Source organism: Exiguobacterium sp. 9-2, from assembly GCF_036287235.1.
In the GTDB taxonomy this organism is placed as follows: domain Bacteria; phylum Bacillota; class Bacilli; order Exiguobacteriales; family Exiguobacteriaceae; genus Exiguobacterium_A.
The window spans coordinates 321499-379169 of sequence record NZ_CP142850.1; the positions used below are offsets into that span (position 1 = coordinate 321499).

Here is a 57671-nt window from a genome sequence, read left to right on the forward strand (position 1 = left end):
AAAGGGCTGAAAATCAGCCCCTCTATTCTACTATTTATTTGTTAAATGATTTTCATGTGTTTTGATTAAAAATGTTATATTCGTCCCTGCCAAATTAAGTGCATATTGCGTCAAATGATCAGGTATAGCAATGACGCTCATACCCTGACCATGACTAGCTTCTTTATTCCTAACTGTAGGTAGTCCTTCTAATGTTGTTTTCAAGGAATTAAGTTGTGTTTGATAATAACTTGGTAAGAAGTCATTGGAAAACAATGCATTAATTAAAGCTGAAGCAGTCCCTTTTCCATAATCCCAATGATTGAAGTCACAAATACTCTTCATCGTACTCTCAAATGCCTTTGCTACGGAGAGAATAGTCGCCTTGTTATCTCCATTTTTATAGTGGTTATACGCTTCTTGGTACTCGTCTAACGCTCCACTAAATAAAGGATTATGCATCAGGATCAAAGCAGGCTTTATAGCTTCGTTATAAAGTACTGTTGAGCTGATAGGAAGTATTCGATCTTTTACATAATCTAAGCCTATGCCGTTTTCTTTAAATCTTGTATTTAACTTATCAATTACATATTCTTTTGAAACTCTAAATGAATATTCACGCTTTTCGAGTTGAATATTTGTTGTAACTAGCAACTCAATGATATCTACTACCCAATCGTTTTCCTCACAATTTAAAATAAACTCTAGGCAACTTTCGACCGGATCATACTCATATTCAGTACAACCTGGAGCGTTATCAAATGAGTAAAGAGCATGATCCGAACAGATTCTATCATGAACCCACTTAAATATACCGGTTGTATATCTAGAATCCATCGGATTATCTGTAGAATATACTTCTTTAATTAAATGATATGCTTGAACTCTAAATCTCTCTGAAAGCCCTGAATAAGGAAGTATTTCGATTTCTCGGGGATTATTTCTCTGTGAAAAAAGCATGATATACCTCCAGTAGTTTAAAGTATTAAACTGTTTGAACCTTAGGTAATTGCTTTGTAGCCTTTAAATTTTGAAGTTGTAATTTAGCAGTAGGATCGATTGATTCATACTCGATTCCAGCAAAAGTTTTTAAGATCGCTTCAAAAACAATTTGAGCACCCGCAGGAGGAACTGCCATTCCAATTTGCTTTCGAACCTTTTCTTTACTACCTACAAAGTAAAAATCATCTGGGAACGTTTGAAGTCTTGCCCGCTCTCGGTTTGTGAGAGCTCGTGGTTCCTCCCAGTGATACATATGTGTACCACCACCACCGCTACCCGTCACTGTATATGCTGGACGATTTGGATCAAGACGTTTGTAAATCGAGCTCAAACGTGCGCCTTTAACATTCAATCGGAGATGCTCTGGGATCCCTATAAACCACGCATTTTCACCTGCAGGAATGTGCGTTAGCATCTCTATCACTTTAGCGTTGTGTCTAGTGAGTTCATTATTTAATGCATCTTCTGGAATCGGTGGATTCAAAATCGCTTCACTAGATGTTTTCATATTATCTAACGTATTGAGTGGAGCAGGTACCTTAAAGACAATACCTTCTTCTGCTAGGTCATTTCGAATTCCAACGATAATGATACGATGACGCGCTTGAGGAACGCCGTAAAGTTCAAATTTATAAAGATGAGGCGTGAGTACATATCCGCATTCTTCTAACTCCGTTAAAATTTGAATAAACGCTTTTCCTTCATTAGCGCTTTGTAAGCCACCAACATTCTCAGCTACAAAAAACTTTGGTTGGTATTCTTTCAAGACCTTTACACCATAAGAATATAGAGGACCAAACGTACCGTTCAGACCTTGCTTCTCACCGACTTGGCTGTAGTCATTACAAGGAAAACCGAATGCAAAACAATCAATCTCGCCAAGAATGGACTTATCACCAATCGGAAGTTGTTCTACTGGTCCGTAATGAACAGACGGATCTTCAATGTCTTCGCATATATTGTATCGATAGGTTTTACACGCTTGTTCGTCATAGTCATTTGACCATTCGTGAACAATGCGAAGTTCCTCTTCTGTTTCTGGGTGAATCACTCTAGCATTTTTAGCCCCTAAAGATAATCCACCAGGACCGTTAAATAATTCGCCTTTTTTAAATATCATATGAAAACTCCTAACTATAAAATCGAAAGTGTGTTCTGGCATACTCCTATGCTAAACATTGTACACGTGTTATTCAAAAAATGCAGCAACTAATACTCAAAAAAAACAAAGAGCTACGAGTAATAAAACATTCAATACTGAATGATTTATTACTCGTAGAGTATTGTAAATTGAATATAGAAATTAAAAGGAGGAAATAAATGGGGGATGACAGTCTTAAGAATTTAAAAGGCTTAATGGAAATGTACGTGAGCTCCATGCTGTTAAATAGAGAATTTATAGATCCTTTACGATCCTACCTTCCCGACAAAACAAATTCGAAAGCGTTTAGCTGAAGAAACAGGTAAGGACATCAATTCAATTTATCGAGATGAACGGACTGGAACGATTTATAACGGAATCATGCTCTTGCGGTATTGGAGAGCGTTTCTAATAATTCATGAGGAAGTAGCACAAGGGAAATCGGAACCGAAACGGATCGAATCCATTCTTCAAACATATGAAAGTCATCTCAAGATGATTTCTGAAATCGAAGGAGAAGTGGATGTTCAAAGCGCAATCGAACGACATCTCCCGTGTATTTTAGATGTCATCCAACATTTTGAACGACATCCACTTCCTCAAAATCGAATAGTGAAAATCAAGTTATTAAAACAACTACAAATGAATGAACAAGTAATAGCGGGCTTGAAGCACCGTAGACGAGAGAGGATGACAAGCATTGACTGAACGAAAAATTTGGTTTATCACACGTCCGGAACGAGATCCGCGTTATCATGCGGAAGCAATGAGCGCTTTGCAAGAAGCAACGAACAACTTCACATTGAAATGGGAAGGAAACCGTGATCTGCATAAGCATTACGAGGCAGTACTTGCTTCACGCAAATTGAAACGAAACAACATTAGTAACGATGGTTCAGGAGGACGCACATGGTGCGCATTACTTAAGACATTTGCATACTGTTACATTGATAAAAATGGTGTTGTTAAACCGACTAAAGTAGGACAAGCCCTTGTAGATGGTATTAAAGAATACGAGAACGTGAAAAAGCAAATTCTTACCTTACAAATTCCGAATGCCTATTTTTTAGAGCGAGGTTTTCGACCTAAATTTGAAAGTAGCTTTCGGATCCGTCCTGCGCGCTTTTTAATCAAACTTGTACAACGAGAAGATCTTCAGTACTCCATTAGTAAAGAAGAGATTACCTACTTTGTCTTAACAGCTCAAGATGATCGTGAAGTAGAAGAAATTGCGAAAAAAATTCTCCTGTATCGTCAGTCGTCACCAGACGAGCAAGAGCAAATGAAACAAGAAATTGCTGTTCAATACGATCATCGTGCGCGCAATGATAAGGCAGCACGTGACTACTACCAGGCACATTCTGATGTCGCACACACCTTTATGATGTTGTGTGAGTATACCGGATTAGTAGAGTATGTACGTGGAGATAGCATTTTAACGACACAGCCCGACCTAGTGGAAGAGGCATTACGTGTACTGAATGAATATGATCGTCGTTATCCGTTTAATACACGTTATCGTATTTCGATCGAACGAATGGCACAAAATAATGGATTAGATGTGGATAGCTACAAATCGAACGATTATGGCGACGTGAAGCCAGCCAACAATCTAGGTAAACGACAAGGGAAGATCGATACGATTTTAGGAAAAATGCCAAACTGGACCATGCAATCCGATGAAGAGTTGATTCAAGTGTTCACAGAGTCTTTTGGTCCTAGGGATGCAACTCAATTGGTCTCTATTCTACGAAAAGAGCAACCTGCGCTACTAAATGTTTCGGAGCAGTTTGTCGAGTCTTACTTGGGGCAAATGACACCCTTAGAATTTGAGAAACTAACAGGAGATATTTTCAAAGAGCTTGGATTTGATGTGGTGTATCAACCGAAGGTGCAAGGAACAAGAACAGAGATTGAATTATTGGTGAAGTACGGAGACCATTTTGGAATCATTGATACAAAGTATTACGAGAGTGGATTCCCTTTATCACAAAACCTAGCGAACTACATGGGATCGGAATACATTCCTAACTACTTAATCTATGGTGATGCTCGGTTATCTTTCTTCGGTTACGTCACGTCAGCCGGCTACTCAGGAGAAAAAAAGCTACAATCCATTACGAAGTTAAGTGAAAAGTTAGTGGGAGAATCGATTGAAGGATTTATGTTAACGCGGGAAGTACTTCTTGGCTTCCTTGATTACTGTATCGAAAATGAAATTCCCAAAGAAGAACGGATTCAACTATTCATTGATCGCATTCAAAATAAAGCATTTAGTGATCTGAAGCTTTATCTGTGAATCGAAATGAAGGGGGCTATCCATTTATATGATAGAAACAGTACTAAGTGAATTTCGAACTCTCTCTAAAGAGTATTCCAAAACACATTTTCGACCTACTCAAAGGACACTTTCATTTAAGGTTTATTGCTGCTCTATGCTTTCGTTCTTCGTTTTATTATTGATTACATCATGGGCACTTTTTCACGCATATAGCTTTAATACAATTGTAAGCTATTTTGTAGTTACCGTTATATTGTTGGGAGTTGCCTTGATATCAGAGAAATTTTCCAATAAACATCTTGCTACGTATCGTCTCAAAAAAAATCATTATATAAAGTTTCGCTTAAAAGAGTACTTAAGAAATGATCATCGTATAGTTCAAGCGGAGCAAATGAAGCACTTGTCTGCTATGATTTCGAAAACAATTCAAATTCAAAAAAAGCACTACAAGTTTAATCCGAGCTATTTTTCGATAGTGTTGGCTATGATTTTTGGATTTTCAAAGTTTTGGGACAATGGAACTCTTTTAGTTGCTCTTGGTCTTTGTATTTTGTGCATGTTCCTTTTTGCTATTACACATTTCTTCCTTACTGCCCGAACTAATTACCTCAATTTTAAAGTAGAAACATGTGAGGAAATGCTAAGCGTTATTGATGAAATTACACTCGAGATGCTAATTGATCATCCAAACGAAAAGTCAGTTGTCGCTAAGAAGAAAAGATTCCGCTTGTAGTAGTATTATCGGTAACGAAAAAATCAGTAAAGTACTGGAGGCGCATGAGATGTCCATTCCTTTTATAAAAAATCAAATTTATCAACGAAAAGCGATTCATGATGAGTTTGGTGGTAGTCGTGAGCGTGGAATCAGTATGTCTGCTAAATCTCCGATGATTTTTATTTTTTCGAGCGAAGCAGGAGCAGATTTTGGTTACAAAAATGGATGGAATAATGAGCGTGATCTTTTTTACTATACGGGCGAAGGACGCAAGGGTGATCAGGAATTTAAGATGGGGAATAAGGCGTTACGCGATCATGTTGCAAATGGAAAGGACATCTATCTTTTTAAAAATGTTTCAAAGGGAATGTTTCGTTTCGAGGAACAATTAACTTTAGTAGACTACACCCTTTCTCCGGTTTCGAATGAATCAGGAGAGGTACGAGATGTAATCATTTTTGCTTTTACCGTTTTTGAGAATGCAGTAAATACGAATAACATCGAGTTAGGAACGCCAGGTACGCTACAAGAATTACGAGAACTGGCATTAATGGATACCTCTAACGGGGATGAAACTATTCAACAGAAGAAAGTGCACGTTCGGAAGCGTTCAGAAGCGATCAAAGCATATGCGCGTAAAAGAGCATCTGGTATGTGCGAACTGTGTGAGATGCCTGAGCCATTTCAAGCAAAATCAGGAAGTGCTTTGGATGTCCATCATTTGCTACGACTATCGGATGGAGGTCCAGATCATCCTGAACATGTTGCTGCGATATGTCCTAATTGTCATGCTCATATTCATCGTGGTGTAGAAGGATATAACTTGAATCAAAAGCTGATTGCTAAGATAAGAGGAAAAGAAGAGACATATATATAAGGCTAAAAAAGTTATTAAAAGAGCAAAAAGATCTATCGCATATACAGACGACAGATCTTTTTGCTCTTTAGTTCACTTCTTCATCTACACCAAATTTATCGGCAAAGCCATCAATAGGGCGAAATTGAAGGACAGTAGGGATATCACGAAAAAGACAATCGAATGTCCAATAATTCGAAACATCATCAAAGTCGACTTCTGTTAATCCAAATTGATCGGATAACTGTTCTACAACGTTCTCCGTCATTTCAAATACGGAAGTTCCAGTTGCCGTAAGACTACCTTCTTCAATAGTTTGTCCATTTTGCTTAATGAGATAGTCCATTTTTTGTGTACTCAATATGATTTTCTCCTTTGAAATATAGGAAATGCACGCTTGATTAAAATTTTCTTCGCATTCGTGAGATTCTTTAAATCAAAACGTAATCAGGCATTACACCCAAGTCGTCCGCCATTGGACCCATCCATTTTCATACCTGCAAAAAAGCTAATCCCAAACGCCCAAAGTGTTTCTAAAGTGATTGATTTAAAATGTTTTAACAATGTTTGCATATGCATCGCCTCCCTAATTGTCTCTTCTTCTAGTTGAATACTCAAATAACGCAAAAAAACAATTAGAATAAACGCAGGTAATAGGATGGCAAAGTATCGAAACTTTGGATAATGCCTCATTACGTTTTGTATATCTATACTTATTATGTCACTTAATTTAATCAGTAACAACTTTTTGTGGTTCTAGTCAAATGATCATCAATCTATACATTACTTATTTATTTACTTATTTATTTATTTATTTCTTCAGATACTTGGATAGATAAGATTTGTTTGAACGGAACGATTTTGACGTCAAGATTTCGTTTAACGAGGTGGACTTTCTCTTGCACATAGTCGAGCTTCTCGACGCAAAAATCGAAAGAAAATTTATTGCGGTTATCGTGAGCATGAGGATAAGATTCGCTCATTCACCTGTACACATCGATCACTTCATTATCTAACTATGCAATCTTAGTCGTTATTTCACGTATATTTCTGCAATTGATATTTCTCTGTGCTTAGTATTACGAAGCTGACATTTTTAATTTCTTGAATAGTCACCTGATCATAATAGATATCAAGATAAAAAATAATCTCTTTATTATGTAGAAATATAGAAATCATTTTAAACAGTTATTATTAGTTATATTATAGTAATTGTTTTATTTACATTGATTTTTAATGTGTAAAAAACATTTATTGGTTATAAGTATCTGTAATATTGAAAATATTTTTCGTTTATTGGTATAATAAACAAGAATGCAGATGGTATTCCTCTGATAGGGGAGGACGATTGGTATGCCTCGCTCGCAATAGCGAAAGGAGGATGATACCAATGAAGTGGTTTTTGTTAATTTTGGTTGTAGAAATGACGTTCACATTAGGTGGATACTTGATTTCAGACTTAGCAGGGTTATGCGTAATTTGCTCTTCCTCGATGTCGTTGTTTAGTTTCATCGTTAACGTTAACAGCAAAAAAAAGACACAAAAAAACACCCCAGACCTTGGCGAGTCTGAAGGTGGCCCTGATGAATCCGATAAAAAATAATTGGCGTTAAAAAATCGGATACTCTGAATCCCTAGAAGTTGCTTATCTAGGGGGGAACAGATTAGACGGCTATACTCGAAAGAGCAAAGCATGTCATGAGGTTCGCCCCTTGTACGAGGCATCGCAATCAATTAGGCTATTTCGTATTGGCGTACGAAATAGTCTTTTTTTGTGACTCCACTAAGTAAGTAAATCCTGTTAGAAAACAAACTGTATTGATTGCTTATTTTCATTATAGATTACTTAAATAGAGTATTCAACAATCAAGTTTGTGTAAGTTTGTGGTTACGCATCTTTGATTATTATAAAATTCTTTACCTTTTTTAACTCGATTTAAAACTTTTTCTTTATTATTACTTTGTAAAATCATTGAGCTCTAATTATTTATCAGGAAATAACATATAAACATAGAGGTGATTTACTTATTGTTTACTTCTTATAATCTAACTTCAAAAAATTAATGAAAAAGATCTTTTCTCTTTTATATATACATAAAAGGTTAATTCTCTTTCTTCCTGAAACGACTCTACTATCTTAAATAATGCCGTATTTATATCATACAGCGTTATTTGTAAAGACTCTCCATTCCGTTTTATATTGTGATTAACAAGACGACTAGGAGTGAAGTATGTGAGGATACTAAAATTGTTTGAAGTCATGGATCATGATAAAGGAAAGCAAGTAACAGGTAAGGTTACATTGATCGATGCTCAGCTTCGTTTCGTGCGAGAAGTAGATGGTTCAATCGAGCACGTGACATGGTTCATCGACGTTGATCGATTGACAGACTTCATGCAGGAACATTTTACTAAGCAGACCCACTGAGGTCTGTTTTTTTCATGCATCAAAGTACGTAATCAATAACCTAGAAAGATAAATAGATGGGTGGGAAAAATGTCCAACTTTATCCTGATATTCGCTGTATACTGAAGATAACTTACGAATCAGGAATGGAGAGATGGATGATGAAACGAAAATGGATGGGTTCTAGCTTAGCGTTCGCAAGTGTCGGATTACTCGTGGGACCACTTCAAGGAGTTGAAGCGGCGACACCGAAAATCAAGGTCCACTATATTGATGTCGGTCAAGGTGATGCGATCTACATCAAGATGCCAAGCGGTGAAGATATCGTCATCGATGGTGGTAACAAGGGGAAGGGCGATGAACTCGTTGCCTATCTGAAGAAACAGAAGGTCGGCGACATCGAGGTGTTAATCTCGACGCATCCGGATGCCGATCACATCGGGGGACTTGATGAAGTCCTCGACTCGTTCAAGGTCAAAAGCGTCTATGCACCTAAGGTCAAGCACACTACGCAAGCCTACAAAGACTTCTTGTTGGCGGTCAAGCGCGAGAAGCTGACGATCAAGACAGCGAAGGCGGGCGTCTCATTCCCGGTTAAAGGCGTGAAGGCGCAGTTCGTCGGACCGGTCAAAGACTATGCGAAGAGTGATCTTAACAACTGGAGCGCGGTCCTACACGTTGCCTATAAGAAGAACACGTTCTTGTTCACAGGAGATGCAGAATTAAAATCGGAACAAGACATGATTGCGAAGAAGAAGACGTTACGTGCGGACGTCCTCAAGGTTGGGCATCATGGGGCGAAGACGTCGACGAGTGCGACGTTCCTCAAGTATGTTAAACCAAAGTATGCCGTCATCAGTGTCGGCAAGAACGCGTATGGACACCCGACGAAGGAAGTCGTGACGAACCTAAAGCGGGCAAAGGCGACGATGTTACGTACAGACAAGAGTGGCACGATCGTCTTCGAAGGGAACGGATCGTCCTACACGATCAAGAAATCAAAATGACGAAACGAAAAGGAATCATCGACCGGATTGAGGGGAAGTGGGTCGTTGTCGAGTTCGACGATGGGATGCGCGACATCCTGATTTCCCACTTCCCGATGATGGTGGAGTCCGGCGATGTCATCTGGATGGATGCGTACGGTCATATCGAGAAGGATGACCAAGAACGGAAGCGACTCTCGAACGAAATTGATGAGTTGATGGAAAAGCTATGGGAGGATTAAGATAAACGATTAAAACATTTTGTGAAGGTTGTGCGATATGAAAATTTTTAATAGTTTTTTAAAACAAATAACTATTGTAATCATAAACAAACTAATTAACAGTTTGTATTTTGTGAAACAAAAAATTTTAAAAGGTAATAATAAAATTGAATTTCTTTTTGAAGACTTGACTCCTAGTACTGATATCGATGAAGACGAAAAATATTCAAATGCGATATCTTGGGGATTAGAAAATGATAATGTTAAAAATATAGCATTAACTGGACCTTATGGATCAGGTAAAAGTAGTTTAATAAGCACATTTGAGAGCAGAAACAATAAACTTTATAAGTTTTTGAACATATCAATTGCGACATTTCAGGAAAATAAAGATATAGAAAACGAAAATGACTTAGAAAAAAGTATACTTCAACAAATGATTTATCAAGTAAAAGATCAAACAATTCCGTTTTCCCGTTTTTCAAGAATTAAGTATATAAAAAATAAGGATATTATTTTCTTCATTTTGTTATTAATAGGATTTCTTTATGCAGGAATTGAATTATTTTATCCAATATATTTTAAAGAAACATTATTTAAAACACCATTTGTTCAAAATATTTCTAGCGGTGATAATTTCAAAATTATATTGTCAATTTTCTTATTCTTAGTAGTACTTTTTGCTCCAATTCTAATTTTTAAAAAAATGTATAAGTTTTTTCATGGTACTTTTAAATTTAGTAAATTGACTATTGCGAGCACTACAATAGAAAAAGGTAATAATAATGATCCACAGTCTATATTTGATAAATATTTAGACGAAATTTTTTACTTTTTTGAAGCAACTAAATATGATGTTGTAGTGTTTGAGGATTTAGATAGATTTAACAACTTAGAAATTTTTGAGAGGCTTCGAGAACTAAACTCTCTTTTAAATAACTCTAAGCAAATTGATCGTAAAATTGTATTTATCTATGCCTTGAAAGATGAAATCTTTGGTGTCAACCAGCTTAATCAAACTAATGACTCAATCGATTGGAGTAAAAATAGAACAAAATTTTTCGACTTTATAATTCCTGTTATTCCAATTATTAATTCTTCAAATTCAATTGAAAAGCTAATAATGAAAATTGATAGATTAGATTACAATCAAAAAATTGATAAGAGATTTTTAGGCGATGTAACTATATTTATAGATGATATGAGAATTTTAAAAAATATATTCAATGAATTTATAATTTATAAAGAAAAATTAGGAGTGATTGATTTAGATTTAAACAATCTTATGGCAATTATTATTTATAAAAATATTTATCCTTTTGATTTTTCTGAATTACAATATGGAAAAGGCTTAGTGCATGACGTTTTAAAAAATAAAAAGAACGTTATAGATCATAATACGAATATATTTGAAAAGAAAATAAAAATGTTAAAAGAGGAACTAGAACGAGTTAGAAAAGAAAATTTAAACTCAATAGAGGAACTTCAAACTGTTTATTTAGAGGCGTTAGGAATGTATAATCCCGTAATATACAATCGTAACAGTTCACGTATTACAATAGATTCTATCGAATTTAAAAATGACTTTTCCATTGATAAAAATTCATTTTTCAATACTTTAGAAAACGCTAAAAAGGTGGGTTATTATTTAGATAAAAATAATAGGCATAAAAATGAAAGTTTTGAAGGGAAAAATGAAATAGAAACTGTTTTTGGTGAAAAACCAAATTACTTTGATCGAAAAAAAAGTATAGAAATTATCGAAAAAAACAATAGTAATAAACTGAAATTAGAAATTGATGAACTGCATCAACTGAAGTTAGATATTACTTCAAAATCACTGAAAGAATTGATTGAAATTAGTGATCATTCATTAGTATTTCCTGAAGAAATAAGAGACAAAAAATTGCTAGTTTACTTGTTGCGTAATGGTTATATTGACGAAATGTATAATCACTATATTACCTATTTTTATCCCGGAAGTTTAACTGAAGAAGATCTCAAATTTGTATTTAGCATAAAAAATCACGAATCTTTAGATATGGATTACAAATTAGCAAATGTAAAAAAAGTTATTGAGCGATTACATGGAAATGAATTCAAACAAAAAGAAATCTTAAACTTTCAATTAGTTGATTATTTAATTGAAAACTTAAATACAGAAAATTATAAAATCTACTTTTTAAACATTATAGAGCTACTTAGTAATAAGGTTGATGATCCTCTAGTATTTATAGACGCATACAGACAAAACGGTAAAAACAAAGGAATATTCTTTAAAATAATATGTAGCAAGTGGAATGGTTTTTGGAGTTTTATTAAAAATAATTCAAGTATTTCTAACGAAGAAAAAAACCATTATACTTCAAATATTTTTGAATTTGCAGACATAGAAGATATAAATGATATGAATAGTGACGGACAACTAACAGATTTTGTATCGGATCATCAAAATTTTATAGAGATTTCACCAGCTGACATAAATAAATCTTTAAAAATTTTATTGAGTTTAAACATTAAATTTTATTCATTAGAAGCTATTAAAAATAATGAAGTTTTAATGGATTTTGTAGTTAAGAATAACTTATATAAAATTAATTTAGCCAACTTAAAGTTAATTTTAAAAATTACTAATTGTTCATTTTCTTATTCTAATATAAAGAAAAAAGCGTCGGAAAATATTTTAAATTATTTGGATGAAAATATAGTTTTGCTTTTGAACGAAACTGTGTTAAAAACGTCAACAGCAGAAGAAGATGAAAATACTCTTTTAGAACTTTTAAATCATGAAGAAGTTCCAATGGATTTAAAAAAAGCTCTTATCCCTATTCAAAATTTACTAATAACGGATATAACAACTGTGGATTCAGACAACTGGCATTTACTCTTAGGATTAAAAAAAATTGAGCCTTCATGGTTAAATGTGATAAATTACTTTAACTATAAAAACGATTTAGATGAGTTGTTAATAGACTATCTTGAACAGAACTATGTAGCAAAAAAATTATCCGGGACATATATTGAAGATTTTAGTGATTTTAATGAAGTCGTCTTAGACGAATTTCTCAATAAAATAATACATTCTAAAGAATTAAATGATAGAGTCATTGGTATATTATCACCAAGCTTTAATTCACCTTCTAAAATTAAATTAAAAGATTTAAATACAAAGAGGATCAGAACTTTAATTAATCATAAATTATTAAATTTGGATATGAATAATTATCTATTTATAAAAGATAGCTTTCCTAAATTATTACCTTTATTTTTCAAAAAAAATATAAAGAAATTTTTCAATGAAATAAACAATTATGATTTAAATCTCGATGATATAAATTTAGTCGTACAATCAAATGAATTTTCTAAAAAAGACAAAGTTAAATTTATTAATAGTTTTTCGTTTGAAACTTTTTTTGAAATAGACTCTTCAATGGCTTTTAAAATTTCAGAACTTATTCAACGTTCTGGAGTAAATATTTCTATAGACTTACTAAATTTATTGTTGACAAAAGATATCAATAATGAACATAAAGTTATTCTTATTACAAAGTATATAAAAATAAGTAATTATAATGAGATTACTTCTATGATTGAAAAATTAGACCCTCCATCCTCGAAAATAGCTGTAAGTGGAAAGAGACCCTTGATTGAAAATAACAAAGTAAATAGAAATTTTGTAAAGGAATTAGAAAAAATAAATTACATTTCTTCTAGTAAAGAATTTAGAGAAAACATTAGAATTATGACAAAAAAATCTAAGAAATAAAAAATGGATGAGCGTCCTCTTTCAAAATAGATGATTAAAGTAAAAAAACTACTTTTATTTTTTGACTTGATGAAATCTTCGACTCGTTTAAGGTCAAGAGCGTCCATGTATTAAAGATAAAGCACACGACGCAAGCCTACAAAAGACTTTTTGTTAGGGAACAACGCGAGAAGCGTCCGATCAAAAACGTGGAGGCGGAGTTTTTTTTGACTGGTCAAAGACTATACGAAGAGTGATTTGAATAATTGGAATACGGTCTTACAAGTCGTCTATAAGAAGAATAGGTTACTCTTCACGTGGGACGCGGAACTGAAGTCGAAACAGCACATGATTGTGAAGAAGAAGACGCTTCGTGCGAAAAGATAAGCGTGGCGCGAGTGTCTTCGAAGGGAACAGGTTGTCCTACATGTTCAAGAAGTTGAAATCACAAAACGAAAAGGAATCATCGACCGGGTTGAGGGGGAGCGGGTCATCGTTGAGTTCGATGATGGGATGCACCACATTCTGATTTTCCGCTTCCCGATGGTGGTAGAGTCAGGTGATATCATCTGGATTGATTAAATTGTACGAATCAAAAAAGATGATCGAGAACGGTAACAATTATCAAACAAAGTCAACGAGTTAATGGAAGTTTTATGGGAAGACTAAATCAACTATACTGTCTGAGAAAAATTTATAGTTCTAAAAATAATTTCTTTTCAAATAAGATACTTTCAAAGCAATAACAAACCACCAGTATTTAGCTGAAAGGAATAGGAAATATGAAGAATTTAATTTTCTTAGAAGGACTCCCAGGCTCGGGCAAAACAACAACAGCCGAAGCATTAACTCGTCTATTGCAAGAGCAACAAACCGACACGCGTCTTCATATCGAAGGAGATCTCAACCATCCCGCAGATTATGAAAGTGTTGCTTACTTAACGATGGATGAATGGATAAACTTTCAAAAGAAGTATGACTTACTTGATGTTCTACGATTTGCTGAAGTGTTCAATGATTTCGTGCTGGTATCGTATCGTCAGTGGCAATCAAAACAGAATGTTCCTGAAGCGGCACTTGCATTTCTCCAAGCACGAGATATCTATGAACTACCATTTGAGTTACATCAATCATTGATCTTTAAGAAGTGGGAAGCGTTCGTCGCTCAAGTTTTAACGACGGATACAACATATGTTTTTGAGTGTTGCTTCTTGCAAAACCCATTGACGATTGGGCTCATCAAATACGATTTACCGGAAGAGACGCTACGAGCGTATATTAATCGCTTAGTGACAATCATCGCACCGTTACAACCCGTTCTCGTCTATGTTGATCAACCGGATGTAGAACGAAGCTTCCGCAAAGCGTTACAAGAGCGTCCTACAGAATGGGCTGACGGATTCGTATCCTATTACACCGAGCAAGCATATGGTGTAAATCGCTCGTTATCAGGAGTAGAAGGGACGATTGCAATTTTACAGGCACGACAAATGTTGGAGCGTCAATTGTTAAAAACGCTTCCTTTTAGAGTAGAGGTATTCGGAAATGAAGATTTTTCAATAGATGTGAGACAAAAATGGTTAAAGCAGTTGATTCAGTCAACTGTGCGTTCGACTTCTTTAAGCGAGAGCTAATTAAAAGGCGATTCTAAGTCAAAGAATCGCCTTTTTATAGTGAGAATGTCTGATCAATAGTGTTTTTATCATGGTTCAATATCCAATGCTTATAATCATTGTAGAGATCACGGATAGCGTCAGGTGTTTCGCCAATCAGGTCACAGCCTTGGTCATCATAGATGTGAAACAGACTCTTTCGTCTCGGATTAAAGAAAAAGGTACGATGGATAAAAGAAGGGCGAGCCATGACATCATGACTGCAAATATCACGGATCAAAGCTGGATAATGAATCTCTTGCCGCGTACAGGTCAAAGATAATGTGTATGTAGCATAGGGATGCTCTTCATCATGTTGTGGTGTACGATCGCACCGCAGGCGATAGCGGAAGGAAGGGGACTTCAAGTACTTCACAAATCCACTATGCACGACCGGTTTCCAACCGCTTGTTCTTTTGTAGGGACTGACCTGCACGATCCATGTGATAAGATCAGATGGAGCATGAATGGCTTCGAATAAGGTTAGGGCTTTTCGATAGGCGGACTCTAGATAATTCGGATCATCTAGACCAACGTTTTTAAGCAATGTTGAATCGCCTAGCTCAAAGCGGATTCCGTTCGCATTGTGATAAAATAAGTTCGGATATAAGACGAGCTGGGGAAAGATCGTATACAGCTCTTGTTGATTCAATAGGAACCCCTCCCTTCAATTTATAATGCGCTACACTTGTTTCTTGAATGAATAATGATCCGGCTTCTAAAAGCCGGATCATTATTCATTAGCCCATACTCGTTTCATGATTAACCTGCCATTGTACGCCAAACGCATCTTCGACAATACCATAGGCTTCACTCCAAAACGTCTTTTGAATCGGCATGATGATCTTGCCGCCTTCAGCGAGCCGTGCGAACGTTTCGTGCAAAAGCTTCACATCAGCTAAGTGGAGGGCTAACGTGATGTTTTGTCCGAACGTCACAGGGTTTTGTGGCATCGCGTCTGAGAACATGAGACGTGTGCCATGAACGATGAGTTGTGCGTGTAAAATCAGTGTCTGGTGCTCCGGTGGATACGGTTGACCATCCGGTCCAGGACCTGGTCCGAACTCCATGATTTCCGGCATTTCTTCCTGGAACACCTCTGTGTAGAACGTCAACGCTTCACGGGTATTTCCATTAAAGACAAGATACGGATTAATCGGCATGGGAAAGCTCCTTTCAAAAGGGAGAATGTGTTTCTTTCAGTGTACCAAACATTCGTTCGTATAAAAAGAGTAGGTTGCTGATTTATTTAGTATAAATGATAACGGTTTCAATTTATCTGATTTTTATAAAAAATAGGTTGCAACTTCCAGAAAGACTTCGTATACTAAATTTATCGAAAGCGCTTTCGGTGAAATGGAGTGAGTAGTATGGGAACAATTTATGATTTAGCGAAGATGACTGGTTTTTCGATCACGACGGTCTCGAAAGCCTTAAATAATTATTCAGATGTCAGTGAAAAGACGAAAGCGAAGATCGTCCAGGCGGCAGCTGAGATGGGATACTTGCCGAATGCACATGCTCAATCGCTCTCGACAAAACGTTCGTGGACGATTGGTGTCATGTTTTCAGAAGCACATGGTGTCGGCATGATGCATCCGTTCTTTAATGCGATCATTGAAAGCTTCCGGAAAGCAACGGAGCAACAAGGTTATGATCTGATTTTTGCATCACGAAATTTACGTAATCGGGACATGAGTTACTTGGAGCACTTTCGGCACCGAGCAGTTGATGGCATTGTCGTCATCTGTTCGGACCAGTTGGATCTGCACGTTCAAGAATTGATTCAAAGTACGATTCCGATCGTTGTCGTTGATATGTACAGTCCGGATTGTAGCGTCGTCTATTCCGACAATATTACGGGTGGGCGACTAGCCGTCGAGCATCTATATGAATTAGGTCATCGCCGGATTGCGCATATCGCTGGCGATACGACGACGGATGCTGGTGCAGCAAGGATCGAAGGTTATAAACAAGCAATGACTCAGTTTGGTTTGCCGATTCCGGACGGCTATATTGCAAACGGTGGGTTGTTTTCCGGAGAAGAAGGAAAACGGGCGATGCAAGAATTGCTGGTGCTACCGGATCGACCGACTGCTGTCTTTGCGGCAGGGGACCAAATGGCAATCGGCGCTATTGAAGCGATTCATGAAGCTGGCTTACAGATTCCAACAGATATCTCACTCGTAGGCTACGATGATATCGAGATGGCGAAGTATATCACACCGAAGCTGACGACTGTTCGGCAAGATACGGAAACAATTGGTCAGCAAGCGGCTTCAGTCTTGATCGAACAGATTGTCGATAAACAGCGGATGACGACACAAGACGTCATTCCCGTCGAGTTGATCGTTCGTCATTCGACAGGTCCTGCACCTGAGTGACGTGCGACGATTTCGGAATCGCTCTCGCTGGTTGTCAGGGAGAAAACGCGAGAGCGATTCCGAAATTATTTTTACGGCAGTTACGAAAGGGCTTTCGATTATTTTCTTGTCATTTTCGAAAGCGCTTTCGGATTAAACGATTAAATTGAAACCGCTTACTTAAAAACTATTAAAAAAGGATGGGATGAAATGAAAAAGGCGTTCATTAGTGCAGTCACGATTGGTGCCATGACAGCAACTGTCTTAGCGGGATGTACGGGAAGTGGCGAAGACACTACAAGTGGTGGCAAAGAGGTCTTAAAGATTTGGTCATTTACGGATGAATTAAAAAAGCCAATCAAAAAATTTGAAGAAAAGAATGGCGTCAAAGTCGAATTGACGATCGTGCCAATGGCCGACTATCCGACGAAGTTGAAACCAGCTCTTGAAAGTGGCGTCGGAGCACCAGATATCTTCACGGGTGAAATCGCCTTCTTGAAACAATGGGTCGACGCTGGCTACTGGGCAAATTTATCCGAAAAGCCGTTTAATGCAGATGACGTCGCAAAAGACTACATTCCGTATGTATTTGACATGGGGAAAGATAAAGAAGGAAACGTGCGTGCGCTCTCTTGGCAAACGACGCCAGGAGGCATTTACTACAAACGAAGCATTGCGAAAAAAGTACTTGGAACAGACGACCCGAAAAAAATCGGCGGCATGATGAATTCAATGGATGGGGTGTTTGAAGTCGCCGATAAAATGAAGCAAAAAGGCTATAAAATGTTCCCAGATGAAGGATCGATTCGTTGGTTCGTGCAAGGCAATGATCCACAACCATGGGTCAACGACAAGCAGGAGCTCGTCTTGACCGATGCGCGAAAAGAATATATGGACTACGCAAAAGAACTCCGTACGAAACAATATACTGCCCTTGCACCGGAATGGTCACCATCGTGGTACGCCGGCATGGATAAACCAGTCAAAGTCAAAGAGAATGGCAAAGAAATTCAGACAGAGGTCTTCTCGTATGTGTTACCGACTTGGGGACTGCATAGCGTCTTGAAGGAAAACGTGAAAAAATCCGCAGGAGACTGGGCTGTCACGAGCGGACCGAGTCCTTACTTCTGGGGCGGAACATGGTTAGGCGTCTACAAAGATTCGGAAAAACAAAAACTCGCGTATGATTTCGTCAAAATGATGACGCAGGACGAAGAATTCTTGACAGATTGGGCAAAGGAAACGGGTGACGTCTTAGCATTCAAGCCAGTCACGGATAAAATCAAGACTAACTTTAAAGAAGATTTCTTGGATGGACAGAACAACTACGAATTTTTCTTAAAGCAAGCAGACCAAATCAAACCAGGCATCGTTACGAAGTATGATCAACAACTTGACACGCTCTATGGAGCTGCCGTGACAGAGTATGTTCGCGGAAAAAAATCAAAGGACGAAGCTCTTACGGAATTCTATAAAAAAGTCAAAAACGCGTACCCTGATGTAAAAGTACCCGAATAACGAGCAGGTGGGGCGCATCCTGCCTCACCTTTTCTCATGGAAGAAAGGAGCTTAACCTGTGAAAAAAATCGATCGCACTGGGTATCTCTTCATCGCACCGTTTTGGATCGTCTTCCTGATCTTCAGTATTTATCCGGTCGCCCTGACATTCTATTACAGCTTTACGAACTATACGGGGGCTGAAGGGGAACAAGTCGTTGGTCTTGCGAACTATACTCGGCTATTGAGTGACAGTTACTTCATCGAAGCGTTCTTTAACACGATCAAGATTTGGGCTGTCAACTTTACCTTACAAATTGGCGGAGCATTGTTGCTTGCATTGCTGTTCTCCGACCTCCAATTGAAATTGAAGGGGCTCGCGTTCTTCCGAGCGACCTTTTATCTGCCGAACTTGATTACGATCAGCTCCGTGGCGTTACTGTTTGGAATCTTGCTCGACTGGCAACATGGCTCGCTCAACATGATGTTGATGAAGATCGGTATCATTTCAGAGCCAATCAACTGGTTAACACAACCTGTCACAGCACAAGTATCTGTTTCACTCATCCTGACATGGATGTGGCTCGGTCACTCGTTCATCGTCGTCATGGCAGGCGTGTCTGGCATCTCGAAAGATTATTTTGAAGCGGCCTTGATTGACGGAGCGACCCGATGGCAAATTTTTTCTCGAATCACTTTGCCGCTGCTCAAGCCAATCTTATTGTATATCATGATCACCTCACTGATCGGTGGTTTGCAATTGTTCGACCTGCCGATGCTGATCACAGATGGAATCGGGGCGCCGGACGGGGCACTGAATACGATGGTGCTGTATCTCTATAACCAGGCATTCAAATACAACAACTATGGCTATGCTGCAGCTGTCGCTTATGGGTTGTTTGCCATCACTCTTGTTTTTTCAATCATCGTCTTCAAAGGGATGTTCCGAAAAGAACGTTCACCGAAAGGAGCCTGACCGATGGAACGAAATGCAGAAGCACGCCGGCTCGTGCCACAAACGGAAGAACAACCAGAACGCTCGGAGCATCCGCTTCGATTGCCGCCGCCTCCAAAACGGAAAAAACCATGGCTTGGAAAAACGATCATTTACCTCGCATTGATTGCCTTGACGATTGCCTGCATCATTCCATTCTTGATGATGATCGTCAACGCAACCCGGTCAAATGAAGAAGTCCTGTCCGGCTTTTCTTTGATCCCGGGCAACTCGCTTGCTGACAACTACGCGGCGTTGAGTTCGTACGTCAATATCTGGTCCGGCTTTAAAAACAGCTTGATCATTGCTGTACTCGTGACCGTCTTGTCGGGATACTTTTCCGCCTTGACCGCATTCGGTTTTGCATTCTATCAATTCAAAGGAAAAAATGTCTTGTTCGTGTTCATGCTGATCATGATGATGATTCCAGGACAGCTCGGATTGATCGGTTTTTATGAGCTCAGCAAAAACTTAGGATTGCTCGATAGCTTCATTCCGCTCATCGTACCGGCTATTGCTAGCCCGTTCACCGTGTTCTTCATCCGGCAGTACGTCCAGACGGTCCTCCATCCGAGTTTGATTGAAGCAGCACGTATCGATGGAGCAAGCGAATGGCGGATCTTCCATACGATCGCCTTACCGATGATGATGCCCGCGATTGCGACGATGTCGATCTTCACCTTCATCGGTTCTTGGAATAACTACATCATGCCGCTCGTCTTACTCTTCTCGCCAGAAAAGTATACGCTCCCGGTCTTGATGGGATTCTTGAAAGGTTCACAAGTCGCAGAGAACTTAGGGTCACTGTATCTCGGCATCGCGATTTCCGTCGTGCCGATCATGATCGCTTTCTTGTTCCTCTCGAAGTATATCGTTAGCAGTATCTCGGCTGGTGCCGTCAAAGAATAATTCGTCAAAGGAGATGACATACATGAAATTTGCACCAAACTTTGTATTCGGAACAGCCACATCGTCGTATCAAATCGAGGGCGCTTACAACGAAGACGGACGGACGCCTTCCATCTGGGATGCGTTTTGCGCAGAAGATGGCAAGGTCTTCAACTGGCAAAACGGTAACGTCGCTTGTGATCATTACCATCGTTATGAAGAGGACATCGCCCATATTAAGAAGCTTGGCGTCGATACGTATCGCTTCTCGATTGCCTGGCCACGGATTTTTCCGCAAAAAGGAATTTATAATCCTGAAGGCATGGCGTTTTATAAGCAGCTTGCAACACGCTTGCGCGAAGAGGGCATTAAGCCGGCTGTCACACTGTATCATTGGGATTTGCCACTCTGGGCACACGAAGAAGGCGGCTGGGTCAACCGAGAATCGGTCGACTGGTTCCTTGATTTTGCACGGGCATGTTTTACGGAGCTTGACGAAGTCGTCGACTCTTGGATTACGCACAATGAGCCGTGGTGTGCTGGGTTCCTCAGCTATCACATCGGGGAACATGCACCCGGTCATACTGATCTAAACGAAGCCGTTCATGCGGTGCATCATTTGCTCTTATCTCACGGAAAAGCAGTCGAAATGCTGAAGGAAGAGATGAAATCGACGACACCGATCGGCATTACACTCAATCTGGCGCCTAAATATGCAAAGACAGATTCGGTCAATGATCGGTTAGCGATGAATAATGCAGACGGCTATGCGAATCGTTGGTTCCTTGATCCGGTCTTTAAGGGGCATTATCCGGTCGACATGATGAATCTTTTCTCAAAATATGTCCATTCGTTTGCTTTCATCCAGGAAGGGGACATGGAAACGATTGCTGTACCGTGTGACTTCCTCGGGATTAATTTCTATAGCCGCAACCTCGTCGAATTCAGCGCAGCAAATGATTTTCTACAAAAAGCTGCGTATTCTGACTACGACAGAACCGCGATGGGATGGGACATTGCACCGAACGCATTCAAGGACTTAATTCGCCGATTGCGGGCGGAATATACAGATTTACCGATCTATATTACAGAAAACGGAGCCGCATTTGACGATGAGCTGATTGAAGGACGGGTCGCCGACCAAAACCGAATCGATTATGTTGCGCAACACTTGCAAGCAATCTCGGATTTGAATGAAGAAGGCATGAATATTGATGGCTACTACTTATGGTCGCTTCTTGACAACTTCGAGTGGAGCTTCGGTTACGAAAAACGCTTCGGAATCCTGTATGTCGATTTCGAGACACAGGAACGAATTTGGAAGGACAGTGCTCATTGGTATGCGAACGTGATCAAGCAACATAAAGCTACGCTTCCCCAAAGCGTATAAGGAAAAGAGGCTGACTCAAAAAAAGAATGACGCGTCTTTTCACGCCCTTTCCTCAGGCGAGACACAAGCCAGTTTTCCTGCTTCATTCAAGCAGGAAATCGGGTCTTGTTTGTCTCTGACAGCGCATAATGCGCTTTTTCCTGTAGGAGTGGCGTGTGACGCGTCATTCTTTTTGTTAAAAGATAAGGGTGGCAGATCATCATTCTGCCACCCTTATCTTTGTAGAGACTGACTTTTGAGTCAGCCCCTTTTGCCCGGATTAAATAAAAAAATCAATAGAAATAGGGTGAAAAAATGTGTAAAAGAAAAAGGATTAAAACCCATCATATGGAATGTAAAGTGTAGAGGTGACATCTATTCGTTTTCAGGGGAGGAAACGTCATGCGTCAGAGGGACTTACCGTATCGGTTCATCTTTATTTTAGGTTTACTTGTCATGATTGGAATTAACGGATGGTCCGCCATGCTCCATCCGGACGGAACGATTAACGGATGGCAAAGCATTGCCTCCGTTGTCTGGCTTATTGGTTTAGTCGGGTCTCTATTCTATATCAAAGAAGATAAAGCACTTCGACTTATGGTCTGGTATATCCGGATTGGTCTCGTTGCGGCGTTATTCATCTACGGTGTTTCGTTACTTGAAGGCGCGTTTTCTGAGACGATTTGGTTTGATGGGCTTGCGAGTGTTCAGTTCATATTCTATTTCCTCTTCGTCATCCCATTGTTTGGATTAAATGCCTGGACGGATGTTCTGTTTGGTGAGTTTTCGTTATACATGAGTGTTCTGTACGGTATCGCCTTGATCACGCTTCACGTAAAAGTCTGGAATGATGCATCACGACATTTAAATTATTGATTCAAAAAGGTGACCTTGTGTCGCCTTTTTTTGTTGTGCGTCAACTTTTTTCTCGACTCGCCCGTCTTAATGATGTATACACAGAACGATATCGAAAAAAGGAGCCGCGGCCTATGACCTCTCGCCAAATGAGAAAACGGGAACGAGCATTCGTCCGTTTTTTAAAGCAATACAAACCGAATCTCTACTGGTTAGCCTACAGTTATATGAAAAATGAACAGGATAGTCTGGATGTCATTCAGGACAGCATCCAAAAAGCGTTACAATCACTCGACCGACTCGAGGATGATGAACGGATGAAAGCCTGGTTCTATCAGATTTTGACACGAACAGCGATCGATGCGATCCGGAAACGTCAGCATAGTATCAGTTACGACACGGAGCGACTGATCGAACTTGTCGCGACGAAAGAAGATACATACCCGGATTCCGATTTACGACAGGCGCTAGAGGAGCTGCCTGTCATGTACCGGGAAGTCGTTATCTTACACTATTTCGAAGACTTGATCTTAAAAGATGTCGCGACGATTTTAGAGCTGAACCTAAGTACGACCAAGTCTCGCCTCTATAAAGGGTTGACCTTACTGAAAATGAAATTGAATGGAGATGATCTAGATGTCAAACAAACTTGATGATCTGAAACAGGCTTACCAACAACCACCGGTCCCAAAAGAACTCGATGAAATGATTGCCCGAGTCGAGCGTCGAACTCGTCCTTCGCGGACGAAGCAATCCGTGTTGATTACAGCGGCCGCCATCACGTTATTCATTGGCGGATTAAATAGTAATGCGTCGTTTGCGGACGCGATGGCGAAGGTGCCGGTCTTCGGTCAACTGACTGAGATCGTGACGATCGACTGGAAAGAGATGAAGACACAACAGTCGGCTGATATTAAAGCACCCCAAGTGACGTTACCGGACAAAGCGCTCGAGCAACAGCTGAATGAAAAGTATATCGCGGAAGGACAAGCGTTATATGAAAAGTTCAAACAAGAGACGCACGGACAAGAGGGAGTATTTGCGATCGATAGCCGATACGACATCAAGACGGATACGGACGACCTGTTGTCGATTGGTCGAATCGTCACGGAGACACGGGCAAGTGCATCGGAAAGCGTCCAGTACGATACGATTGATAAGAAGCAACAGCTTGTCCTGACGTTACCATCCTTGTTCAAGAATGACAGATATATCACGACGATCAGTGATTATCTAAAAGAAGAAATGCGTCGGCAAATGAAGGCAGACGAAGGGAAAGTCTACTTTGTCGAAGGAACACCAGATGTACCGGAGAGCGAACAGTTCAAGCGCATTTCCGCGAAGCAAAATTTCTATATTACAACAGACCACAAATTAGTCCTGTCGTTTGATGAGTACAGCATCGCTCCAGGATATATGGGCATCGTTGAATTTAAGATCCCGACTTCAATCTTAAAAGACGACCTCGTCAGCTCATCCTATATTCGTTGATTGTCAGATTTTAAAAATCATTGACGTAAAAATGAAAAAGGGAACAATTTCTAAAAATGACCTCTTATAATCAAAAGACGAATCGTTGTTTTTTGAAAAAAGGAGGAATCCCTATGAAAAAATGGAGTCGGCTCGTACTAGCGGGTGTCGTCAGTCTTGCCTTGATCCATGTTCCGGCAGCCAGTGAAGCGGCAACGAAAGCAAAAGCCTTTTCCAGTTGTGCAGAAATGCAAAAGACGTATAAAGGCGGTGTCGCGAAAAAAGCGGGTCTAAAGAATCGGACCGGGTATGACAAGAATGGAAAACCGATCTACAAAGCAACAAAGTACAAGGCATACGTGAGTCTTGCGACGTATAACTTAAACACGAAAAGAGACCGGGATAAAGACGGCATCGCGTGTGAACGTTAAGTCAGAAAACTCACGCCTAACTCAGTTCGACGAACAAAAACTCATATTAAGTAATAACGTATCCTGGTATGCGAAAAGTATATGTTTGATTGTGAAGTTGAAAAAAGAATTTATGTATATTGATTTAGAGCCTGAAAAGTAGACTTGAGAAAAGTACACTTCTCAGGTTTTTTTTATTTATAATAATTCAACTTATATGAAATATCATTTTAAATAAATCATTAATTTTTCTCAAAAAAGACGTGTGTCGATTTTTACGATAGATTTTAAATGACTTTAGCTAACTTAAAAACGGAGCATTTTAAGTAATTATTTAAATTAAACAAATAATTTTCAGTTAATTTCAAAAATGTAAGGTTTTAAAATAGGAGATTTAAAGGATTTTTTTTTCTATATATGTTAATTTTATGTTGTGTAAAATATTAGAAAAGGGTGATTTTATGAAAAAAAAGATATTTACTTCTATTAGTACAACAATCTTAATGATGAATTTTGTAAATGTAAACGCTCAAGGATTAACAGAAAATTCAGATGATCATAATGTGAAAACCTTGGAACTAGCAGAAGCACATTTAAGTGAGACTGGAGAAAACCTTAGTGATTTTATTAAAGAGAAGGAAACAAACATCAACACTGAAGATGTAAAACATTTCTTTGAGAAACAAGAAGAAGTTTCTCCAGAATCATTACAAGCTTTACAAGATAAAGTCGAAAAAGAAACAACTTTGTTAAAAAAAATCGGGAAATCTGATGAAGAAATAGCAGATTCACTAATTGAAAAAGAATACAATATTGATGAAAAAAAAGTAACTTTATACAAAAACGGAATGTACTCTATAGAAGAGTCAAATCCTAGTTCTGAAGAAGAATCTAACGAGAATCCTGATATTCAATCATTTTCTAGCTTAGCTAAATCCTCTAAAAAAAGTGTTCCCGGATCAAATACAAAATCTTATTATTCTATTGCAAATATAAAGTTATTTACAGTATCAGTTAGTGCTAAGTTTTACTATAATGGTGCAAAAGCATGGTATCGATCTGGATTAGACGGTTATAGTAAACGTGGTACTTTATCTGTATGGCAAGTAACTAATTTTAAAACAGCTAGAGAATCAGATGGAACTTCTTATGTAGCTACAGCTTCTGGTAACTTTAGCTACGGTTTTTCTTATAAGGGAGTTGGGATTAATATTAAAGAAGTGTATATCAAGCATGAAGTTAGATGTACCAAAAATGGTAACATAAAAAAAGGATATGTATTTAGATAAGGAGTGACTAAAAATGATGCGCAAATTAGACTATATAATTTTTTTCGTATTATTTCTTGTTTTGAATGCAATTAATTTTTTGGGAATACCTAGTTTAAAAGAAATAATGGCTATCATTGTCGTAGCTCTAATCGAAGCAGCTATAGCTGGAACGATTACGAATCTGTTCACCCGTATCTTTTTTAAGAAAAGTTGAGACGGATTGAAGTAGCATTTCAAATCAGATCGATACATAAAAAAAAATAACCTGACGCTGCGGCGTCAGGTTATTTTTGCTTAGTTGAAGTTTTGCTTTAAGAATGCTGTAACTTCTTCTGGTGTTTTGGCATTTGCACTGTGCAAGTGCGCTAATTTTTCATTGTTTTTAAAGACGAGCAAGCTTGGGATTCCCATGACATCATGGTTCGATGCGATTTCAGGGAACTCATCCTTGTCGATCGTATGGATTGGTAAGTGGTCGAATTGTGACTCGACGTCCGGCATGAAGTAATCCATCCGTTTGCAGTCTGGGCACCAGTCTGCTTCAAACTTAATGATGACCGGTGCATCACTTGAAATCAATTCCTTGAATGTTTCTTCACTCTTAATGAATTCTGCCATTGTGAGAACTCCTCCTCTTGGTGTTGTACCTTTAGTCTACCGATTCCCTTCAGAACTTGCACGAATTATGTTCGTCAAAGAGTCTGACAAGTCAAAAAAGTTGGTTTCTCTTTAAGATAAAGCTACCGATTTTTTTCAAAAGAGCCACATGAACCAATTAAATTCAGTTTGGTATAGGGAAACATTATTGCGTATTTATTAATTACCTAGTTTGAAACAAAATGATTTCTCTAGACCCACTCGATTTCCGACTGGTACGATGAGGTTTGCTAATCGCAGAGAAAGTGGGGGCGACGAGAATGGAACAACAAAAATACGATAATCTAAAACGCGGCGAACGCGGTGCGATGATCAGTATTGCAGCCTATATCTTGTTATCATCTTTAAAATTAATCATTGGTTATACAGCAGATTCCGCCGCACTCCGGGCGGACGGTTTGAACAACGCGACGGACATCATCGCGTCGATTGCCGTCTTAATCGGCTTACGGATCTCACAACGTCCGGCAGATGACGATCACAAGTACGGACACTGGAAAAGTGAGACGATTGCCTCGCTCGTAGCTTCCTTCATCATGATGGCAGTCGGTCTCCAAGTCTTGATCGATACGATCTCGACGTTATTCGAAGGCAAGCAGGAATCGCCTGATGTTCTTGCAGCGTACGTCGGAATTGGTTCAGCTCTCGTGATGTACTTCGTCTATCGTTACAATAAGAAGTTATCCGAGGAGATTGAAAGCAAAGCCGTCATGGCGGCAGCGAAAGATAATCTATCCGATGCTTGGGTCAGTGTCGGGACGACAATCGGGATCGTCGGATCACAGTTCGGCATGCCCTGGCTTGATGTCGTGACAGCGATCATCGTCGGCTTCTTGATCTGTAAGACGGCGTGGGATATCTTCACGGAAGCGTCACACGAACTGACAGATGGCTTTGATGAGAAGAAACTGAAAATGTACGAAGATGTCATTTTCGATCTCGAAGGTGTCAAAGGCATCAAATCGATCAAAGGACGTAACTACGGCAACAATGAAGTCGTTGATGTCGTCATCCTCGTCAACTCCACCTTGAATATCCATCAAGCGCACGATATTGCGACACGTGTTGAGGATACGCTGACGGAAGAATACGGAGTTTATGATATCCATGTTCACGTCGAACCCGAATGAATTCAAAAACGTCTTTTCTACGCTGACTGTAGAAAAGACGTTTTTTATGGCAATAACTCGATATGAAGAGCCAGTGTTCCGTACTGTTGCTCGGCTTCTGGTGAATAGATCGTATACGTAGATGTTACGAGTTCATCGATCGACCAACCGACGCAGTCGATGGATTCCTGTGATACGTGTTCATACAGTGCTTGAAAATCTTGAAATGTCTCCCGTTTCGTCACCTGGACGAGTAGCGTCTCGTTCGTCTCCGTATGCGTGAACTGAATCTGATCACCGACTTGTACTTGTTGGCGTTTCAGATCATTGAGTCGAATTTCGACCGTTTTCAGCCGTTGTTCAATCGAACGAAACGGTACTTCATATAATCCCATCTCATGTCTCATCTATCTCCACTCCTTCTCTACAAAAGCATAGCAAAACTATGTGATTTTTCACATCGCCTTTTCGTTGACAACCAGGAATAATCAGCGTATTTTAATTCATATAAGTAATTGTTCCTTTTGGAACGATTTGAAATGGAACAAGGAGGCGAAACAGGATGGAGCAAACGGAAACGGTTCGTTCAACGGCGATGATGCAGTCGTTTTGGAATGTACAACGACATCTCGTTCGAGCAGCACACCAGACGGCGCAGGAAAACGGACTCAGTTTACCTCAATTTCATAGCTTGATGACGATTGCGCCACGTGGACCGATTTCGCAAAAAGCACTCGCGACACATACGCATTTACCAAAGAGCACACTGAGTCAGTCGATTGAGGGCCTCGTTCAGTCCGGTTGGGTCATTCGGGAGACGAATCCTGAAAATCGACGAGAAGTCGTCCTATCGCTTAGTGATCAAGGACAACAATTCGTGACGGAGATTCAAGAACAAGAGAAGGGAATGCAACGTCAACTCGAACAGGTCCTAAAGACGATTGATCAAGAGGTATTCGAACAGATGCTTGCGACGCATGCTCAGATTGCAGAAGGCATCGGACGTATCTTACAGCCAGAAATGAAAGGAGGATGCTCGGATGATTAAGTTACTCAAACGATTGACGGCGTATAAATGGGCAGTACTCGCGGTGCTCGTCTTGGTTTTCGCACAATCAATGTCTGATCTCTATTTGCCGACACTAATGGCGGACATCATCGATAAAGGCGTCGTTACCGGCGATACCGCGTATATCTGGAAAATTGGTGCCGTCATGCTCGGGATAACCGGTGTCGGGGCGTTAGCTGCCGTTGCCGCCAGTTATTATTCATCGAAGGCGTCGATGGGACTCGGACGGGATATCCGTCGCCAAGTCTTCAACCATGTTGAACGGTTCTCCCTGCAAGAGTTCGACCAAGTCGGAACGGCGTCATTGATCACGCGGACGACGAACGACATCACGCAAGTCCAACAAGTCGTCATCATGATGTTACGGATGGTCGTCAGTGCACCGATCATGTTCATCGGTGGATTGATCATGGCCGTCTCAAAAGATGCCAAACTCTCACTCGTCATCGTCGCGGCGATGCCGGTCCTTGTGATTTCAATCCTGTTGATTTTGTGGAAAGGGGTTCCGTTGTTTGGGAAAGTTCAAAAGCGACTCGACCGTCTGAACCTCGTCTTGCGGGAGAACTTGACCGGGATCCGTGTCATCCGTGCCTTTAACCGGGAACGTGATGAACAAGTGCGATTGACAAAAGCGAACGCGGATTTGACAGAAGTCTCGATCAAGGTCAATAAAATCATGGCGTTCTTGATGCCAGTGATGATGCTCGTCATGAACTTGACGGTCGTCGGTGTCATTTGGTTCGGGGGCATCCGGATCGATAATGGCGGCATGCAGATCGGGGATTTGATGGCGTTCATCCAGTACGTCATGCAAATCATGTTCGCTCTCGTCATGGCTTCAGTCATGTTCGTCATGATTCCGCGGGCAGCCGTCTCGGCGAAACGGATCAATGAAGTCCTCGAGATGACACCAACAATGACAGATGAGGGAACACAAACCGCTGACCGTGAAAAAGGAACGCTCGTCTTTGATCGTGTCACGTTCCGTTACCCAGGAGCTGAGACACCCGTTTTATCCGATATTAGTTTTACGGCACGACCAGGTGAAGTGACGGCTGTGATCGGTGGGACCGGTTCTGGTAAATCAACGCTCGTCAATTTGATTCCCCGTTTTTATGACGTAACAGAAGGGAGCATTCGCGTCAATGGCGTTAATAGCCAGGACGTACCGCAAGAGGAACTGCGGTCGAAAATCGGCTTCGTTCCCCAAAAGGCGTTACTGTTCACAGGTACGATTGCCGAAAACATTCGTTTCGGGAAAGAGGACGCGATAGATGAAGAGGTCGCGCATGCAGCGCACATCGCGCAAGCGACGGACTTTATCGAACGGATGCCGGATGGTTACAATGCGCGGATCGAACAAGGCGGATCGAACGTCTCTGGTGGGCAAAAACAACGGTTGTCGATTGCTCGGGCCCTCGTTCGTCGACCAGATCTATATGTCTTTGATGACAGTTTTTCAGCGCTCGACTTCAAGACCGATGCGGCTCTTCGGAAAGCGTTACGGGAAGAAACACGCGAAGCGACGGTCTTGATCGTTGCTCAACGTGTCAGTACCGTCATCGATGCCGATCAAATCATCGTCCTTGATGAAGGGAAAGTCGCTGGAATCGGCACGCACGACGAGTTGTTTGCGAGCAACGCCGTCTATCAGGAAATCGTTAAGTCACAACTATCAGAGGAGGAAATCGCATGAGTGAGAAGAAACGACCTGCCGGCGGTCCTCCGCCTGGTGGTCCCGGTGGCGGAAATATGATGATGCTTGGTGAAAAACCAAAGGATTTCAAAGCAACGTTCCGACGCCTGCTTCGGTATCTGCGTCCGCGTCGGACGGCACTGATCGGTGTCTTTTTAGCAGCGATCCTCAGTACAGTCTTCATGATTGCCGGTCCGAAAATCATGGGAACGGCGATCACGGAATTGTTTGAAGGTGCGTATGCGAAATTCCAAGGTGTACCAGGAGCAGAAATTGATTTCACGAAAATCGGACAGATCCTCTTGTGGCTCGCTGGACTTTATATCATCAGTAGTCTGTTCAATTACTTGCAACAGTATTTGATGTCGGGCATCGCTCAAAAAACAGTCTACGATTTACGTGAGGACGTCAATCATAAACTCGAACGCTTGCCATTAAAATACTATGATGGTCGTCCGAACGGGGAGACACTCAGCCGCGTGACGAACGACATCGATACGATCGGGAGTACGTTACAACAAAGTGTGACATCATTCATCACGTCGATCGTGACAATCGTCGGGATTTTAATCATGATGCTGACGATTAGTCCATTGTTAACACTGATTTCACTTGTCTCGTTGCCGGTCTCGATTTTTGCGATTCGTCCGATTTTGAAACGATCCCAAAAATACTTTGCCGATCAACAACGGACACTCGGTCAGTTGAACGGACACGTCGAAGAGATGTATACCGGACACTCTGTCGTCAAGGCGTTCGGACATGAACGCAAAGCGGTCGAGCAGTTCGATGCCGTCAACGAGGAGTTGTATGAAGCAGGACGTAAAGCACAGTTCATCTCCGGGATCATCATGCCGATGATGATGTTCATCGGGAATATCAGTTACGTTCTGATCAGTATCGTCGGCGGGATTCTCGTCACGCAACGGGCGATCTCGATCGGGGATATCCAAGCGTTCATCACCTATACACGCCAGTTCACGCAACCAATCACACAAACGGCGAACATCGCGAACATCGTCCAATCGACGGTCGCAGCAGCGGAACGTGTCTTCGAATTACTGGACGAAGAAGAAGAGATCAAGGAAGTGACGACGCATCGTCTTGCGCAGGCTGAAGGAGCCGTTGCATTCGAACACGTTGATTTTGGTTACGGAAACGATCTCTTGATCGAGGATATGAACATTGATGTCGCACCGGGACAAACCGTCGCGATCGTTGGACCGACGGGTGCCGGTAAGACGACGATGATCAATCTATTGATGCGCTTTTATGAATTAAACGGCGGGACGATTCGAATTGACGGTATCGATACCCGTGAGATGTCACGCGAAGACTTACGGACGACGTTCGGTATGGTCTTACAAGATACGTGGCTCTTCAACGGTACGATCCGAGACAATCTTGCTTACGGTAAAAATGGAGCAACCGAAGAAGAGATTGTCGCGGCAGCGAAGACCGCACATGCTGATCATTTCATCCGGACATTGCCGGACGGGTATGATACCGTCTTGAATGAGGAAGCTTCGAACATCTCGCAAGGTCAGAAACAGTTGTTGACGATTGCTCGGGCAGTTCTTGCCGATCCTCCGATCATGATCCTTGATGAAGCGACTTCTAGTGTGGATACACGGACGGAGGTCTTCATCCAGCAAGCAATGCGACGGTTGATGGAAGGACGGACGAGTTTCGTCATTGCTCACCGTCTGTCGACGATCAAAGATGCTGATTTGATTCTCGTCATGAATCAAGGGCGTGTCATCGAACAAGGTACTCATAAGGAATTACTCGAGGCAGATGGATTTTATGCGGATCTGTACAATAGCCAATTCTCTGAAAAAGAAGTCGTATGATATAAGGCAGTGTCGTCATGTAGACGATGCTGCTTTTTTTTAGAAACGATTATTGTAAATGTGTATTTTCACATACCGTAGTTATCCAATTTCTTGTAGGAAAAACAAGAAACGCCACATTCTGGTACAGGTAAGGGTTTAACAAATCCTTTAGCTGGGGAAATTAAAGAAGTGTTAGAAATATATAATTTTATCTTAGGTGAAGGAGTGTGAAAAGATGAATAACATTTGGAACGGAACGTCGTTGAACTTGAACGGCATTCTCGGATCACTTGGCAACTTGCTTGGAGCGATCATCGTCTTTTTAATTGGATGGCTCATTGCTAAGCTGATTGCGAACGGGATTCAAAAAGCGTTAGAGAAATCTGGAGTCGTCAACAAGTTATCGCCTCAAAAAGAAGGAGCGCCACCAAAGAAGAAAAAGTGGACACCTGAAAAAATTATCGGGACTGTCGTCTTTTGGGTTCTCATGGTCTTCGTCCTGATCTTGGTCTTCAATATCCTTAATCTGAACATCATTGCGGGACCACTTGCGGATACGATGAGTACATTGCTCGCGGCAATCCCAAATATCCTAAAAGCAGCCCTCATCCTCCTCTTGGCATATGTCATCGCGGTCGTTCTCCGCATGATCATCGTCAAAGCAGGTACGAAGCTGATGGCGAACGACAAAGTACGTTCGAACAAGATGCTTCAAGGTCAGACAGATCTTTCAGCTTATCCAAAAATCGCAGGGGAGATCGTCTTCTACCTCGTCTTGCTTCTGTTCCTACCAGGTGTACTTGGTGCGTTGAACATTGAGAGTGTCTCACAACCGTTTAGCCAATTGTTATCGTCATTCCTTGGATTCATTCCACGCTTGATTGCTGCGGCAGCCATCTTCTTCGTTGGCTTCCTCGTAGCGAAAATCGTCCGCGATATCGTGACGAATTTCCTTCATGCTGTTGGAACGGATAAATTTGCATCTCGCTTCAATCTTGGGTCAAATGATCAAAAAGATTCGAAATCACTGTCGTCGATTCTTGGAACAGTCGTCTTCATCTTGATTCTGATTCCAATCACGATTTCAGCACTTGATCAATTAAATATTAAAGGAATTACAGGACCAGCGATCAACATGTTGAACGATGTCCTCGGTATGATTCCGAACATCATCGTCGGTGTCGTTCTGATTCTTGTCGGTCTTTATGTCGGACGTTTCATCAAGAAATTCGTTACAGATCTCTTGTCACGTCTTGGATTCAACAACCTAACACGTCACTTGAAAATCGGGACGTGGGATGCGAACCAAGCGTCTACATCACCAGCTTCCATCGTTGGTGCACTCGTTGAGATCGTCATCGTCGTTCTCTTCGTCGTCGAAGCCTTCAACTTGATTGGTCTTGATTTCATGGTCGACCTCGGTCGTGCCGTCCTTGCTTTCTTGCCAAGCGTCTTGACAGCGATCATCATTCTCGCGATCGGTATCATCGTCAGCAACCTTGTCAAACGTACGATGGACAGCCTGTTCGGTAACTCTGAACTGAAAGTCCTCTCAATCGTTGCGAAGTATGCGATTCTTGCACTTGCTGTCTTCATGGCACTTGATCAATTGGGTGTTGCGGATACAATCGTCAACTCAGCCTTCATCTTGATCCTTGGAGCACTTGCGCTTGCTTTCGGTCTTGCCTTTGGTCTCGGTGGACGTGATAATGCATCGCGTTACCTCGATCGTTTGCAAAAGAAAGCAGAGAACACGGAAGTCGACACATCGAATCTTCCAAGTAAGTCTGCATCGACTTCTTCTTCACCAAGCTTGAAAGATGCAGCAAAAGGTGCTGCGTCACAAGCAGCGGATGATGTCACACCAGATCGTGCACCACGTTCAGCGCGTTCATCTTCAACAGATGAAACGACACATGGTACACCAAAAGGTGCGTTGCCAGAAAATGATTTAGCACAACAAGATGATTATCCGATTGACCCAAATGATCATAAAGGGCCAAACCTCGATCATCCTAACAATCGTCCAAACCTCGATCACCCTAATGATCGTCCGTAATGAGAGTACGCCCTTTCCTCTAACTTTAGGGGAAAGGGCGTTTTTGCGTTGATGCATCAAAGCGTTGTCGTATTTTCACAAAAGTGGTTTGACCACTTTGTGAAAAAATACAGAAAAAAAGACTTATCGAACCTGACATCGTTTGTTATGATTAGAAAGTCAATTACCTCAATGATTTGAATATTCAGAAAAAAGAGAAAGTTCGGAGGATGAAACATGAGTTTGCTTCGCAAGAAAGATGTCAGTGTAATGATGGATATGAAACAACATTCCAAACTGGCACGTCATTTATCAGGGTTTGACCTTATTTTACTTGGAATCGGTGCCATCATCGGAACCGGAATTTTCGTTCTAACAGGAACGGGTGCTCTTTATGCTGGACCAGCTTTACCGATCTCATTCATTATTTCTGCAGTCGTCTGTGCACTCGCAGCCCTTTGTTATGCTGAATTCTCGTCGATGATTCCTGTTTCAGGTAGTGTATATACGTATACATACGCAACGATCGGGGAACTTGTCGCCTGGATCATCGGGTGGTGTTTGATCTTAGAATATGGACTCGCTTCAAGTGCCGTTGCAACTGGCTGGTCAGGGTATTTCCAGTCGCTCTTAGCAGGTTTCGGCGTCCATTTACCGACGGCTTTAACAGCTGCGCCAGGAGCTGTACCGGGAAGCGAGACATTCTTTAACTTACCGGCATTCTTGATTTTAATGGTCATCACGCTCTTGCTTTCACTTGGCATTAAAGAAACAAAACGCGTCAACAATGTCATGGTACTCGTCAAAGTTGCCGTCGTTGTTCTTTTCATCGTCGTCGGGATTTGGTATGTCGAACCAGGCAACTATAAACCATTTGCTCCGTTTGGTATGAGTGGGATCCTACAAGCTTCGGCGATTGCCTTCTTTGCGTACCTTGGGTTCGATGCGGTTACATCAGCGGCAGAAGAAGTCAAAAACCCAGGACGTAACTTACCAATCGGAATCTTGGGATCGCTTGCGATCGTTACCGTTCTATACGTCGTCGTTTCGGCTATCATGGTCGGAATCGTTCCATTCAAACAGTTCGAGGGTGTCGATAGTCCCGTATCGCTTGCGTTAAAAGTCGCAGGTCAAGACTGGGTTGCTGGATTTGTTGACTTGGGTGCCATCGTTGGTATGACGACGGTCATCCTTGTTATGACATTTGGTCTTATTCGTCTCTTGTTCGCGATGAGCCGTGACGGACTTTTACCGAAAGTCTTCTCGGATGTTAATGAAAAATCACACACACCGGTCAAAGCGACATGGATTCTCGGAACAATCGCTGGTTTGATTGCTGGATTCGTGCCACTCGGTACACTTGCTGAATTGATCAACATCGGGACACTGGCAGCATTCGCGCTCATCTCAATCGCAGTCATCATTCTGCGCCGGACGCGTCCTGATTTGAAGCGTGCCTTTAAAGTTCCGTTCGTACCAGTCTTACCGATTCTATCAGTCCTCGCTTGTATCATGTTGATGGTCAACTTACAGAAATTCACATGGATTGCCTTCTTCGTTTGGACAGCAATCGGACTGCTTGTTTACTTTGGTTACGGACGTAGCCGTTCTAAAATTCAATAAGTAGGGCACCCTTGGCGACAAGGGTGTTTTTGTGTGCAGGAAATCGCAAGAAAGATAGCGAAACTGCTCAGTGGAAAAGGAGGTTTTTCGATGATTCATATTCAACGCGCGCCTGACTTAAAAACAGCATATCAAACGATGCAGGATGGATTTCAAGATTATCTGATTCCGCTGCACTTATCAGAAGCAGAGTTTCAGAAGCGAATTCTCGAGCGAGACGGAAACCAGTTGGAACATTCGTTTATTGCCTACCATGGAGAAAAACCGGTTGGTCTTTGGCTGAACGGTTGGAAGGAAATCGATGGTCAACGCATCATGCGATGTGGAGGGCTGGGCATTTCACCGCAGTATCGACGACTTGGCATTGCAAAAGCCTTGTACCAAGCGCAACTGAGCCACGCTAAGGAAATCGGAATGGATGAACTGATGCTTGAAGTCATTCAAGGGAACGATCCGGCGATTCGATTGTATCAATCGCTTCACTACAAGATTGTTGGAGAAATTGGATATTTTCATTTAACCGATGAACATCAAAAATCCGCTTTGCCAGCGATCGAAGAAACAGAGTTCTTAAAACAGTATCGTGGACAAGGAGAATACATCTGGCAACAAGATCCTCATGTCATGCAACGCTTGCAGGCGAATTATTATCAACTCGAGGAAAGTGTCGTCGCTGTAGCGGAGGCTGCTTTATTGTCGGTCGTCGGTCCAACAGAACATAAAGCAAGGCATGCGACAGAAGTCGTCCGCCATTTACCGGGAACGACCTATCATTATCAATCGACAGATGTACAAGTGTGGGAAGCATTACGTTCTGAAGGATGGATACAACGGGATTTGAAGCAATACATCATGCGTCAGTCACTATAAGAAAAACGCCGCTATCCTTCAGCGGCGTTTTTTGTAGTCTTCAATCATTCGAGCGTGAGAACCGACCAAGTGATCGGGTAAGTCGTCTAGCGAAACGAACTGAAGTTTGATGCTTTCGTCACTTTGCTTTAACGTTCCGATCGGATGTTCACCGATATAGGCGAGAGTGACGCTTTGAAAGACGTCTCCGTTCGCTAAAATCGTCACGTATTGCGGACCGGAGTAGACATCGAGTAACGTCAATCGTTCGACTTCCAGTCCAGTCTCTTCGAGGAGTTCCCGACGAGCGGTCTCTTCCGGTGATTCCGCCCATTCCATTAATCCACCTGGCAAACCGAAGCGAGCTTGTGCTTCGTTCCGTTGTTCCAGCAGAATGTGTTCATGTTGCACGACGAGGACAACGGAACCGACGAGAATGACCGGATCGTGACCGATTTTTCGACGTAACTGTTCGACATAATTCATTTCAATACTCCTTGTTGAAACGGACAACCCGTCACAGGCGCTGTCTGTGTTGGTTTTGGAAAGAAGTTCGGTCGTTTGATTTCTGGGTCGTAATCTTTATGGAACATATGCGTCGTTGCACCACTCATCGGTGGTACGAGCCAGGACCATTCCCCGGTGACATCGCGACCGCATGCCGCTTCATTTTTTTCGAAACGAGCGAACTGTTTCGCAGCGGTATGGTGATCGACGATCGTAACACCAGCGCGTTCAAAAGATTCGAGTACGGCGACGTTCAGTTCGACGAGCGCTCGGTCTTTCCAGAGTGAACGTTCACGCGATGTGTTCAGACCGAGTTGCGTCGCGACGAGCGGCAACAGATCGTAACGATCCGTATCGGCGAGGTTACGAGCGCCGATTTCTGTTCCCATATACCAACCGTTGAACGGGGCACACGGATAAACAATACCGCCAATCTCAAGCTGCATATCAGCAATCATCGGTACGGCATACCAGCGGACTTCGCGACCATCAAACAGGTCATAGTCAGGATGTGTGATGCTGACTTCGAGCACGAGCTCGTCTGGAATCGGATGCAGACTACGTTGTCCATCGAGTTCAATCAAGAGAGGAAGGATGTCAAACGGTGTTTTTGCCCCTGTCCAGCCAAGTGCTTCACATTGTCGTGTCAGTTGGACAGAAGCCGGATCGCCGATGATTCCTGTTGCAGTCTCATAACCAGCGTAGCGAATCAGTTGGTGATTATGCAGCCGCACACGTGTCGGATGAAAAATCGTGATCGTCGAGCGAATTCGTCCTTCATTCGTCGCGAACTGGATATGCTCAAATAACGCGTCGCGGACCGCTTCGACGGTCAACGCATCCCGCGCGTCAAAGACATGAAGTTGCTCCCAAAAGAGGCGTCCCACACATCGGTTACTGTTGCGCCAAGCGAGCTTAGCACCGAACGCGAGCTCGGAAGCCGTCTGTTCATATGTTCCTGTCATTTGAATCGAACGGATGACTTCTTGCTGACGTCCGGACATTTCGGGGTATTGCTCTATATAAGAAGTAAAGAAGCGTTCTGCTTCGGATTGAATGAATGGGTCCACGAATCGAAATCCTTTCTGAAAAACAAGCACGATACAATCTCTGTTCCTAGTGTACCCCGCGAAGAAACGAAGCGCCAAACTTGAATGATGTATAAGGTTGTTATAAGTTCAAAAGACTCCCAAAAGTTTAAAGAAGTTATGAAATGGGGGATAGTGTAGAGAATGAGTTGAAAGTGAGGAAATTTGTATGTCTTTAATCAAACCTGTATTTGCCCGTTTTTTTGGTGAAGCCTTTTTTGATAAATCGGCTCAGCTCGCCTATTATCTGATGTTGTCCTTATTCCCATTCTTATTATTTGTGGTTGGGATCGTCTCGTTCTTACCGTTTACGTCGGAAAACGTGCTGGATTTGATTCGACCATTTGCTCCAGCAGAAACGTACGACTTGATTCAGCGGAACGTCGTCGGAATCTTTGATCAAGGCGGCTTTAAGCTTGCCTCGATCAGTTTCATCGCCGCTTTTTGGCTTGCTTCGATGTCGGTCCAGTCACTTGTCCGCTCGCTAAATGATGCGCTCGAAGTGACACGGAAAGCACCGTTTTGGCGCGGGCTGTTGCAAGACTTCGCCTTTACAATCGGGATGATGATCATCTTACCGATTTCATTGATTGTTCCGATTTCAGAGAAACTAACACGACGTTTCATCAATCATTTTTCAATCGTTGCTGATTTCGTAACGAACTACTCATGGATTTGGTTCTTATTCCGCTGGGGACTCGGGACATTGTTCTTACTTGTCTTTTTCATTTTATTATATCGGATCTTACCGAGTGTCCATTTGACGGTTCGTCAGGTACTTCCCGGGGCAATTTTCGCGACGATTGCTTGGCAAGTCGTTTCGGAATTCTTCTCTTACTACGCTGAATTTGGGAGTTACGACCGTCTTTACGGTCAGCTTGCCGGAATCATCGTCTTGATGACATGGTTCTATTTATCGGCTGTTGTTTTGATGTTAGGGGGACTGATGAATGCGGAACGCATGCGTCAGAAAAAAGAAGCAAAAATCATGAAGCCGCAAAAAATCAAAGAAGAAAGCGTGCGTTAATCATTTTGAACACACAAAAGCAGCTGACGATGTGTCAGCTGCTTTTTATTAAAAACATATATATTAGTAGGATCATAGAAGAGATAAATGAATGTGCTTCATTTAAGCACATGCTACGACAAGCCAGCAACAGCGCGGTACAGTTAAATAAAATAACATCCAATAAACGTCACGTAACGTAAGCTAAATAAAGGAGGCGAAGGGAGATGAAGAAACGAATGTGGACAGTTTTATCCGTCATTGGTCTCATCGTCGTCATGGTCGGGGGATACTTCGTGTTCCAGCAACAGCAGGCAAAATCAAGTGGTAGTAAGAAATTGAGTTATCAACCGGAAGAGACGGCAATCTTAGCTGGAGGATGCTTCTGGTGTATGGAGCCACCGTTTGAGGAGTTAAAAGGAGTTAAATCGGTCATTTCCGGTTACACGGGCGGTGATGTCGAAAATCCGACATACAATCAAGTATCGGCGGAGACGACAGGGCATCGGGAAGCGGTGTTAATCACGTTTGACCCAAACGTCATCTCATATAAACAATTACTCGATGTCTACTGGCGTCAGATTGACCCGACAGATGCAAACGGTCAGTTCGTCGACCAAGGGGAATCGTACACGACAGCGATTTTCTACACGAATGAAACACAAAAAGAAATTGCAACGCAATCGAAACAGGATTTAGAGAAACAAAAGGTTTTTGATGAAAAAATCGTCACACCATTGATTGCAGCAGGTCCTTTTTACGAAGCGGAGGCATACCATCAGGATTATTATTTAACGAATGAGAAAAAATATAAGTTTTATCGGGCAGCTTCTGGACGCGATGACTTTATCAATCGCTACTGGAACGATCAACCAAAACTTAACCTTCCAACGTATCCAAAATTATCAGACGCGGAAATTAAAAAGAAACTAACCGCAATCCAGTACGAGGTGACACAAGAAGATGGGACAGAGCCGGCATTTGATAATCCGTATCATGACTTAAAGGCAGACGGGATCTACGTCGATCTCATTTCTGGTGAACCACTGTTTTCATCAAACGATAAATATGACTCGAAGACAGGATGGCCAAGCTTTACGAAACCACTTGAGCCGGGGAATATCATTGAGAAAAGTGATTTCTCAATCGGCATGAAACGGATGGAAGTCCGGAGTCGACATGGGAATGCACACCTCGGACACGTCTTCTCGGATGGTCCGAAACCGACCGGACTTCGGTATTGTATGAACTCGGCTGCTTTACGTTTCATTCCGAAAGAGGAATTGAAACAAGAAGGATACAGCGAATATGTAGCAGATTTTAAATAATCATTAAAGGCATTCAATGCGTGTGAGCATTGAGTGCCTTTCCTTTCAAAATTGTAAGATACATCCATAAAATAAATATCCATTTTATCCATATCCTGTTTATAATCAAGGTAAAGTACGTCCATTTTGAAGGAGGAACATCTGTGAAGAAACTGATGATTTGGGTCATGCTGAGCTGTCTGATTTTGACGCTTGGAGTAGGACCTACGACAGCAAAGGCGGAGACTACCCTTGCTAAAGCAACGCTTTTGAAAGCAGGTCAAGAGACGACGCTTGAAACAGGAACGGAAGAAAAAAATACATATTGGTACCGCGTCAATCATGAAGCGGGTGTAGAAAAAACTGCCTCTCACTTCGAGTTATCAATCGATACGGATCAACCTGTTCAAGTAACAGCTTATCCGAGCGAAGCGATGGCTGCAGAAGACGATACGTTTGATCGTTACCGGACAGAAGCAGAGCCAAATGAAAAAACACCGACAAAACTAGCTGTTTCATACGCATGGGATGGACCGTATTATGTCAAAGTAGAATATTACCCGAACATCGAAGAAGGGAAGACGACAAAAGCAGCGCACGCTAAACTAACGTATAACAACGTCAAATTGCCGGTTGAGTATGAACCGATCAATGATATCAGCTGTATGGCAGAAGAAGCGCTCAAACAAACAAAAGAAGAAAAACCGATGCTTGCGCTCATGCACTCGATTCAAAAACAAGTATTGAGCCAATCGGATGCTGGACGCGCTTTGACATCGCTTTACTACAAAGCATCGCCTTATGTCGTCAAAACACTTTTATTTAACAAAGATAAGCGTCAACAAGCATACGAAGATTTAAAAACATTGAAACCAGCGATGGAAGCACTCGTGCGTGGAACTTCATACACGTTGACGAAAGCTGATCAACAAGCTGTCGATCGTCTTTACAAATTATCACGTGAAGCGTCACCTACTGTGATTGCTGAAGAGATTGATGGATATGCAAATAAAATGGATATCTCGAAATTAAGTGGTAGTTCGTTAAGCGAAACATTCCAGTCAATGGGTATGAGTATCCAATCAAAAGAAACAACACGTTACATCGTCAAATTAAAACCAGGTAAGATGAACCGTTCGATGAAGATTGCGGGTGTTCAAGCAAATGATGTAGAACGTTTATCCCTTGGCAATGCAGGAGACTTCGTCATCGTGACGGAAGATCCAACTGTTAAAGGTCAATCAGCGGCAGCATTAAAACAATCACTCAATCGTTCGTCAGCCGTTGAGTACGTTGAGAAAGTTCAGACGTACCGTGCGACAAGTGATATCAACTTCGACTACCAGTGGGCCGTCAATAAAAAGACTGCTTTTGAGCAATTTGATAACGTTGGGATCGGCTTTGAAGCATTCCAACAACGTTTTGGAACAAAAAAATTAGCTCCTGTTAAGATTGCAGTCATCGATACAGGTGTTGATTATCGTTTGAAGGACTTACAAGGCAAAGTTGATATCGCAAATGAAAAGAACTACGTTTCCGTCAACGGTGACGGGAATGCAATTGATGACAACGGTCACGGGACACACGTGGCAGGCGTCATCGCAGCAACGATGAACAACGATTATGGTATCCAGGGAATCCATCAATCGGCACAAATCCTGCCGGTTAAAGTCTTGAATGCGAACGGTGAAGGGGAAACAGACGCCATCGCACTCGGGATTAAATATGCAGTTGATCATGATGCAAAAGTCATCAATATGAGTCTTGGTGGCGGTGAGAGCCGGACGATGGCTTATATGATGAAATATGCAGCAGATCATGGTGTTACGGTCGTAGCTGCTTCAGGAAATGACTACGACATGATGGTCGGTTACCCAGCGAACTCGGAATACGCGATTTCTGTCGGAGCGACGAACCCTCTCGGAATGGTCGCGGATTATTCAAACTATGGTGTTGGACTTGATGTCGTAGCGCCAGGATCAAAAGTGGCTAGTTTGATTCCAGACGGTAACACGGTGTACATGGATGGAACAAGTATGGCTTCGCCACATGTTGCCGCAGTAGCGGGTATCTTGAAATCACTAAATTCGAAACTGACACCAGCGCAAATCGAACAAATCTTGCGTAAGAGTGCAGAACCGCTTGCGTTTGAAAATCCGAATGACTGGTATGAATTTGAAGATGAGGACGAAGATGGTGAGAAAATCGAGCCTGAGTTCCCAGCTTATGTCAGTCCAGTCGCTGGCTACGGGAAAGTTAGTATTCCACGTGCGATCTCCCAGTTGAACTTGAACGGGAACGTCAATGATGTCTACGATAACCAACTAGTTGTTTCTGGAACAGTCAAGACAGGGACGAAAGTTGAAGTGTGGGCAGCTGTCGTAACAAAAGATAAGAATGGCAAAGAAACAACAACGAATAAAAAGTTAGCTGCAACAACAGCACAAGCAGGAAAATACAGCGTCAAGATTCCGCGTCAAAACCAAAAAACAGTTCTGACGGTTCGCTATGCGAATGGATTAGACGTCACATCGGAACGGACAGAAGTCCTTCCTGGAAAAGCACCAAAAGCACCAAAAGTGAAACCGGTTCTTGCCGGTGCGACAAAAATGACAGGTACAGCTCTTGCGGGCGGTACGATTACAGTCAAAGATGCGAAACGAAAGAAAATTGCAACAGCGAAAGTCGATGCAAAAGGTAAGTTCAGCGCGAAATTGCCAAAGCAAGTTGGTGGTTCAAGCTTGATCGTTACGGTGACGGATATTGCAAAACGAACAAGTAAACCGACGATCGTAAAAGTCTTACCAGCGCCAACTGCACCAAAAGTGAAATCAGTCTATGCCGGTCAAACGAAAGTAACCGGAACAGCTGAAAAGAAACTGAGCGTCTACGTAAAAGATGCGAAGAAAAAAGTCATCGGAAAAGGAACGGTTTCTTCTAAAGGAAACTATTCCGTCAAAATTCCAAAGCAAAAAGCAAAAGCGAAACTGTCGGTTTACGTTAAGAATACACGCGGACAAGTGAGTCCTGTAACGTCTGTGACAGTGAAAAAAGCGAAAAAATAAGAGTATGAAAAGACCTTTTTTCGGGTACATTCCGAGAAAAGGTCTTTTTTTGTACATCTTAGCTGTTGCTTCGAAAGCGTTTCTATTATATTAAAAGAAACAAATGAAAAAGCATCATTCAATGAATGATGAGGAGGATACATTCATGATGAATTGGATTCGGCGACGAATCGGTCGGCAGTTGCTGACGGTTTTTTATGCGGTACTGATCGTAGTATCGATTACTTCGTTCTTTGTCTATGACTACATGGAAGGGCGAATTGAAACGTCTAAACAAAATTTAGAAACGATCAGTGAACAAAATCGCCGAGCCAACGATTTATGGGACAATTGGCAAACGGTTCAGTTCGGTTTACGAGGGTTTGTCATCTTTGGAGACCAGGATCGGTTTGACGAGGTTCAAGCACTTCGAACAGATATTAAAAGTGAGACCGATTGGTTCATGCGAAACGCAAAAACGGATGAAGAAGAAGAATTCGCGGCACAAATGACGAATTTATATGAACTGTACTATGACGCCTTATTTCCGCTGACCCAGTCTTACGTCAATGAAAAAAAGGCGAATCGAATCAACGAGGATTTTTTACAAGGGGACAGTCTATTTTCCTTACCAATCGCGAAACGTCTCGTAGAACAAGGACGATTAAAGCCAACCGCAGACGGTTCAATCGATATTACACCAGATATTGAAAAAGCATCTGCAGCGCTTGACGAATACCGGACGAATTTAAGTCAACAGCAAGAAACCGCTGTCGGGGAATTGCGGAGTGAAGTTGCAAAATCACAATGGATTTGGATCTCAAGTATCGTTGTGCTCGTCGCATTCATTCTCTTATTCGTTCACCCGTTCCTTCGCCGGATGACGCGGCAGTTGTTACGATTAGTAGACGATAATCAAAAACTTGCTCGCAAGGAACCGATTGAAATCGATAAGACGACAGAAAAACGTCCAGACGAAATCGGATTATTACGTGCTTCCTTTAATCGGATGGTCGTGACGACGAATGCTCATACGGATGCGATGCAAGGTAAAAATGAAGAATTGCAAGCGCAAAGTGAGGAATTGCTCGCGCAACAAGAAGAGTTACAGGCGCAACAAGAGGAACTCGAAGAAGCGTATCAAACGACGAAAAAGAATGAGGAAAAGTTGCGATTACGTAGTGAACTAACAGAGGCACTTGCCGTTCGCGAAACTGTCGAATCGTATCCAGCAATCGTTCAAAAGATGATCGATATCACTTCTTCAGAGTACGGTGCTCTATTGCTTTATGAAGAAGGGCAGTTTATGGGTGCAACCACAAACGGCATGACGATGGACTATTTAAAAGATCTCCTGAAAGATGAGATGTCCGTCATCAATCGATCTGTTCGCAAGATGGAATTCGTTCAATCGGAGAAGCGCGTTACACGTGAAAAAGAGCATCCGTATTCCTTTAGTACGCATGAGGTGACGATTCCGGTTCAAGATCCAGAAACGCATGAATTGATTGCTGCCATCTATCTCGTTCGCTACAAATCTGCTTATAAAGGACAACAGCTGACGGATATTCGCGAGTTTGCGCAACAAATGACGCTTTCACTTCTACGGACGCGTTCTTATGAAGGGATGCGTCAGGAAAAAGAAAAGACAGAGCAAGTGTTGGACTCAATTCGAGAAGCGATCATTTATCTCGAGGATGGAAATGGGGAGTTATACGTCAACCGTCCATTGTTTGACTTGATTCCAGAACTTCAAACGGAATTCACAGTAGATCGGACGTTACCTTCGAGTGAGTACGTCATTGATGTGATGCGTCAGTTGGTGGATGATGTTGAAGCCTTTAATACGTATCTGGATTTAATTCGTTCCGGTAAGATTTCACCGGACAAAGTCCGATTTGATGTTCGAAACAATACGGCGCATCTAGAAGTCTACGCGGAACGCATTGATGTCGTCGGGGGATGGAAGGGAATCATTCTCGTCTTACGGGATATTACCCGGGAAACAGAAGCCGATCGTCTAAAAACAGAACTTGTCTCGACTGTGTCACATGAATTGCGAACGCCGCTCTCATCGATTTACGGTTTTACAGAGTTGATGCTAAATCGAAAGATCGATGACTCAAAACAGCAGAAGTATCTAGCGACGATCCATAATGAGACAGAACGATTATCGAACCTCGTCACGGACTTCTTAGACGTTCAACGGATGCAGTCGGGTGGACAGTTGTACCAAATGGCACATCTTGATTTGCTCAGCCTAACTGAACAAGTGATGTCCCTGTATGACGCTTCAAGTGAACGACACGATCTTCATTTGCAATTGCTCAGTCCGGACCGTCCGTTCATCTTAGGAGATGAGGACCGAATCAAACAGCTGATGAGCAACTTGATCAACAATGCAATCAAGTATTCTCCGGATGGCGGACGTGTGGATGTCTGGATCGATACGAAAGACGATCAAGCCATCATTGAAGTGAAGGATGAAGGAATTGGGATTCCACGCCACGCATTTACTCATTTATTTGATAAATTCTATCGTGTCGATAATTCCGATACACGTCGAATCGGTGGAACGGGACTCGGCTTATCAATTTGTAAGGAAATCGTCAAAGAACATGAAGGCGTCATCCACGTCGAATCTGAAGTCGGAAAAGGCAGTCGCTTCATCATCGTCTTACCGCTCAGTTTAAGTGAATCGATCGATTCGACAGAAGAGAATCGACGTTCTAGTTAAAGAAAACATGATGTATTTCTGTTAAACCGTGTTCAAACCGCTTAGGTGTGAACACGGTTTTTGCTTACGTTTAAAAAGAGTAATCTTGTCAAAAATATTTTTAATAAAATAAAAAAAGAGTGAATAAACAGTAATCGTGAACCGATATACCTATAGGACAAACGAACTATGGTTAAAAAAGGAAAGGGGGGATTCGTTATGTATCAGAAATGGTTGGGAGTCGTCATCGGTTGGTTACTCTTTCATATCGGCTGGGTGACGTGCGTTGGAACGGATACATTTATCGGACAAGTCGTCAACAGTCTGTTCACGATCGGTGGTGTGATGATCTCCCTCTATTTGATTTGGCAGACACAACGACGTCAGACAAGACGCCCTTTTACCTATCGTTTATTTCTTCTTTTATTGTTCGCTAATGCCATGCTTGGATTAGGCGAATGTGGACAGCTTCTATATTTTCTACAAGGACGAACGCGAACGGAACCGTTTGACTGGATCGACTTGATCTTCAGTCTTCAAATCTTGATTTATTTGATCGCTTTTGGCTATTTTCTTCGCAATCGACGACGCGAGGTCAACTTGCGTGTTTTTTTATTCGATGAGTTCATCATTCTAGTCGTTGCAGGGTCGCTCTCATGGCACTACTTAGTGACGCCGTATTTAGAAGCGAATGCCTTGCTGACGATCGAAACGATTTTATGGCTCCGTTATCCGATCGGCGATTTATTATTACTCGGTGGAATGATTGTCTTGTTTTTTGGTTTGATGAAGCGTGGCAATGGTGGCTCGTTGTTATTAATTTTACTCGCTTTTCATTTTCAGTTAATTGCCGACCTTCTATACGTCGTGCTAGAACGATTTGATTACCTCATCCCTTCGAGTTGGCTCGATCCGTTATGGTTAGCGACTGTCATGATCGTCGGATTAGCAGCTTATCGTTTTGATGCTGAGGAATCATTCGTCAGCTTTGATGTCGCTCGGAAATGGATCGATGTCTTGCGTTTGATTACGCCATACGTATTCTTGTTAATTCTATTCGTGACGATGGCACGGCAAACAATCAGTTGGAATGGTTTGACGATTGGTCTGATGATTGCGATTCCGTTATTAATTTCCCGTCAAATTCGGATCGTCGTTGATAATCAAAGATTGCGTGAAAACCTTGAGGCGAAGGTAGAGGAACGAACGGAAGCACTAGCATCTGCCATGGAAGAGATGCGGCACATGGCGTATCACGATGCTTTAACAGGGTTACCGAATCGGTATCTGTTTGCACGATTGTTTCAAGATGCCTTGTACCGAGCGGAAGCGAGTGAAGGACAAGTCGGATTATTCTTTATCGATATCGATCACTTCAAAGAGATTAATGATACGTACGGACATCGTGTCGGAGATCAGCTCATCATCGACGTCACGGCACGCTTACAAAAGAAACTACCGCCTAATACGGTCATTTCGAGACAGGGTGGGGATGAATTCATCGTCTTATTATTTGACGTTGAACAAGAATCAGAAGTCGTGCAGTGTGGAGAACACCTGGTTTCCTTGTTTCGACAGCCGTTTCATCATGGCATCATTCCACTTCCTGTGACGGCAAGTATTGGGGGCGCGATTTATCCTACACATGCAGCCTCTCGATCGGACTTGATCGAGCAGGCAGATCTTGCAATGTACGAAGCAAAACGTCGGGGGAAAAATCAATTTTGTATGCATGATTCGACGGTAACGAAGGTATAAATGAAATCATATACTAAAACACGCTCGTATACTGATCCAAACGGACCAGTCATACGAACGTGTTTTTTGATGCATATCATTTCTTTTGCGAACGGGCTAAGAACGTTTCAATAACGTCCGGCTTGGTCACTGCTTGATTACAAGCATCACTATCGATACACATATAATGACCAATCGTTTGATGCTGTTCAGTCGAACGGCGTGTCGTGACAGTTACGAGTGTAATATCACTATACGTATGACAAATCGCACAAATCCCTTTTTGAATCGATGGTAGATAGGTACCTTCTACGCCAATCCATTCACCATTCAAGGGATAGACGAAATATTTTTTCCGATTTCCGGTATCGTTCCAGCTTAAAAACGTCGTGTGTGTCCACTCAAAGGAGTGAAGTGGCGGAACGTGTAGCTTTTTCGTTTTTTTAAAGAGCTGTCGGATTCGTGATTCAGAGATGGTCGGAAATGGTTGGACGAACGGCTCCACACGTGTCAAATACATGAGAAGATCCTGTTCGGATTCAGCGTCACGAATGTTCGTCAACAAGATTTCCTGTTCCGGTGTAAGTACTGGCAATAGATCAAATATCTTTTCAGCGGCACTGTACCGAACAGCATCACGAACATCGGGGTCATGAACGGCTGCGAATTGATGTTGCAGCAGCTCGACTTGATTCCGAATGAAATTGTATTGATGGGGTAGTAAAAATGCGTCCATTCTCGTTCCTCCTTTTCCTTTCATCGTACCGGAATTTGGCAACAGAACAAAGCGACATTTTAGTTTTTCGGACTCCTACAGCGGGAATTAAATAACAGACTGAACGAGGAGGTGAAAAGGGACGTGCAGTATTTAACATTTTTACGCTTGATGAATGTAGGAGCATTCCTCTTTGCAATGCTAGCACGCGTCGTTTGGCAACAGCCGATGACCATTCTTAAGTTACCTCTTGTTCCTGCACCATTCTTTGACGCCATTGCCGGTGTTGTGTTTACGACATTATTGATTTGGTGTATTCGACCGGTACGTGCCTTCCCTGCGGATCGAGAACTGATTGAAGATATCGGAGGGTGGCTTGCATTATCACTCGTGACGCTTGGAATCAGTAGTATGAGTGGCCCCCCTTGGGAACTCGTCTCGACGACGATTTCTTTCATCAGCCTTTGCTTAGTCTATATGAAAATTCAACACCATCCCCGGCGTTCGCCGTGGATGCGCTCTCCAGTTTCAGTGTTGCTTGCCTGGATCAGTACGATGCTATTGATTTTACCATTTCGGATCTTATCGGATTTTCAGTTCACTTCTCTATTCAGTCTTTCCGAACGCCAATGGAGCACGAGTGCGCTCGCACTAGCTGTTATCGGTGGACTCCTGTTCATCGCAATCCATTCAGATTGGGTATTTGGTCTCGCACTCATCTGGTATTTAGCTGGGCTATTGTTTAACGAACGTCTCGTTCTCTTGCAACAGATCGTAGCGGGAATTGGCATAATGTGTGTTTTACTCCTATGTTATTACGTCTTTCAGAAACGTCAACGTCTTTTTCGACAGCATTCACCTAAGTCTTCTTCGTCCTAGTTATGTTTTAGGTGAATTTGGGGTATATCCCATATAGCTGTTATAAAAGGGGGAGGCGTGCATCATGGGGAAAAAACAATGGATTGGTGTCTATCAGAATGAAACGGATTTAATTCGTAAGATCGAGGATTTACATTTTGCAGGTTATCTAGAAGAGGATCTATATATCGTGTTGCAAGACAAGACTGATATGGCGATGTTACGTGGGCAATCGGCGGCGCAACTCGTCTCTGGAAAACGGACGCTGTTTGAGCGGTTTACAGGCAAACCAGCTTCGGCTGAGGAAATTCAAACTGCTTTTACGGAACTCGGATTGCCGGAGGCAGATATTCGGCAACACGTCTTACGTGTCCAGCAAGGCGATTATGTCCTGTTGGCAGACGAAGCAGGGGCTTCTCGTCCTGCGCCGGAACCAAAAAGTATTCTGGAAACAGAGCCAGAGGGAATCGAAGCGGAACGAAAACTTGATCACGAAAACCGTGCCCTTGAAAATGAAAATGATCGGATGTTGTAAGAGAGTCGTGCGGAAAGGATGAATCTTGATGGAGAGCCAATATCATACGATTTTGGTAGCAGTCGACGGATCAGAGACAGCAGATTTAGCATTTGAGAAGGCAGTGAAATTTGCCAAACTTGATCATGCTAAACTCGTCATCGCCCATGTCATCGATATTCAGACGTTTGCTAACGTACGTGCCAATAAACGTTTCATTGATCAAAACGTTACCGAATATGCACAAGAATTGCTCGATCGTTACGAAAAGCGGGCACGAGAAGCAGGTGTCGAGACAGTTGAGCTGATCATCGAAAATGGCTCTCCGAAAACACTGATTCCAAAGGTCATCGCACCACGCGTTGGTGCGGGTCTGATCGTCTGCGGAGCAGTCGGGATGAATGCGATGGAACGAATCATGATTGGGAGTGTTTCTGAAAACATTTCCCGTTATGCAAAATGCGATATCTATATCGTCCGTCCGAAAACCTTGAAGTGACATAAAACAGCACACATCGGCTGATGTGTGCTGTTTTATGTCACGTTAGAAAGTAATAGAAAATGCCTAATAAAATCAGAATGATCGGGAGAAAAATGAAATACATCCAAGACATATTTTTTGCCGAAGTCTTGTGATCGTACTGCTCTTCTGCTGGTTGCTTAGCAATCCGCAACGTAAAGATGAGTCCGACGAGACAAATGACTAATGCGATCCAAAATAAAGTCAACATAAGCATGCTCCTCTCTTCTTTTATCATACAGAAAATGGTCATGTTCTGCAGTGGTGAGTTGTGACAGTTTAAAGTTGACAACGTACTAGTTGAGGGGCTAAACTAACTTCATAAGTTTAGGGGGTAAACTAAAAATGAAAGATAATTTACGTGAAGCAGTCCTCCTGTTCGAAGAAGTCATGATCCATGGAACTGAACGTGTGCTGAAGTCAGTCGAAGCGCCTGTTTGGCAAATGTATTCACCGGAACAACTCCATGTGTTGAAGCTCGTTGGAAAATACGGACCAATCTCATCGGGGCGTCTCGCGGCAGTACAGGGCGTACATAAAAGCGCCATTTCCAATCGGCTGAAAAAGTTGACGGAAAAAGGACTTGTCATCGTCGAACGCCGAGAAGATGATCACCGAACGAAGTACATCTCGTTGACCGAAGCAGGACGATTGGTTGCGACAGAGGCGGAGCAAGAAATCTATACGTATCTCGAAAGTTTGATTGAAGGAAAGGTCGAGGAAGAAGAAATCATCCAGTTCATCGAAACCTTTAAGAAAATCAAAGAGATTCTGCAGTTGAACGTCTAAAGACAGAATAGAAGGAAGAGGAGAATCAGACATGCGACAAATCGTCAAATGGCGCTGGGCAATTCTTGCATTATTGCTCATCGTCACAGTAGGTTTACTATTTACGGCACCAAACTTGGCAAAACAAGCAGAGGACGCAGGGGCGATTCAGCTTGCGAATAACGCTGACTCACAGCGGGCAGCAGATATTTTAGAAAAAGCGGGAGCAAGTGAAGAAACGATCTCTCTTGTTATTCCGCTCAAAGACAAAGTCAGCGATGCTGATCGAAAGTCGATTGGGAAAATCGTTAAAGATTTAGAAGCACTCGATCGTCCGGTCACGGATGTGCTGAATCCGTTTGAAAACAAAGAGACGGAAGGACAGCTCGTCTCAAAAGATCAAAAGACAGTCCTTGTTCCAATCACGGTCGACGGTTCGCAAGAAGAAATCGTCAAACTGGCAAAACAAATTCGGACAGATCTCTTGCCAAAGGATCAAACGATTTATCTAACGGGTGAAGCGTTAATCAACGATGACGTCAATACAAGCTCACAAGAAGGGTTGAAGCGGACGGAACTGATTACCGTCGGGTTGATTTTCGGACTACTTCTGCTCGTCTTCCGTTCCATCGTCACACCGTTCGTACCACTTGTGGCAGTGGGCTTTACGTACCTGATCAGCCAATCACTCGTCGCCTTTTTCGTCGACTGGTTCGGATTCCCGGTATCGAACTATACGCAAATCTTCCTCGTTGCCATCCTGTTTGGGATTGGGACGGATTACTGTATCTTGCTACTGAGCCGGTATAAGGAAGAATTGACGGCAGGACACGATGTCGAGACAGCGATCGTCAACACGTATAAGACAGCAGGGCGTACGTTACTAATCAGTGGTCTTGCTGTTCTTGTCGGTTTCTCAGCGATTGGGTTTGCGGACTTCCCAATCTTCAAATCATCGGTCGCTGTTGCGGTTGGGATTGCCGTCCTCTTACTCGTCTTATTTACACTTGTCCCCTTCTTCATGGCGACACTCAAAGAAAAATTATTCTGGCCGTCAAAGAAGGCAGCGAGTCACCAAGATAGCAAACTGTGGTCACATTATGGTGGATTATCGATCCGTCGTCCTTTACTTGCGATGATCATCGTTGCGATCGTCACGGTCCCGACACTCTTTACGTACGATGATGACCTCTCGTTTAATACCGTCGATGAGATTGGTGCGAAGTATGATACGGTCAAAGGACTGAATGCGATCTCGGATGGATTTGGAGCAGGTGAGTCGCTCCCGGTCAATGTCATTCTTAAGAGCGACAAAGATTTGATTACAGAAAAGACAGTTCCTTATGCGGAACAGTTGAGTCGTGAGCTCGTGAAAATCGACGGGGTCAAATCGGTTCGTTCGATTTCTCGTCCGACAGGCGAAATCATTAATGACTTCTACGTCGATCGTCAATTAAAACAAGTTGCTTCCGGCATGAAGAAAGCAACCGCTGGTCTTACGGACGTTCAGTCTGGTCTGACGACAGTTGAAGACAATCTCAACGGTATTACAGGACAACTACCGGCAGGAGACTCGGCTTCAGCAGGAGCAAGTCAGTTGCAACAAGCAGCAGACGGACTTGGACAGATCAACCAACAGTTGACGCTCGTCGGTCAAGGTCTGCAATCGACTCAAAATATCCCGCAAACCATTGGGACATTAAATGCCTTGTCTGGTCAATTGAGCCAAGTTCAATCTGGCATCAGTCAAGCAGCAAGTGGAATAGCCTCACAAGGAGCACAAGCCGGTCAACTTGGAAGTGGGCTGACACAACTTGCGGATGGTGTTGGTCAAGCAAACACAGGGCTTGCGAAAATTAGTAATGGTCTAGATGACATCTCGAATTTGTTAACCGAGATGGGACAAGCGACATCGATCCGTGGGACAGGTGTGTTCGTGCCAAAAGATACGTTATCGGACAAGGCCTTTAAACCAGCAATTGACCGTTACGCGATTGATCAGCAAACCGGATTGAAGTTTGAAGTCATCCTCGAAGATGATCCGTATTCACCAGAAGCGATTCAAACCGTCGCTGCAATCAAAAAGACGACAGCGAATACGATTAAAGGGACACCGTTTGAAGACAGCACTGTCGCATATGGCGGGATTTCAAGCGTCAACAGTGACTTGAATGATACGTCGAAAGCCGATTTCAAACGAACAGTGACCGTCATGTTGATCAGTCTCTTTGTGATTTTAGCGATCATGTTCCGTTCGTTGATCATGCCATTGTTCATGATTGGTTCGTTATTGCTGACGTATTATACGTCGATGTCGATCGCTGAGCTGATCTTCGTCAACGGTCTCGGATATGACGGCATCAGTTGGGCTGTTCCGTTCTTCGGATTCGTCATGTTGATTGCCCTTGGTATCGATTATTCGATCTTCCTACTCGATCGTTTCCGCGAAGAGACGATCAAGGGACTCGATACGAAGGAAGCGATGTTCCTGTCGATGAAAAAGATGGGATCTGTCATCATCACGGCAGCGATCATTCTTGCAGGAACCTTCGGAGCGATGATGCCGTCTGGTGTCTTGAGTCTCGTTCAAATCGCGACGATCGTCATCACAGGTCTACTTTTGTATGGATTAATCGTCTTACCACTCTTGATTCCAGCGATTACAGTTTCGTTTGGTAAAGGGGTCTGGTGGCCGTTTCGATCAAATGCCAAAAAATAAGAACTAATCAAACCGGATTCGTCTTCTAGATGAATCCGGTTTTTTCATGACGTATACTAAGAGCAGAGTATAAGGAGGTAGAACATGCAATACTTCAAACAACTGACTTCACGGATTTGGTATCAGACACCGGTCAGCGAGACGGATCGCCCGATTCTCGCCGTCGTGCGTGGGGAGAAGCATCAATTGATGATTGACGCGGGAAACTCGTCAGCCCATGCCGCTTTGTTTTTAGAAGAAATGAAAAAACACAATCTTGGATCACCTGACTTATTGGCCCTGACCCACTGGCACTGGGATCATATTTTTGGGATGAAACATCTCCGTCTGCCATCGATGGCAACACAGCAAACAATCACCCGCATGAAAGAGATGCAACCATACGCTTGGACGGATGCAGCGTTACAAGAACGAATGGATCAAGGAATCGAGATTCCGTTTTGTGCGGATGCGATCAAGCTCGAGTTTGGTACGACACGCGACATCGAAGTCGTCTTACCGACGATTGGCTTTACTGGACAATTGGAAATTGACTTAGGTGGCGTGCAGTGCCAACTGATTGAAGTCGAAAATGATCATTCTCCTGGTAGCCTACTCGTCTACATTCCGGAAGAACGCGTCGTGTTCTTAGGAGACGCGATGTATGCGGATATCTTTTCATCGAAGTGGAATTATACGGTCGAACGGACGACGCGCTTATTAGCGGCAATCGATCGTTTAGAAGCCGATTATTATGTCTGGTCGCATGGAGAAGCGATGCCGAAGTCTGAATTTGAAGAAGAGGTCAACATGTTGCGTCGAGCCATTCGTGTAACGGAAGCGACCGGAGGACGACTGAAGGATATGCGGACTTTATATGCAGAAGAGACAGGACGATCGTTGACGGAAGACGAAACCGAAACATTGATCTATTTTGCAAATGGAGTGAAATGACAGATCGTAACAAGGGATAAAACGGAGGACGTCGAAATAAAAAAGTACTACGAGCTTGTTAAAGGGAGCGGTACTATATGACAAAGCCAAAATTCGAACGGGATGAAACCATCGATCGCGTTTTTTTTGGAAAAGCGGGCATCTTTTCATTTTTGGTTATCGTGGGAGGCATTCTATATCTACTATATGATCTGTACGTACAATGATCGGAACGCATGCGTTCCGATTTTTTGAATTCAGGGGAGTGCACGAAAACCAGATATTGGGTAATAACTTGCGTGAGACTGTTAGTGAAAGTGAGAGGAGATGTCGGATGAAACGAATTCAAATTGCGGATTTTGATCGACGCATGCCATCGATTGAATTGGTCGAAAAGGATGATCACTATGAAGCGATGCTTGTACCGAGTTATGACCATACGTATCCTTCGACACAAATCCGGACGATCCGCTTAGCGGATATCTCCGTCAATCTGTTTGTCACCCCGGAAGAAACACTACTTGTTTCTGCGCTTTTTCATAAACCGGTTCAAGTGACGGATATCGTTTCCTGGATGCAGTTGTATACGATTAGTTTTGCCCAGTCGGATGAGACTGGTTATTTCGTCGAACAAGCGGATGAAATTTTAGAAGTCGTCTTGTATCAGAAACATCCGATCGTCATCGCGACACGTGGTCAAGATCGATTGTATTACGATACGACGGGAGCAATCGAGGTCCGGCGGGCGACGAATGAATCGGTCGGCGAGCGTCCCTTGCTTTATTTGAACGGGGAAGCCTGGTATGGTGTCCCGCGCTTGTCGTTCAATCGAATGAAGGATGAGCTGCACGTCAATGGAACGTTTTTATATGCGGACTATATGGACGCACACCATGGAAAAATCGGTTTCTTTCGCGAGAATGATCCCTCTCTACCAATCGTTTTGCTCGTCGGTCAGGCAATCGTTGAGATCGAACTGACCGAGAATCCGGATGGTTCACGCGTCCTGATTTTAGAACAACCATATGACGAAGCATGAAAGTGCACAAAAACCGTTCAGCAGATGAACGGTTTTTAAGTGAGACCGTGAAATCCCTTACAAAATATGCGAAGATAGTAAAGAGACAGACCAAAGGGGTTGATGGGGACATGGCGAAAGAAACACCGCGTAATTCTAAATGGATGCGTTCCTATAATCGGGCACTCGTCTTGCGACTGATTCGGATGCATCAACCGATTTCGCGGGTTGAGTTAGCACAACGGACGAACTTAACGAAGCCGACGGTATCGAACATCGTCAGTGAATTGATTGCAGAACAACTCGTGACGGAGCGAGAGCTTGGGATATCAAATGGGGGACGAAAACCGATCATGCTCGAACTCGTCGCAACAGAGCAATACGTCATCGGCATCGATGCGACAAGTCACCAATTCATCGGAGTCGTCGCGGATTTAAGTGGTAATACGATTCATGAGTCCGAAGCCGTGGGACGTTTTGAGACGAATGAAGAATTGATTGAAGCGATTGGTCGATTATGCGAGACCTTGATTGCACAGACACAAGGACGGGGAACGATTCACGGTATCGGGATCTCCGTCCACGGGATGGTCAATCCGGAGACAGGTGTCATCTTGTTTGCACCACGTTTCCACCTGCATGACGTTGAGTTGAAGGTACAACTTGAAGCACGCTTTGACTATCCTGTCTTCATCGAAAACGATGTTCGAGCACTCGCTTCGTTTGAGCTATTATTCGGTGAAGGTGTTGGGGTCGAACAATTCTTTTATCTCTATGCCGGGGAAGGCATCGGGGGTGCTTATGTGCTCGATGGACAGCTTGTCGACGGACAACATCATATTACGGGAGAGGTCGGACATATGCGTCTTGATCTCGATGGACCGATTTGTTCGTGTGGGAACAGAGGATGCCTAGAAGCATTAGCAGGCGAAAAAGCATTGTTACGGGATTATGCTGTCGTGGATCCGCAAGTCATGACGATTGCTGATTTGCGCAAACGGTTAAACGAACGCGATGAACAAGCAGTTCGTACATATGAACGGGCGGGGGAATATATCGGAATCGGTGTCTTGAATACGATTCATCTCCTGAATCCACGCCGGATTTTACTTGGGGGACCGATGTTTGAGCTCGCACCCACGATCGTTGATCAAATCAAGGAACGGGTCGAGCACACGGCGTTGACCGCTGCTTCACGTGAAACCGATGTCAAGATGGTTCCGTGGGGTGAAAAACAAGGAGCACTCAGTGCGGCTGCCCTTGC

General features: G+C 42.4%; 53 protein-coding genes (1 of these 53 running past the window's edge). 40 read left to right on the forward strand and 13 right to left on the reverse strand.

The window, feature by feature from the left end; all coding sequences use genetic code 11:
* Nucleotides 1-30 precede the first annotated feature (30 nt).
* Together VJ374_RS01790 and VJ374_RS01795 are read right to left on the reverse strand one after the other, a co-directional pair.
* Nucleotides 31-939 carry an STM4504/CBY_0614 family protein gene (locus VJ374_RS01790; RefSeq protein ID WP_329469914.1) on the reverse strand — a complete coding sequence of 303 codons (909 nt, stop codon included), beginning with the start codon at nt 937-939 and terminating at the stop codon, nt 31-33.
* A 25-nt stretch (nt 940-964) separates the two neighbouring features.
* A complete protein-coding gene (locus VJ374_RS01795; protein ID WP_329469915.1) occupies nt 965-2101 on the reverse strand; it encodes a DNA cytosine methyltransferase in 1137 nt (378 codons plus the stop codon).
* A 721-nt stretch (nt 2102-2822) separates the two neighbouring features.
* Between VJ374_RS01795 and VJ374_RS01800 the strand changes: the two genes are divergently transcribed.
* Genes VJ374_RS01800 through VJ374_RS01810 form a run of 3 tightly spaced genes read left to right on the forward strand, consistent with a single transcriptional unit; the run spans nt 2823 to nt 5995 of the window.
* Nucleotides 2823-4421, forward strand: coding sequence for an AlwI family type II restriction endonuclease (locus tag VJ374_RS01800; RefSeq protein ID WP_329469916.1), 1599 nt, complete (start codon nt 2823-2825; stop codon nt 4419-4421).
* Between the two features lie 28 nt (nt 4422-4449).
* Nucleotides 4450-5136, forward strand: a complete 687-nt coding sequence (locus VJ374_RS01805) for a hypothetical protein (RefSeq protein ID WP_329469917.1) — start codon at nt 4450-4452, stop codon at nt 5134-5136.
* The gene (locus VJ374_RS01810; RefSeq protein WP_329469919.1) at nt 5081-5995 is read left to right on the forward strand and encodes an HNH endonuclease; all 915 of its coding nucleotides are present in this window, start codon (nt 5081-5083) and stop codon (nt 5993-5995) included. Before VJ374_RS01805 ends, VJ374_RS01810 begins: the two co-directional genes overlap by 56 nt.
* A 67-nt stretch (nt 5996-6062) precedes the next feature.
* Here VJ374_RS01810 and VJ374_RS01815 read toward each other — a convergent pair whose 3' ends face one another.
* The 3 genes from VJ374_RS01815 to VJ374_RS01825 all read right to left on the reverse strand — a co-directional run bounded on the left by VJ374_RS01815 (nt 6063) and on the right by VJ374_RS01825 (nt 6957).
* Nucleotides 6063-6335 (reverse strand): hypothetical protein, encoded by a 273-nt coding sequence (locus VJ374_RS01815; RefSeq protein WP_329469920.1) that lies wholly within the window; start codon nt 6333-6335, stop codon nt 6063-6065.
* An 86-nt stretch (nt 6336-6421) separates the two neighbouring features.
* On the reverse strand, nt 6422-6547 hold the full coding sequence (locus VJ374_RS01820; RefSeq protein ID WP_329469922.1) for a hypothetical protein: 126 nt from the start codon (nt 6545-6547) through the stop codon (nt 6422-6424).
* Between the two features lie 230 nt (nt 6548-6777).
* Complete coding sequence (locus VJ374_RS01825; RefSeq protein WP_329469924.1) at nt 6778-6957, reverse strand: hypothetical protein; 180 nt, start codon at nt 6955-6957, stop codon at nt 6778-6780.
* 407 nt (nt 6958-7364) lie between these two features.
* Here VJ374_RS01825 and VJ374_RS01830 point away from each other — a divergent pair, with 407 nt between their 5' ends.
* The 6 genes from VJ374_RS01830 to VJ374_RS01855 all read left to right on the forward strand — a co-directional run bounded on the left by VJ374_RS01830 (nt 7365) and on the right by VJ374_RS01855 (nt 14967).
* Entirely contained in the window at nt 7365-7577 is a 213-nt protein-coding gene (locus VJ374_RS01830; protein WP_329469926.1) for a hypothetical protein, read from the forward strand.
* A 630-nt stretch (nt 7578-8207) separates the two neighbouring features.
* Entirely contained in the window at nt 8208-8402 is a 195-nt protein-coding gene (locus tag VJ374_RS01835; RefSeq protein WP_329469928.1) for a hypothetical protein, read from the forward strand.
* A gap of 140 nt (nt 8403-8542) precedes the next feature.
* Nucleotides 8543-9388, forward strand: coding sequence for a ComEC/Rec2 family competence protein (locus tag VJ374_RS01840; RefSeq protein ID WP_329469929.1), 846 nt, complete (start codon nt 8543-8545; stop codon nt 9386-9388).
* Entirely contained in the window at nt 9385-9609 is a 225-nt protein-coding gene (locus tag VJ374_RS01845; protein WP_329469931.1) for a DUF3006 domain-containing protein, read from the forward strand. Before VJ374_RS01840 ends, VJ374_RS01845 begins: the two co-directional genes overlap by 4 nt.
* A gap of 112 nt (nt 9610-9721) precedes the next feature.
* Nucleotides 9722-13354, forward strand: coding sequence for a YobI family P-loop NTPase (locus VJ374_RS01850; protein ID WP_329469933.1), 3633 nt, complete (start codon nt 9722-9724; stop codon nt 13352-13354).
* A 761-nt stretch (nt 13355-14115) separates the two neighbouring features.
* Nucleotides 14116-14967: a P-loop NTPase family protein gene (locus tag VJ374_RS01855; protein ID WP_329469935.1), complete on the forward strand. Its 852-nt coding sequence runs from the start codon at nt 14116-14118 to the stop codon at nt 14965-14967.
* 34 nt (nt 14968-15001) lie between these two features.
* Here the strand turns inward: VJ374_RS01855 and VJ374_RS01860 are convergent, their stop codons facing one another.
* Together VJ374_RS01860 and VJ374_RS01865 are read right to left on the reverse strand one after the other, a co-directional pair.
* Nucleotides 15002-15637, reverse strand: coding sequence for a DUF3885 domain-containing protein (locus VJ374_RS01860; RefSeq protein ID WP_329469937.1), 636 nt, complete (start codon nt 15635-15637; stop codon nt 15002-15004).
* 88 nt (nt 15638-15725) lie between these two features.
* The gene (locus VJ374_RS01865; RefSeq protein ID WP_329469939.1) at nt 15726-16148 is read right to left on the reverse strand and encodes a VOC family protein; all 423 of its coding nucleotides are present in this window, start codon (nt 16146-16148) and stop codon (nt 15726-15728) included.
* A gap of 207 nt (nt 16149-16355) precedes the next feature.
* On the opposite strand from VJ374_RS01865, the gene VJ374_RS01870 reads away from it, so the two are divergent.
* From VJ374_RS01870 to VJ374_RS01920, 11 genes are all read left to right on the forward strand, one after another.
* The gene (locus VJ374_RS01870; RefSeq protein WP_290786063.1) at nt 16356-17369 is read left to right on the forward strand and encodes a LacI family DNA-binding transcriptional regulator; all 1014 of its coding nucleotides are present in this window, start codon (nt 16356-16358) and stop codon (nt 17367-17369) included.
* A 189-nt stretch (nt 17370-17558) separates the two neighbouring features.
* Nucleotides 17559-18866 (forward strand): ABC transporter substrate-binding protein, encoded by a 1308-nt coding sequence (locus VJ374_RS01875; protein WP_329469941.1) that lies wholly within the window; start codon nt 17559-17561, stop codon nt 18864-18866.
* Nucleotides 18867-18924: 58 nt separating this feature from the next.
* Complete coding sequence (locus tag VJ374_RS01880) at nt 18925-19821, forward strand: carbohydrate ABC transporter permease (RefSeq protein ID WP_035411191.1); 897 nt, start codon at nt 18925-18927, stop codon at nt 19819-19821.
* A 3-nt stretch (nt 19822-19824) separates the two neighbouring features.
* Nucleotides 19825-20748: a carbohydrate ABC transporter permease gene (locus VJ374_RS01885; RefSeq protein WP_329469943.1), complete on the forward strand. Its 924-nt coding sequence runs from the start codon at nt 19825-19827 to the stop codon at nt 20746-20748.
* Nucleotides 20749-20770: 22 nt separating this feature from the next.
* The gene (locus tag VJ374_RS01890) at nt 20771-22117 is read left to right on the forward strand and encodes a GH1 family beta-glucosidase (protein WP_329469944.1); all 1347 of its coding nucleotides are present in this window, start codon (nt 20771-20773) and stop codon (nt 22115-22117) included.
* Between the two features lie 381 nt (nt 22118-22498).
* The gene (locus tag VJ374_RS01895) at nt 22499-22972 is read left to right on the forward strand and encodes a hypothetical protein (RefSeq protein ID WP_290774492.1); all 474 of its coding nucleotides are present in this window, start codon (nt 22499-22501) and stop codon (nt 22970-22972) included.
* A 113-nt stretch (nt 22973-23085) separates the two neighbouring features.
* On the forward strand, nt 23086-23604 hold the full coding sequence (locus VJ374_RS01900; RefSeq protein WP_329469945.1) for an RNA polymerase sigma factor SigV: 519 nt from the start codon (nt 23086-23088) through the stop codon (nt 23602-23604).
* Entirely contained in the window at nt 23588-24442 is an 855-nt protein-coding gene (locus VJ374_RS01905; RefSeq protein WP_329469947.1) for an anti-sigma-V factor RsiV, read from the forward strand. Before VJ374_RS01900 ends, VJ374_RS01905 begins: the two co-directional genes overlap by 17 nt.
* Nucleotides 24443-24555: 113 nt before the next feature.
* Entirely contained in the window at nt 24556-24852 is a 297-nt protein-coding gene (locus tag VJ374_RS01910; protein WP_294744539.1) for an excalibur calcium-binding domain-containing protein, read from the forward strand.
* Nucleotides 24853-25337: 485 nt separating this feature from the next.
* On the forward strand, nt 25338-26120 hold the full coding sequence (locus VJ374_RS01915; protein WP_329469950.1) for a hypothetical protein: 783 nt from the start codon (nt 25338-25340) through the stop codon (nt 26118-26120).
* A 13-nt stretch (nt 26121-26133) separates the two neighbouring features.
* The gene (locus tag VJ374_RS01920) at nt 26134-26316 is read left to right on the forward strand and encodes a hypothetical protein (protein ID WP_329469952.1); all 183 of its coding nucleotides are present in this window, start codon (nt 26134-26136) and stop codon (nt 26314-26316) included.
* Between the two features lie 80 nt (nt 26317-26396).
* Here the strand turns inward: VJ374_RS01920 and VJ374_RS01925 are convergent, their stop codons facing one another.
* On the reverse strand, nt 26397-26720 hold the full coding sequence (locus VJ374_RS01925; protein WP_023466923.1) for a thioredoxin family protein: 324 nt from the start codon (nt 26718-26720) through the stop codon (nt 26397-26399).
* A 299-nt stretch (nt 26721-27019) separates the two neighbouring features.
* On the opposite strand from VJ374_RS01925, the gene VJ374_RS01930 reads away from it, so the two are divergent.
* Nucleotides 27020-27889 carry a cation diffusion facilitator family transporter gene (locus VJ374_RS01930; protein WP_053452503.1) on the forward strand — a complete coding sequence of 290 codons (870 nt, stop codon included), beginning with the start codon at nt 27020-27022 and terminating at the stop codon, nt 27887-27889.
* Between the two features lie 44 nt (nt 27890-27933).
* On the opposite strand, the gene VJ374_RS01935 is transcribed toward VJ374_RS01930, so the two are convergent.
* On the reverse strand, nt 27934-28275 hold the full coding sequence (locus VJ374_RS01935; RefSeq protein WP_329469955.1) for an ASCH domain-containing protein: 342 nt from the start codon (nt 28273-28275) through the stop codon (nt 27934-27936).
* Between the two features lie 155 nt (nt 28276-28430).
* Between VJ374_RS01935 and VJ374_RS01940 the strand changes: the two genes are divergently transcribed.
* The 6 genes from VJ374_RS01940 to VJ374_RS01965 all read left to right on the forward strand — a co-directional run bounded on the left by VJ374_RS01940 (nt 28431) and on the right by VJ374_RS01965 (nt 36999).
* On the forward strand, nt 28431-28916 hold the full coding sequence (locus VJ374_RS01940; protein WP_329469956.1) for a MarR family winged helix-turn-helix transcriptional regulator: 486 nt from the start codon (nt 28431-28433) through the stop codon (nt 28914-28916).
* Nucleotides 28909-30633, forward strand: coding sequence for an ABC transporter ATP-binding protein (locus VJ374_RS01945; protein WP_329469957.1), 1725 nt, complete (start codon nt 28909-28911; stop codon nt 30631-30633). The genes VJ374_RS01940 and VJ374_RS01945 overlap by 8 nt, the downstream gene beginning before the upstream one ends.
* Nucleotides 30630-32486 carry an ABC transporter ATP-binding protein gene (locus VJ374_RS01950; protein ID WP_035411164.1) on the forward strand — a complete coding sequence of 619 codons (1857 nt, stop codon included), beginning with the start codon at nt 30630-30632 and terminating at the stop codon, nt 32484-32486. Before VJ374_RS01945 ends, VJ374_RS01950 begins: the two co-directional genes overlap by 4 nt.
* Before the next feature lie 217 nt (nt 32487-32703).
* Complete coding sequence (locus VJ374_RS01955; RefSeq protein ID WP_035411161.1) at nt 32704-34527, forward strand: mechanosensitive ion channel; 1824 nt, start codon at nt 32704-32706, stop codon at nt 34525-34527.
* Between the two features lie 216 nt (nt 34528-34743).
* A complete protein-coding gene (locus tag VJ374_RS01960; RefSeq protein WP_035411158.1) occupies nt 34744-36129 on the forward strand; it encodes a branched-chain amino acid transporter BcaP in 1386 nt (461 codons plus the stop codon).
* A gap of 90 nt (nt 36130-36219) precedes the next feature.
* Nucleotides 36220-36999, forward strand: coding sequence for a GNAT family N-acetyltransferase (locus VJ374_RS01965; protein WP_313489691.1), 780 nt, complete (start codon nt 36220-36222; stop codon nt 36997-36999).
* An 18-nt stretch (nt 37000-37017) separates the two neighbouring features.
* Here VJ374_RS01965 and VJ374_RS01970 read toward each other — a convergent pair whose 3' ends face one another.
* A complete protein-coding gene (locus tag VJ374_RS01970; protein ID WP_290755854.1) occupies nt 37018-37464 on the reverse strand; it encodes an NUDIX hydrolase in 447 nt (148 codons plus the stop codon).
* Nucleotides 37461-38555: a nitric oxide synthase oxygenase gene (locus VJ374_RS01975; protein ID WP_442899596.1), complete on the reverse strand. Its 1095-nt coding sequence runs from the start codon at nt 38553-38555 to the stop codon at nt 37461-37463. The genes VJ374_RS01970 and VJ374_RS01975 overlap by 4 nt, the downstream gene beginning before the upstream one ends.
* A gap of 187 nt (nt 38556-38742) precedes the next feature.
* Here VJ374_RS01975 and VJ374_RS01980 point away from each other — a divergent pair, with 187 nt between their 5' ends.
* From VJ374_RS01980 to VJ374_RS02000, 5 genes are all read left to right on the forward strand, one after another.
* On the forward strand, nt 38743-39600 hold the full coding sequence (locus VJ374_RS01980) for a YihY/virulence factor BrkB family protein (protein WP_035411153.1): 858 nt from the start codon (nt 38743-38745) through the stop codon (nt 39598-39600).
* 206 nt (nt 39601-39806) lie between these two features.
* Nucleotides 39807-40907 (forward strand): peptide-methionine (R)-S-oxide reductase MsrB, encoded by a 1101-nt coding sequence (gene msrB, locus VJ374_RS01985; protein ID WP_329469962.1) that lies wholly within the window; start codon nt 39807-39809, stop codon nt 40905-40907.
* A 143-nt stretch (nt 40908-41050) separates the two neighbouring features.
* Nucleotides 41051-43951, forward strand: a complete 2901-nt coding sequence (locus VJ374_RS01990; protein WP_329469963.1) for a S8 family peptidase — start codon at nt 41051-41053, stop codon at nt 43949-43951.
* Between the two features lie 145 nt (nt 43952-44096).
* Complete coding sequence (locus VJ374_RS01995; RefSeq protein WP_308102166.1) at nt 44097-46667, forward strand: HAMP domain-containing sensor histidine kinase; 2571 nt, start codon at nt 44097-44099, stop codon at nt 46665-46667.
* 198 nt (nt 46668-46865) lie between these two features.
* Nucleotides 46866-48404, forward strand: a complete 1539-nt coding sequence (locus tag VJ374_RS02000) for a GGDEF domain-containing protein (protein WP_329469964.1) — start codon at nt 46866-46868, stop codon at nt 48402-48404.
* Between the two features lie 76 nt (nt 48405-48480).
* On the opposite strand, the gene VJ374_RS02005 is transcribed toward VJ374_RS02000, so the two are convergent.
* Nucleotides 48481-49119: a FusB/FusC family EF-G-binding protein gene (locus VJ374_RS02005; protein ID WP_035411141.1), complete on the reverse strand. Its 639-nt coding sequence runs from the start codon at nt 49117-49119 to the stop codon at nt 48481-48483.
* A gap of 123 nt (nt 49120-49242) precedes the next feature.
* Between VJ374_RS02005 and VJ374_RS02010 the strand changes: the two genes are divergently transcribed.
* The 3 genes from VJ374_RS02010 (at nt 49243) to VJ374_RS02020 (ending at nt 50969) form a co-directional block, all read left to right on the forward strand.
* Nucleotides 49243-49977 (forward strand): hypothetical protein, encoded by a 735-nt coding sequence (locus tag VJ374_RS02010; RefSeq protein WP_056063849.1) that lies wholly within the window; start codon nt 49243-49245, stop codon nt 49975-49977.
* Nucleotides 49978-50041: 64 nt separating this feature from the next.
* Nucleotides 50042-50491 (forward strand): general stress protein, encoded by a 450-nt coding sequence (locus tag VJ374_RS02015; protein ID WP_035411135.1) that lies wholly within the window; start codon nt 50042-50044, stop codon nt 50489-50491.
* 28 nt (nt 50492-50519) lie between these two features.
* On the forward strand, nt 50520-50969 hold the full coding sequence (locus VJ374_RS02020; RefSeq protein WP_056063846.1) for a universal stress protein: 450 nt from the start codon (nt 50520-50522) through the stop codon (nt 50967-50969).
* A gap of 40 nt (nt 50970-51009) precedes the next feature.
* On the opposite strand, the gene VJ374_RS02025 is transcribed toward VJ374_RS02020, so the two are convergent.
* The gene (locus VJ374_RS02025) at nt 51010-51201 is read right to left on the reverse strand and encodes a hypothetical protein (RefSeq protein WP_035411129.1); all 192 of its coding nucleotides are present in this window, start codon (nt 51199-51201) and stop codon (nt 51010-51012) included.
* Between the two features lie 134 nt (nt 51202-51335).
* On the opposite strand from VJ374_RS02025, the gene VJ374_RS02030 reads away from it, so the two are divergent.
* The 5 genes from VJ374_RS02030 to VJ374_RS02050 form a co-directional block, all read left to right on the forward strand.
* Nucleotides 51336-51779, forward strand: a complete 444-nt coding sequence (locus VJ374_RS02030) for a MarR family winged helix-turn-helix transcriptional regulator (protein WP_035411126.1) — start codon at nt 51336-51338, stop codon at nt 51777-51779.
* 31 nt (nt 51780-51810) lie between these two features.
* Nucleotides 51811-54477 (forward strand): MMPL family transporter, encoded by a 2667-nt coding sequence (locus VJ374_RS02035; protein ID WP_308102165.1) that lies wholly within the window; start codon nt 51811-51813, stop codon nt 54475-54477.
* Nucleotides 54478-54561: 84 nt separating this feature from the next.
* Nucleotides 54562-55410, forward strand: a complete 849-nt coding sequence (locus VJ374_RS02040; protein WP_329469969.1) for an MBL fold metallo-hydrolase — start codon at nt 54562-54564, stop codon at nt 55408-55410.
* 313 nt (nt 55411-55723) lie between these two features.
* Complete coding sequence (locus tag VJ374_RS02045) at nt 55724-56428, forward strand: hypothetical protein (RefSeq protein ID WP_035411117.1); 705 nt, start codon at nt 55724-55726, stop codon at nt 56426-56428.
* Nucleotides 56429-56538: 110 nt separating this feature from the next.
* A protein-coding gene (locus tag VJ374_RS02050) for an ROK family transcriptional regulator (RefSeq protein ID WP_056063838.1) crosses the window boundary here: on the forward strand, nt 56539-57671 show its 5' portion. The gene runs 28 nt beyond the window's last position; 1133 of the gene's 1161 nt are visible here — the first part of the coding sequence; it begins with the start codon at nt 56539-56541; the stop codon falls past the right edge of the window.

What these genes read in the sequence shown, in the direction of transcription:
- VJ374_RS01790 (WP_329469914.1), bottom strand. Translation starts at nt 939, where the DNA reads ATGCTTTTTTCACAGAGAAATAATCCCCGAGAAATCGAAATACTTCCT.
- VJ374_RS01795 (WP_329469915.1), bottom strand. Translation starts at nt 2,101, where the DNA reads ATGATATTTAAAAAAGGCGAATTATTTAACGGTCCTGGTGGATTATCT.
- VJ374_RS01805 (WP_329469917.1), top strand. Translation starts at nt 4,450, where the DNA reads ATGATAGAAACAGTACTAAGTGAATTTCGAACTCTCTCTAAAGAGTAT.
- VJ374_RS01820 (WP_329469922.1), bottom strand. Translation starts at nt 6,547, where the DNA reads ATGCAAACATTGTTAAAACATTTTAAATCAATCACTTTAGAAACACTT.
- VJ374_RS01825 (WP_329469924.1), bottom strand. Translation starts at nt 6,957, where the DNA reads ATGAGCGAATCTTATCCTCATGCTCACGATAACCGCAATAAATTTTCT.
- VJ374_RS01830 (WP_329469926.1), top strand. Translation starts at nt 7,365, where the DNA reads ATGAAGTGGTTTTTGTTAATTTTGGTTGTAGAAATGACGTTCACATTA.
- VJ374_RS01840 (WP_329469929.1), top strand. Translation starts at nt 8,543, where the DNA reads ATGAAACGAAAATGGATGGGTTCTAGCTTAGCGTTCGCAAGTGTCGGA.
- VJ374_RS01845 (WP_329469931.1), top strand. Translation starts at nt 9,385, where the DNA reads ATGACGAAACGAAAAGGAATCATCGACCGGATTGAGGGGAAGTGGGTC.
- VJ374_RS01855 (WP_329469935.1), top strand. Translation starts at nt 14,116, where the DNA reads ATGAAGAATTTAATTTTCTTAGAAGGACTCCCAGGCTCGGGCAAAACA.
- VJ374_RS01865 (WP_329469939.1), bottom strand. Translation starts at nt 16,148, where the DNA reads ATGCCGATTAATCCGTATCTTGTCTTTAATGGAAATACCCGTGAAGCG.
- VJ374_RS01870 (WP_290786063.1), top strand. Translation starts at nt 16,356, where the DNA reads ATGGGAACAATTTATGATTTAGCGAAGATGACTGGTTTTTCGATCACG.
- VJ374_RS01875 (WP_329469941.1), top strand. Translation starts at nt 17,559, where the DNA reads ATGAAAAAGGCGTTCATTAGTGCAGTCACGATTGGTGCCATGACAGCA.
- VJ374_RS01885 (WP_329469943.1), top strand. Translation starts at nt 19,825, where the DNA reads ATGGAACGAAATGCAGAAGCACGCCGGCTCGTGCCACAAACGGAAGAA.
- VJ374_RS01890 (WP_329469944.1), top strand. Translation starts at nt 20,771, where the DNA reads ATGAAATTTGCACCAAACTTTGTATTCGGAACAGCCACATCGTCGTAT.
- VJ374_RS01895 (WP_290774492.1), top strand. Translation starts at nt 22,499, where the DNA reads ATGCGTCAGAGGGACTTACCGTATCGGTTCATCTTTATTTTAGGTTTA.
- VJ374_RS01900 (WP_329469945.1), top strand. Translation starts at nt 23,086, where the DNA reads ATGACCTCTCGCCAAATGAGAAAACGGGAACGAGCATTCGTCCGTTTT.
- VJ374_RS01905 (WP_329469947.1), top strand. Translation starts at nt 23,588, where the DNA reads ATGTCAAACAAACTTGATGATCTGAAACAGGCTTACCAACAACCACCG.
- VJ374_RS01910 (WP_294744539.1), top strand. Translation starts at nt 24,556, where the DNA reads ATGAAAAAATGGAGTCGGCTCGTACTAGCGGGTGTCGTCAGTCTTGCC.
- VJ374_RS01915 (WP_329469950.1), top strand. Translation starts at nt 25,338, where the DNA reads ATGAATTTTGTAAATGTAAACGCTCAAGGATTAACAGAAAATTCAGAT.
- VJ374_RS01920 (WP_329469952.1), top strand. Translation starts at nt 26,134, where the DNA reads ATGATGCGCAAATTAGACTATATAATTTTTTTCGTATTATTTCTTGTT.
- VJ374_RS01925 (WP_023466923.1), bottom strand. Translation starts at nt 26,720, where the DNA reads ATGGCAGAATTCATTAAGAGTGAAGAAACATTCAAGGAATTGATTTCA.
- VJ374_RS01930 (WP_053452503.1), top strand. Translation starts at nt 27,020, where the DNA reads ATGGAACAACAAAAATACGATAATCTAAAACGCGGCGAACGCGGTGCG.
- VJ374_RS01935 (WP_329469955.1), bottom strand. Translation starts at nt 28,275, where the DNA reads ATGAGACATGAGATGGGATTATATGAAGTACCGTTTCGTTCGATTGAA.
- VJ374_RS01940 (WP_329469956.1), top strand. Translation starts at nt 28,431, where the DNA reads ATGGAGCAAACGGAAACGGTTCGTTCAACGGCGATGATGCAGTCGTTT.
- VJ374_RS01945 (WP_329469957.1), top strand. Translation starts at nt 28,909, where the DNA reads ATGATTAAGTTACTCAAACGATTGACGGCGTATAAATGGGCAGTACTC.
- VJ374_RS01950 (WP_035411164.1), top strand. Translation starts at nt 30,630, where the DNA reads ATGAGTGAGAAGAAACGACCTGCCGGCGGTCCTCCGCCTGGTGGTCCC.
- VJ374_RS01955 (WP_035411161.1), top strand. Translation starts at nt 32,704, where the DNA reads ATGAATAACATTTGGAACGGAACGTCGTTGAACTTGAACGGCATTCTC.
- VJ374_RS01960 (WP_035411158.1), top strand. Translation starts at nt 34,744, where the DNA reads ATGAGTTTGCTTCGCAAGAAAGATGTCAGTGTAATGATGGATATGAAA.
- VJ374_RS01965 (WP_313489691.1), top strand. Translation starts at nt 36,220, where the DNA reads ATGATTCATATTCAACGCGCGCCTGACTTAAAAACAGCATATCAAACG.
- VJ374_RS01970 (WP_290755854.1), bottom strand. Translation starts at nt 37,464, where the DNA reads ATGAATTATGTCGAACAGTTACGTCGAAAAATCGGTCACGATCCGGTC.
- VJ374_RS01980 (WP_035411153.1), top strand. Translation starts at nt 38,743, where the DNA reads ATGTCTTTAATCAAACCTGTATTTGCCCGTTTTTTTGGTGAAGCCTTT.
- msrB (WP_329469962.1), top strand. Translation starts at nt 39,807, where the DNA reads ATGAAGAAACGAATGTGGACAGTTTTATCCGTCATTGGTCTCATCGTC.
- VJ374_RS01995 (WP_308102166.1), top strand. Translation starts at nt 44,097, where the DNA reads ATGATGAATTGGATTCGGCGACGAATCGGTCGGCAGTTGCTGACGGTT.
- VJ374_RS02000 (WP_329469964.1), top strand. Translation starts at nt 46,866, where the DNA reads ATGTATCAGAAATGGTTGGGAGTCGTCATCGGTTGGTTACTCTTTCAT.
- VJ374_RS02005 (WP_035411141.1), bottom strand. Translation starts at nt 49,119, where the DNA reads ATGGACGCATTTTTACTACCCCATCAATACAATTTCATTCGGAATCAA.
- VJ374_RS02015 (WP_035411135.1), top strand. Translation starts at nt 50,042, where the DNA reads ATGGGGAAAAAACAATGGATTGGTGTCTATCAGAATGAAACGGATTTA.
- VJ374_RS02020 (WP_056063846.1), top strand. Translation starts at nt 50,520, where the DNA reads ATGGAGAGCCAATATCATACGATTTTGGTAGCAGTCGACGGATCAGAG.
- VJ374_RS02025 (WP_035411129.1), bottom strand. Translation starts at nt 51,201, where the DNA reads ATGTTGACTTTATTTTGGATCGCATTAGTCATTTGTCTCGTCGGACTC.
- VJ374_RS02030 (WP_035411126.1), top strand. Translation starts at nt 51,336, where the DNA reads ATGAAAGATAATTTACGTGAAGCAGTCCTCCTGTTCGAAGAAGTCATG.
- VJ374_RS02035 (WP_308102165.1), top strand. Translation starts at nt 51,811, where the DNA reads ATGCGACAAATCGTCAAATGGCGCTGGGCAATTCTTGCATTATTGCTC.
- VJ374_RS02040 (WP_329469969.1), top strand. Translation starts at nt 54,562, where the DNA reads ATGCAATACTTCAAACAACTGACTTCACGGATTTGGTATCAGACACCG.
- VJ374_RS02045 (WP_035411117.1), top strand. Translation starts at nt 55,724, where the DNA reads ATGAAACGAATTCAAATTGCGGATTTTGATCGACGCATGCCATCGATT.